Raw genomic sequence first — 57,671 nt, forward strand, 5'->3', positions numbered from 1 at the left:
CGTCTCCGACGAGGGCGAGCTGGTCCTGGGGCCGATCCGCAAGTCCTTCCGCCGCTGGCTGGTCGGCAACCAGTGGCGGCCGCACGCCCAGGTGCTCGCCGCCCAGCTCGGCGGCAAGGCCGGCCTGGTCGGCGCGGCCGACCTGGCGCGCCAGGGCTGAGCAGCGGGCGGGCCTACCGCCCGCCGTCACCGCGTCCGGCACCGCCCGCCGCGTCCCCTGGGGGAGGCGGCGGGCGGTGCTCTATCTTGGCCCGCGTGACGATCCCGGTGAGAGGACCCGCCGCCTTGCTCTCGCTCCCCGAGTCCCGTACCGAACCCGGCCCCGCGCCCGACGACAGGGGCGGCGCCACCACCGCGCGGCCCGGCGGCGCGGCCGTGATCCGGGTGCTCAGCTACAACATCCGCTCGATGCGCGACGACCGGGCGGCGCTGGCCAGGGTCATCCGGGCCTGCGCCCCCGATCTCGTGCTGATCCAGGAGGCGCCGCGGTTCTTCCGCTGGCGCAAGGCCGCCGAGAAGCTGGCCCGCGCGTCCGGGCTGGTCCATGTCACCGGCGGTGCCACGGCCGCCGGCCCGATGATCCTGTCCTCGCTGCGCGCCCAAGTCGAGCGCACCGAGGACGTCCTGCTGCCCCGCACCCCCGGACTGCACCGGCGCGGCTTCGCCACCGCCGTGGTCCGTATCGGCGGGGTCCGGCTCGGCGTGCTCAGCTGCCATCTCAGCCTCGCCGACCGGGAGCGCTACGCGCAGGCCGGGCTGCTGCTGGAGCGGCTGGCCGCGCTGGACGTGCCGTACGCGGTGGCCGGGGGCGACCTCAACGACCGGCCGGACGGCCGCAGTTTCCGCCGGCTGGCGGGGGCGCTGACGGATGCCTGGGCGGTGCGGCCGTGGGGCGGGGAGTTCACCTCCACGCCCGGTGACCCGCATCAGCGGATCGACGCGATCTTCACCACCGCAGGGGTGGAGGTGCTCGGCTGCGGGGTGCCGCACGGGCTGCCGGGGGTGGGCGAGGACGACCTCAGGGCGGCCACCGACCACCTGCCGGTGCTGGCCGCCCTGCGGGTGCCGGCCACCGGCTGACTCACACCACCGCGCCGCTGCCCGGCAGGTCGTCGTCCTCGTCGTCGTTCTTCATCCGGGCCACCAGGGTGGCGAACCCGCCGAGGAAGCCGCCGATGCCCAGCAGCGTGATCCACCACGTCACGGGCTGCTGGAGCAGCACCATGGTCACCAGCAGCAGCGGGCCGCCGAGCACCGCGATCCAGGCGAACCTGGCGGTGACGTCGACCTGCGGCAGCGGGGGCGGTTCGGGCGGGGTGAAGTGGCCCTCGTCCGCGTCGTCGAGGTCGTCGTCGGAGGCCTCGGCGGCGTTCCAGTCGCGGGGGCCGACGCCCGGCGCGTAGACCACGAAGCTGCCCGGCCGCGCGGCGCCGGCCGGCGGATCCCCGGCCCCGCCGGTGGGCTTGGTGTCCGCCGCGCCCGGATCATCCGCCGCGCTCTTCCCGTCCTTCCCGTCCTTCTCCTTGCCCTCGCCGTCGCCGGTCGCGGGGGCCGGCGGGATGTCCTCCACGGGGAACGCCGGCTGCTCGCCGTAGCCCGCCACGATCTCGGCCCAGGCGGCCTCTTCGTCCAGCGGGTCCCGGGGGTCGCGGGGGCTATGCTCCGCCACGGTCCGCCGTCCCCTCCCGGGCGGTGCCCGCCGCGTCCGCCGCCTGCGGGGCGAGCCGGGTGATGAAGGCGAGGGTGTCCTCGAAGATCTGCTCGGCGTCGTGGTCGAGCGTCGCGACGTGGTAGCTGCGCTCCAGCAGCGTCTGGCGGACATCGGTCGAGGAGACCCGGCTGAGGATGCGCTCGGAGTCCACCGGCGGGACGACATGGTCCTGCGGGCTGCTCATCACCAGCAACGGCTGGGTGACGCGCGGGAGTTCGGAGTCGACCTGCTGGAAGAACCGGCGCAGCGAGTGCGCGGCGTGCAGCGGCACCCGGTCGTAGCCGACCTCCTCGGCGCCGGGCTTGGCGATGTCGCTGGCGATCCCCTTGGTCGTCCGCACGAGGTGGCGCAGCACCGGCAGCAGCGGTCCGGCGGCGTCGTGCACCTTGTTGGCGGGGTTGACCACCGCGACCCCGCTGATCGCGTCGCCGTGCTTGGCGGCCAGCCGCAGTGCCAGCGCGCCGCCCATCGACAGGCCGCAGACGAAGACCGCGGTGCAGCGCTCGGTCAGCGCCCGCAGTTCACGGTCGACCTCGGCGTACCAGTCCTGCCAGGTCGTGATCTGGAGGTCCTGCCAGCGGGTGCCGTGGCCGGGCAGCAGCGGGAGGCTGACCGTGAGTCCCCGGTCGGCCAGATACTCGGCCCAGGGGCGTACGGACTGGGGGGAGCCGGTGAAGCCGTGGCACACGAGGACGCCGACCTCTCCGCCGTCACGGCGGAACGGCTCGGTTCCGGGAAGGAGCGGCACCGCGGGACTCCGATCGATGAGGGGGCCTGGCGAGTTACCCCAGGGTACGCAACGGGACGGCGGGCGGGTAGGTCCGGTGACGGGCGCGACGCGAGCGGGCCACCGCGGCAGGTTAAGGTCTTTGCGTCACACACAGGAGGCAGTCGGTTGATCTACGGCGCAATGAAGTTTTCCATCGGCGGGTCGCTGAAGCTTGCCTTCAGGCCCTGGGTGGAAGGCATCGAGAACATCCCCGCCGAGGGTCCGGCGATCCTCGCGAGCAACCATCTGTCCTTCTCGGACTCCTTCTTCCTGCCCGCGGTGCTGGACCGGAAGGTCACCTTCATCGCCAAGGCCGAGTACTTCACCTCGCCGGGCGTGAAGGGCAAGCTGACCGCCGCGTTCTTCAAGGGCGTGGGCCAGCTGCCGGTCGACCGCTCCGGCGGCCGCGGCGCGGGCGAGGCGGCGATCAAGAGCGGCATCGAGGTGCTGGAGCGCGGTGAGCTGTTCGGCATCTACCCGGAGGGCACCCGCTCCCCGGACGGCCGGCTCTACCGCGGCAAGCCGGGCGGCCTGGCACGGGTGGCGCTGGCCACCGGGGCGCCGGTCATCCCCGTGGCGATGATCGACACCGAGAAGGTGCAGCCCCCGGGCAAGGTCGTGCCCAAGATGATCCGGCCGGGCATCCGCATCGGCAAGCCGCTGGACTTCACCCGCTACCAGGGCATGGAGGGCGACCGCTTCATCCTGCGGTCGGTCACCGACGAGGTCATGTACGAGATCATGAAGCTGTCCGGCCAGGAGTACGTCGACATCTACGCGACCGCGGCCAAGCGCCAGATCGCCGACGCCGCGAAGGCGGCGGAGGCGAAGCGGAAGGCCGAGGCGGAGCAGGCCAAGAAGGCGGCCGCCGAATAGCACGGACAGGGCCGAGACCGGGCGCGGGCGTCCGGCGAGGGGGACGGCGATGACGGATACCGACACGGACACGGACACCGGGACGGTGCGCGGGGCCCCGGCGGCCCGGCGCCGCGGCGAGCGCCCCGCGAAGGTGCTGCGGATGTCCGTCGAACTCCCGCTGTGGCGGGCGCTCACCGGCTACCGGATCCTCACCCTCCTCTACGCCCTGTTCCTGTTCGCGCTGGCCTACCGGCGCTACGACCATCCGCTCGGCGCCGCCGCGTACATGGGCGCGCTGACGCTCTGGATGGCGCTGACCTGGCGGCGCACCGTGTCGGCGGAGCGCTGCACCCGGCAGTTCCTCGCCGCCGACCTCGCCTTCGCGGTCGGTGGCATCCTGCTCACGCCGCTGGTCGACAGCCACGCCCGCATCATGGGCGGCGGGCCGACGCTGCCGTCCATCTGGACGGCGGGCGCGGTCCTCGGCTTCGCGATCAAGGGCGGCTGGCGCTGGGCGGCGGTGGCCTCCAGCTTCGTGGCGGTGGCCAATCTGGTCGAGCGCCAGGTGCCGGCCCGCGACACCGTCCACAATGTGGTGCTGGTGTGGGTGGCCAGCGTCGGCATCGGCTATGTCGTCGAGGTGGCCCGCTCCAGCGAGCGCACCCTCGCGCGCGCCCTCCAGATCGAGGCGGCCACCCGGGAGCGGGAGCGGCTGGCCCGCGACATCCACGACAGCGTGCTCCAGGTGCTGGCGATGGTGCAGCGGCGCGGCAACGAGATCGGCGGCGAGGCGGCCGACCTCGGCCGGATGGCCGGTGAACAGGAGGTCGCGCTGCGGACCCTGGTCGCCGGCGGGCTGTTGCCGCACGCCGGTCCGCCCGGCGGCGCCGCGACCGCGGTGCCGCACCAGGCGGGGGACGCGCCGCCGGGCGCGGCGTCCGGCAGCGGGCCATGCGATGTGCGGGCGCTGCTCGCGCCGTTCGCCGGCCGCGGGGTCACCTTCTCCGAGCCGGGCGCCCCGGTGGAGCTGCCCGCCGCCGCGGCGGCGGAGCTGGCGGCCGCCGTCAGTGCCGCGCTGGACAATGTCCGGGTGCATGCGGGCGAGGGCGCCCGGGCGTGGATCCTGGTGGAGGACGAACCGGAGGCGGTGCTGGTGACCGTCCGCGACGACGGCCCGGGCATCGCCGAGGGCCGGCTCGCCGACGCCGAGCGGGAGGGCCGCCTGGGGGTGGCCCTGTCGATCCGCGGCCGGCTGCGGGAGCTGGGCGGCAGCGCCCGGTGGGTCTCGGTCCCCGGCCAGGGCACGGAAGTGGAGTTGACGGTTCCCAAGCAGGGCGCGTCGGTCGCGTCCGAGGGCACACGACGGGGGAAGGCGGGCGCGTGAACGAGCAGCCGGCGCTGAAGGTCATGGTGGTCGACGACCACCCGATGTGGCGCGACGCGGTCGCCCGGGATCTGGCGGAGGCCGGGTTCGAGGTCGTGGCGACGGCCGGGGACGGCCTCCAGGCGGTGCGCAGGGCGCAGGCCGCGGCGCCCGATGTGCTGGTCCTCGACCTCAATCTGCCGGGACTGCCCGGCGTGCGGGTGTGCAAGGAACTCGTCGCCGCCCGCCCGGCGCTGCGCGTGCTGGTGCTGTCCGCGAGCGGCGAGCACGCCGATGTGCTGGAGGCGGTCAAGTCCGGGGCGACGGGCTATCTGCTGAAGTCGGCGAGCACCCAGGAGCTGCTGGACGCGGTGCGTCGCACGGCCGCCGGCGACGCGGTCTTCACCCCGGGCCTGGCCGGTCTGGTGCTGGGCGAGTACCGCCGGCTGGCGGCCGAACCTTCCCCCGCGACCCCGGACGAGCCGGGCGCACCGCAGCTGACGGACCGGGAGACCGAGGTGCTGCGCCTGGTCGCCAAGGGGCTCTCGTACAAGCAGATCGCCGAACGGCTGGTCATCTCGCACCGCACGGTGCAGAACCACGTCCAGAACACCCTCGGCAAGCTCCAGTTGCACAATCGCGTGGAGCTGGTGCGCTACGCCATCGAGCGCGGCCTCGACGAGGTGTGACCGGCGCGGCCGCCACCCGGAGGGAGCCGCCACCCGGAGGGAGCCGCTCGTACGGGTGAACGCCCCTCCCCAACTGCCCGGTAAATGCCCGGTAAATCACCGGCATCACTGTTTGCCCCATTCCTGAGTGACCCAGATCACCATTAGCGTGACCGGCGTCGGATCGAAGACGGCCGTGCGCGGCCACTGACGGGATGTAGGTGACAGCGATGCGGGTCGGAGTACTGACCGGCGGCGGCGACTGCCCCGGTCTGAACGCGGTGATCAGGGGTGTCGTCCGCAAGGGCACCCAGGAGTACGGATATGACTTCGTCGGCTTCCGGGACGGCTGGCGCGGGCCCCTGGAGGGCGACACCGTCCCGCTGGACATCCCGGCGGTGCGCGGCATCCTGCCCCGCGGCGGCACGGTCCTCGGATCCTCCCGGACCAACCCCTTCAAGGAGAACGACGGCGTCCGCCGGATCCGGGAGACGCTCGCCAAGGAAGAGGTCGGGGCGCTGATCGCGATCGGCGGCGAGGACACCCTCGGCGTCGCCGCCCGGCTCCACGCCGAGCACGCGATCCCCTGCGTCGGCGTCCCCAAGACCATCGACAACGACCTGTCGGCCACGGACTACACCTTCGGTTTCGACACCGCCGTCGGGGTCGCCACCGAGGCCATCGACCGGCTGCACACCACCGCCGAGTCCCATATGCGGGTCCTGGTCGTCGAGGTGATGGGCCGGCACGCCGGCTGGATCGCGCTGCACTCGGGCCTGGCCGGCGGGGCGAACGTCATCCTGATCCCGGAGCAGCGCTTCGACATCGAGCAGGTCTGCCGGTGGATCGAGTCCCGCTTCAAGGTCCGCTACGCCCCGATCGTGGTCGTCGCCGAGGGCGCGATGCCCAAGGACGGCCAGATGGTGCTCAAGGACGACTCCACCGACTCCTTCGGGCACGTCCGGCTCTCGGGGGTGGGGGAGTGGCTGGCCAAGGAGATCGAGGCGCGGACCGGCAAGGAGGCCCGCACCACCGTCCTCGGGCACACCCAGCGCGGCGGCACCCCCAGCGCCTTCGACCGCTGGCTGGCCACCCGTTTCGGGCTGCACGCCATCGACGCGGTGCGCGACGGCGACTTCGGGATGATGGTCGCGCTGCGCGGCACGGACATCGTCCGGGTGCCGATCGCGGAGGCGACCGCCCGGCTGAAGACCGTCGATCCGGCGCTCTACGCGGAGGCCGGGGTCTTCTTCGGCTGAACTGGGCCGCCGCCCTCCGCCGTCCCCCGCCGGCCGTGCGCCACCCGCCCGCGCCGGGCGGCAGCGCCGGGCGGCGGGCCGTATATTCGCCGTATTCGCCCTTGCGTGACATCTCCGGCCGCCCGCCCGCAGACGGGCGGCGGCCGGCCGGCGCGCGGACCCGGGAGAGCCCAGTGGAGATCGTCGCCTTCGGTGTGCAGAGGGACGAGCGGCCGATCCTGGAGCGGGCCTTCGCCGGCCGCCACCAGATCCGGAGCCTGGACGTCACCCTCGACCGCGACACCGCGCCCATCGCCCACGGCTACGAGATCGTCAGCGCGGGCGTCACCGCCGACCTGGGTGCGGACGTGCTCCAGACCCTCGCCGCCGGCGGCACGAGGATGATCGCCCAGCGCGCCACCGGCTTCCACCGCATCGACCTTCGGGCCGCGGCCGACCTCGGGATGAGCGTCGGCCGGGTCTCCCACTACTCGCCGTACGCGGTCGCCGAATTCGCCTGGGGCCTCGCGCTGGCCGTCAACCGGCGGCTCCTCACGGCCGGCCACCGCACCCGCACCCTCGACTTCCGGCTGGACGGCCTGATGGGCCGCGACCTGCGCGGACGGACGGCGGGGGTGCTCGGCACCGGCCGGATCGGCGAGGCCTTCGCCGAGATCGCCCACGGCTTCGGGATGCGCCTGCTGGGCTGGGACCGCGCCGCGAACCCGCGGTGCGCCGCGCTGGGCATGGCGTACGTCCCGAAGGAGCGGCTGTTCGCCGAGGCGGACCTGATCACCCTGCACGTCCCGCTGGTGGCCACCACCCACCACCTCGTCGACGCCGGTGCGCTGGCCGCGATGAAGGACGACGCGATCCTGGTCAACTCCGGCCGCGGCGGGCTCGTCGACACCGCGGCCCTCCTCGACACGCTCACCGCCGGCCGGCTCACCGGCGTCGCCCTGGACGTCTACGAGGAGGAGGCCGACTCCTTCTCCGCCGACACCTCCCCGGACGTCCTCGGCGACGACACCCTCGCCCGCCTGACGGCCTTCCCGCACGTGCTGGTCACCTCGCACCAGGCGTCCTTCACCGAGGAGGCGGTGGGCCAGATCGTCGAGGCCACCGTGGCCAACGTCGAGGACTACCTGGCCCACCGCACCAACGCGAACATGCTGGTCACACGAGGACAGCTGCCAGCAGCTGCGCGGTGATGGCCGCGCCGTCCAGGGTCAGCACCGACTCGGGGTGGAACTGCACGCCCGCGAAGCCCGGACCGCGCAGCGCGTGCACCTCACCGGTCCGCGCGTCCCGGCTCAACTCGACGCGGTGCATGGCGAGTTCGGCCTCCGTGGTGTCGTCGCAGCGGGCCGTGAAGGTGTTGTAGAAGCCGACCGTCTCCGGGCGGCCGAAGAAGTCGATCCGCTCCTGCGCGCCCTGGAAGGGCACCTCCTTGCGGACCACCTCCAACCCCAGCTCGGCGGCGAGCAGTTCATGGCCCAGGCACACTCCCAGCAGGCCGTGCCGGTGCCCGGCGACCAGCTCGGCGGTGAGGGAGCGCAGCAGGCGCATCTTGGGGTCGGCGGCGTCGGAGGGATCGCCCGGCCCCGGGCCCAGCACGACCGGGCCGCGGTGCGCACGGGCCGCCTCGCGCAGCCCCGGCTCGTCGAAGCGCCGCACGGTGACGCCCAGCCCCGAGGTGCGCAGCAGGTGCGCCAGCATCGCGGTGAAGGTGTCCTCCGCGTCGATGACCAGGGCCTCGCCGCTCAGCTCGGCGATCGGCGCGGTGGTCTGCATCCGCAGCCAGAACGGCGCGAGGTCGGCGCGGCGGGCGTCGAGGGCGGCGCGCACCCGCGGGTCGTCGGCCAGCCGCGGCGGCTGCTTGCCGTCCGCGGGCCGCGCCGGCGCCGGAGCGACCCCCAGCGCGCTGAGCACGCCCGCGGCCTTGGCGTGCGTCTCGGCGACCTCGCCGTACGGGTCGGAGGCGCGCACCAGGGTGGCGCCGACCGGCACCCGCAGCCGGCCGCCGGCCGAGATGTCGGCGGTACGGATCAGGATCGGGGAGTCCAGCGTCCGGGCGCAGCCGCCGTCCGGCCCGTCGCCCGGGGCCCGCCCCAGCAGCGCCAGGGCGCCCGCGTAGTAGCCGCGGCCCCGCCCCTCGCCGTCCACCGGCTCGTGCCGCGCGATGACCCGGCAGGCGTTCTGCACCGGGGAGCCGGTGACCGTCGCCGCGAACATCGTCTCCTTGAGCACCTCGCGCACATCGAGGGTGGAGCGGCCGCGCAGCTCGTACTCGGTGTGCGCCAGATGCGCCATCTCCTTGAGCCGGGGCCCGACGACCACCCCGCCCTTGTCCCCGACGGTGCACATCATCTTCAGCTCCTCGTCCACCACCATGGACAGCTCCTCGACCTCCTTGCGGTCGCCGAGGAACGCCAGCAGGCTCTCGGCCGTCGGGCCGCCGGCCGGGTAGCGGTAGGTGCCGCTGATGGGGTTCATCACGACCGTGCCGCCGGACATCCGCACATGCACCTCGGGGCTGGCGCCGACCAGGGTGTGCACGCCGGGGCGGTGCACCACATACGTCCAGTAGGCGCCGCGCTCACCGGCCAGCAGCCGCCGGAACAGCGCCAGCGCGTCGGCCGCCGAGAAGTCCGCGATCTCGCCCTGGAAGGTCCGGCGGATCACGAAGTTCGCGCCCTCACCCGTGCCGATCTCGTCCCGCACCACCCGCCCGACGATCTCGGCGTAGGCGTCGTCGTCCACGTCGAACGCCCCGTCGCGCACCCGCACGTCATGGGCGGGCAGCGCCGCCAGCAGCTCGTCGAGCGGCACCTCGCGGCTCTCGCGGGGCCGCAGCACGGCCAGCGGGGTGCCGTCGTCGTGGACGTCGAAGCCGCGCTCGCGGATCTGCCGGAAGGGGATCAGCGCGAGCGCGTCGGTCACCGGGGCGTCCGGTGCCTCCTCGCCCAGCGGGATGTCGGCCAGCCGCTCGACCTCGGTGACCTCGCCGATGAGCACCTCGACGGTGCTGCCGTCGCGCCCCGGTGAGCGGCGGCGGAGCAGGGCGAACGGCGGGCAGGCGGGGTCGAGCAGCCGGTGGACGAGGGCGGCGGCGCCGGTGCGGGCGACGGGCTCGCGGTGCATGACGGGGGTTCCTTCCAGGAGAGGAGGAACGGCCGCCGGAAAAGGCTGAAGGCCGCCCCTCGGGCGGCCTTCGCGGAGTGTGTGGTGTGCGCGCGAAAATCAGTGGGCCGCCGGATGAGCGGTCCACCACCAGTTCATGTTCATGGCCGGGTGCGCGTGCATGCCCGTCACCCTACCGGACGCCCCGCGTACCCCGCCGGGCGTGAGCAGTCGCGTCTCACACTCCGGGCGGCGTACGGGAGGCCCGGCGGGACCCCGTAATGTTGGCTTTGTGACCGTGAACGCTGAAACCCACGCCGGTGGCCACACCTGGCGAGACCTGCCCGCGGCGCAGCAGCCTGACTGGCCGGACCAAGAGGCTCTGCGCGATGTGATCGCGGAGCTCGAGTCCTATCCGCCGCTCGTCTTCGCGGGCGAGTGCGACCAGCTGCGCGAGCGCCTGGCGGCAGTCGCCCGTGGTGAGGCGTTCCTGCTGCAGGGCGGCGACTGCGCGGAGGCCTTCGACGCCGTCTCCGCCGAGCACATCCGCAACAAGCTCAAGACGCTCCTCCAGATGGGCGCCGTCCTGACCTACGCCGGGTCCGTCCCGGTGGTCAAGGTCGGCCGGATCGCCGGCCAGTACAGCAAGCCGCGCTCCAAGCCCACCGAGACCCGCGACGGCGTGACGCTGCCGACCTACCGGGGCGACTCCGTCAACGGCTTCGAGTTCACCGAGGCGGCCCGGATCCCGGACCCCGAGCGGCTCAAGCGGATGTACCACGCCTCCGCGGCGACCCTGAACCTCGTGCGCGCCTTCACCACCGGCGGCTACGCCGACCTGCGCCAGGTGCACGCCTGGAACCAGGACTTCGTGAAGTCCTCGCCCTCCGGACAGCGCTACGAGGCGCTGGCCCGCGAGATCGACCGCGCGATGAACTTCATGAACGCCTGCGGGGTGGACCCGGAGGAGTTCCGCACGGTCGAGTTCTACGCCTCCCACGAGGCGCTGGTCCTCGACTACGAGTCGGCGCTGACCAGGGTCGACTCCCGCACCGGCCGCCTCTACGACGTCTCCGGGCACATGCTCTGGATCGGCGAGCGCACCCGTCAGCTCGACGGCGCGCACATCGAGTTCGCCGCGCGGGTGCGCAACCCCATCGGCGTCAAGCTCGGCCCGACGACGACGCCCGAGGACGCGCTGACGCTGATCGAGCGGCTCGACCCGGAGCGCGAGCCGGGCCGGCTGACCTTCATCACCCGCATGGGAGCGGACAAGGTCCGCGACAAGCTCCCCGAGCTGGTCGAGAAGGTCACCGCCTCCGGCGCCCAGGTCGCCTGGATCTGCGACCCGATGCACGGCAACACCTTCGAGGCGGCCTCCGGTCACAAGACCCGGCGCTTCGACGACGTGCTGGACGAGGTCAAGGGCTTCTTCGAGGTCCACAAGAGCCTCGGCACGCACCCGGGCGGCATCCACGTCGAGCTGACCGGTGACGACGTCACCGAGTGCGTGGGCGGCGGCGACGAGATCTTCGTCGACGACCTCCACCAGCGCTACGAGACCGCCTGCGACCCGCGGCTCAACCGCAGCCAGTCGCTCGACCTGGCGTTCCTGGTGGCGGAGATGTACCGCGACCAGTGAGCCGGTGGGCTGCTGACCTGCACTGACGGTCAGGACAACGAAAAGGTGGGGCGCGGATCCTGTGATCCGCGCCCCACCGCGTTGTGCAGCCCCTGCCGTGCCAGGTAAGGTAAGGGTAACCTCACTCAAGATCAGCCGGATCGATGAGGTTCCCCTACGGAGGTGACCCCCGCGTGTACGTCTGCTCTTGCTTCGGCATCACCGAGCAGCAGGTCCGCGACCACGCGGACACCGGCGCCTGCACGCCCCGTCAGATCGCCTCCGCCTGCAAGGCCGGCACCGACTGCGGCAACTGCGTACGCCGCATCCAGGCCCTGCTGGGCCGGGGCGACTGCCCCCGCCGGGAGCTCATCGACAGCGGCGCGCCCGAGCCGCTGGGCGCGGTGGCGGGCGCAGCGGCGGCCGCAGTGGAGCCCGCGGCGCTCTCGGAGGCCGCCTAGCCCGTGCGGCCTGCCCGGGGGTGAGGGGGATCATCCCCTGCCGTCCCGGCGGTGGCCGCAGTGCACCGGCCCGCTCGCTCAGCTCGGCTGCTCGATGAGCTGGGCGATGTAGAGCGCTTCCCCGAGCTTCTCGACGAGTTCCAGCTGGGTGTCGAGATAGTCGATGTGGTGCTCCTCGTCCGCGAGGATGGACTCGAAGATATTCGCCGAGGTGATGTCGCCCTTGGTGCGCATCAGCTCGATTCCGCGCTTGAGCCGGTCGATCGCCTCGACCTCGACCTGCCGGTCGGCCTGGAACATCTCGGTGACGGTCTGGCCGACCCGCACATGGAAGAGCCGCTGGTAATTCGGCAGGCCCTCCAGGAAGAGAATCCGGTCGGTCAGGATCTCCGCGTGCTTCATCTCGTCGAAGGACTCGGAGCGGGTGTAGGCCGCGAGCTTGGTCCAGCCGAAGTTCTCCTGCATCTTGGCGTGCAGGAAGTACTGATTGATCGCGGTCAGCTCGGCGGTCAGCTGCTCGTTGAGGAATTCGAGGACCTCGGGGTCGCCCTGCATGGCTGCGGGCTCCTTCCACGCGAGAACTGGGCAGGTGCCGCGCATCCTCGCACCGCCCGGAGCGGGGCGTCCAGTAAGTGCACGCTTAGTGCGAGTTGCCCCGATCCCTCCCGTCCCTGGTCATCGGCACCCCCGCCGGTCTGACACCATGGAGGGCATGGGTCAGCCGGAAAGCCGCGAAGGGGAGCATCCCCAGCTGCCTCCGGGGCAGCGGCTGCAGCGGGGCTGGCCGGTGACGCATTACGGGCCGGTCCCCAAGTTCCGCCCTGAACGCTGGGAGTTCCGGGCGTTCGGGGCCACCGCCGACGGTGCCAAGCACTGCTGGTCGCACGAGGAATTCACGGCGCTGCCCTACACCACGGTCGTCGCCGATATGCACTGCGTGACGAAATTCAGCATGCTCGGAGCCGAATGGGGCGGGGTGCACACCAAGACCATTCTTGATCTTGCACCGCCGGCGCCCGATGTCACTCATGTGATGGTGTGGGCCGAGTACGGCTTCAGCTCGAATCTGCGGATCGAGGATTTCGCCGCGGAGAACTGCCTCTTCGCCACCCATCGCTCGGGAGAACTCCTCACCGCCGAACACGGCTTCCCGGTCCGCCTGATCGTGCCGCACCTTTACGCCTGGAAAGGCCCCAAGTGGGTCCGCGGTATCGAATACATGCGGGCCGACCGCCGCGGCTTCTGGGAGGAGCGCGGCTACCACAACCTGGGCGACCCCTGGCGGGAGCTGCGCTACTCGTACCAGGAGGAGCCCGGGGACGGCCCCGAGCTCTGATCCCGTCCGCGGCCGGGCGCCGGGTCAGCGCCCGCGCAGCTCCTTGAGGCGGGCCACGTCCGCCGCGTGCCCCTCCTTGCCGCCGGGCGTCTCGACGACCAGCGGGACGCCGGCCGTCGCGGGGTGCCCGAACAGCTCCCCGAAGGGCTCCGCCCCGATGTGCCCCGCGCCGATGTTCTCGTGCCTGTCCTTGTGGGCGCCGGCCACGTCCTTGGAGTCATTGGCGTGGATCAGCTTCAGCCGGCCCTCGCCGGTGACCGCCACCAGCTCGTCCAGCAGCGCCTTCGTCCCGCCCGGCGCCGCCATGTCGTGCCCGGCCGCGAACGCGTGGCAGGTGTCGAGGCAGACCCCCAGCCGGGGGTGCCGGTCCAGCGCGTCGAAGTAGGGGCCCAGGTCCTCGGCCAGGGCGCACAGCGAGGCGCCCTGCCCGGCCGTCGGCTCCAGCAGCAGCCAGGGGTCGTCGGGCTCCGTCAGCTCGTCCAGCAGCGGCCGCATCCGCTCCCTGACCTGCGCCATCGCCACCTCCCGCGGCCGGCCGCCGGTCGCCGAGCCGGTGTGCACGACCACCCCGAGCGCCCCGATCTCCCGGGCGCGCCGCAGCGAGTGGCGCAGCGAGGTCACGGACCGCTCGACCGTGGCCTCGGTGTGCGACCCGAAGTTGATCAGGTACGGGGCGTGGACGTAGACGGGAAGGCGCTCCTCGGCGCAGGCCGCCCGGAACGCCTCGTCCTGCCGCGGGTCGCCGGGCGTCGTCGCCCAGCCGCGCGGATTGGCCACGAAGACCTGGACGACCTCGTCGCCCATCTCCCGGGCGTAGGGCAGGCCGGTCTTCGCCAGGCCGCCGGCCACCGGGACATGGCCGCCGACCGGATTGCGTGCACGGGCGCGCCGCTCGGCGCCCTGGGGGGAATCACTCACCCCCTCAGAGTGCCAGGTGCCCGGCGGCGGCCGTCCCCCGGACGGCCGCCGGGCCGCGCTTCCTACAGGGCGCCCTTGAGCTCGATGGTGATCGTGCCGCCCTTCGGCGCCTTCTTGCCGGGCTCGACGGACTGGGTGTCGACCGTGTCCTTCGGGAAGAAGAACGGCTTCTTCACCTCGACCTGGAAGCCCAGATCCGTCAGCTGCTTCTTGGCGTCGTCGACGTTCTTGCCGGTCACGTCGGGGACGGGGACCATCTCCGGGCCCTTGGACAGCGTCAGGGTGACCGTGTCGCCCTTGCCGCCCCGGGTGCCCTCGGCCGGGTTCTGCCGGGCGACGGTGCCCTTGTCCTGGGTGGAGAAGACCGGCTGGTCGGCGAAGCGCACATGGAAGCCGGCCGCACGCAGCGTGTCCGCGGCGTCCGCGCGCTCGCTGCCGAGCACCCCCGGCACGTCGACCGGCGCGCCCCGGCTGATGGTCAGCCCCACCGCGGTGTCGGGCCGCCGCTCGTTGCCCGAGGGCGGGTCCGTGCGGATCACCGAGCCCTTGGCGACCTCCTCGTCGAAGGCGCGGGTCACGGTGCTCGGGATCAGCCCCAGGTCGCGCAGCTTCCGCTTGGCGTCGGCGAGCGGGGTGCCGGACAGGTCGGGGACGGTGACGTGGTCCGGGCCCCGGGAGACGGTCAGGGTCACCGTGCCGGTGCCGCGGATCTGCTTGCCGGTCGCCGGGTCGGTCTTCATGACGTGACCGCGGTCGACGTTCGAGCTGAAGCCGCGCACCACCTTCACGCCCAGGCCCTCGTCCCGCAGCGTCTTCTCGGCCTTGGCCTGCGGCATGTCCAGCACCGCTGGCACGGCGGTGAACTGGCCGTAGTTGATGTACCAGACGCCCGCGCCCAGCCCCAGGGCCAGCAGCACGGCCGCGATCACGGTCAGCAGCCCCCGCCGGCGCCGCGGCACCCCGCGCCTACCCGGCGCGGCGGGCTCGTCCGGCACCGGCCGCAGCCGGGTGGTCCGCTCCTCCGGCGGCACCTCCAGCCGGCTGGTGCGGTGCAGCTCGGCCTCGCCGGCCCCCGGCAGCGCGCCGTCGGGCCGGGGTATCACGTCCGTCCGCTCCGTGCCGTCGCCGCCCGCGGGCACCTCCCTGGCCTGCGGCGGCACCACGTCCAGCTGGGCCTCGGTCAGCTGCGCGCGGGCCTCCTGGGCGTGGGACAGCAGCGCCACCGCGTCCTGCGGGCGGTGCTGCGGATCACGGGCACAGGCCAGCGCGACCAGGTCGTCCAGCTGCGGCGCCAGCCCGGGCACCAGCCCGGACGGCGGCAGCACGTCCTCGTGCAGATGCTGGTAGAGGATCTGCGCCACCGAGCCGCCGGTGTGCGGCTTGGTGCCGGTGAGCATCTCGTAGAGCACCACACCGCAGGCGTAGACATCGACCCGGGCGTCCGCGGTGCCGTGCTCCATCTGCTCGGGCGCGAGGTAGGAGACGGTGCCCAGGACGGAGCCGGTCGAGGCGGTGGTGTGGGTGTCGACCGCGCGCACCAGCCCGAAGTCGGCGACCTTGACCCGGCCGTCGTCGCCGATCAGGACGTTCTCCGGCTTCATGTCGCGGTGCACCAGCCCGGCGCGGTGCGCGGCCCCCAGCGCGGCCAGGATCGGCTCCAGGATGTCCAGCGCGGCCCGCGGCTGGAGGGCGCCCCGCTCGCGCAGCACGTCGCGCAGCGTGCAGCCGGCGACGTACTCCATCGCCAGATAGACGTATGTGCCGTCCGTGCCCTGGTCGAAGACGCCCACCACATTCGGGTGCGACAGCCGCGCGACCGACTTCGCCTCGCGGATGAAGCGGTCCACGAACGCCCCGTCCGTGGACAGGGTCGGGTGCATCACCTTCAGCGCGAGGACGCGGTCCAGCCGGGTGTCGGTCGCCTGGTAGACCGTGGCCATGCCACCGGCGGCGATGCGCGCCTGGACGCGGTAGCGGCCGTCGAGCAGCTGGCCCACGAGCGGGTCCTGAAGGGTCGTATCCACGGCAGACGAGTCTACGAGCAACATCCGCGAGCTCGAACTCGGCGCCCGCCGCGCGCCCGGACTGCAGCCGAACGGTGACAGGGGACGCGCCGGTGGGAGCGCCGCACTCCCGTGGGCGGGCCGTTCAGAACGCCGGACGCTCCGGATCCAGCTCCGCCCGGCCCTGCGTGGGCGAGGACGCCAGCGCGAAGTGGCGGCGCGGGATCCGGCCCGCGCGGTGCGCCAGCCGCCCCGCCTCGACCGCGTGCCGCATCGCGTGCGCCATCAGCTCCGGCTCCTGCGCCCGGGTCACCGCCGACGCCAGCATCACCGCCGCACAGCCCAGCTCCATGGCCAGCGCGGCGTCCGAGGCGGTGCCCGCGCCGGCGTCCAGGATCACCGGGACCCCGGCCCGCTCGGTGATCAGCTGGAAGTTGTGCGGGTTGCGGATGCCCAGCCCGGAGCCGATCGGCGAGCCCAGCGGCATGATCGCGGCGCAGCCCGCCTCCTCCAGCCGGCGGGCCAGCACCGGATCGTCGTTCGTGTACGGCAGCACCGTGAAACCGTCGTCCACCAGCCGCTCGGCGGCGTCGAGCAGTTCCACGGGGTCGGGCAGCAGGGTGCGCTCGTCGGCGACGACCTCCAGCTTGATCCAGTCGGTGCCGAGCGCCTCCCGGGCGAGCCGGGCGGTGAGCACCGCCTCGCCCGCGGTGAAGCAGCCCGCGGTGTTCGGCAGCACCCGGATCCCGTGCCGCTCCAGTACGGACAGCACCGAGCCGTGCACGGTCGGATCCAGCCGCCGCATGGCCACCGTCGTCAGCTCCGTCCCCGACGCGAGCAGCACCCGCTCCATGACGTCGAGGCTGGGCGCGCCGCCGGTGCCCAGGAGCAGCCGGGAGCCGAAGGTCACGCCGCCGACGGTGAACGGGTCGGCGGCGGGCGCGACGGGAGCCGGGTGCGCGGGGGAAGTGAGGTCGGACATGTCTGCGGATCAGCCTCCCTGGACTGCGGTGAGCACCTCGACGCGGTCGCCGTCGCCGAGCGGTGTGGTGGGCCACTGGGTGCGCGGCACCACGAGGTCGTTGACCGCCGCGGCCACCCCGGCGGACGCCGCGGTCAGCGTCGCGACCAGCCGGTCGAGGGTCAGCCCGCCGGCGATCTCACGGACCTCGCCGTTGACGGACACGGACACGGTGGGGGCGCTCATACGGACTGCTCCTGGAGGGCACGGGTGCGCGCGGGCCCGGGAAGACCCGGGGTGAAGCGCGCGGGGGAGAAGGGGCGGGCGACATCCGGCAGGCTCCCGGTGGCCAGCGACTCGGCCATCGCGTCACCGGTGACCGGCGTCAGCAGCACCCCGTTGCGGAAGTGACCGCAGGCCAGCTGCAGTCCGGGCAGCTCGGTCGGCCCGAGCAGCGGGGCGTTGTCGGGGGAGCCGGGACGCAGCCCGGCGCAGGTCTCGACGAGCGGCAGCTCGGTGATGCCCGGAACCAGCTCATGGGCGTCGCGCAGCAGCTCGTAGACGCCGCCCGCGGTCACCGTGGTGTCCCAGCCCAGCTCCTCGCTGGTGGCGCCCACCACCAGCTCGCCGCTCGCCCGCGGCACCAGGTAGAGCGGCCCGCCGCGCACGACGGCCCGCACGGTGCGCGACAGGAACGGCGGACTGCCGGCCGGCATGTCCGGCATCCGCAGCCGCAGCACCTGGCCCTTCACCGGCCGCACCGGCGGCAGCACCCCGGCGGGCACGCCGTCCAGCCGGCCGCTCTCGCTGCCCGCGGCCAGCACGACCTGACCGGCCGCCAGCCGTGTCCCGTCGGCGAGTTCGGCGCCGGTGGCCCGGCCGCCCTCGACCGTCAGCCGGGCCGCGCGGTCGCGGTGGAAGACCACACCGGCCCGCTCGCAGGCGACCAGCAGCGCGCTCGCCAGCCGGCGCGGATCGACCTGGTGGTCGCCGTCCACCCGCAGCCCGCCGCGCACCCCGGGAGCCAGCATCGGCTCCAGCCGGCGGCACTCGCGCCCGGTCAGCCACTGCGAGTCCAGCCCCGAGCGGGTCTGCAGGGCGTGCAGCTCGCGCAGGTGCGCACGGTCGTCGGCGTCCAGCGCGACGGCCAGGGTGCCGCACCGCCGGTAGCCGATCCGCGTCCCGGCGGCCTCCTCCAGTTCCTGGACGAACCCGGGGTAGCGTCGTGCCGAGTCCAGGTTGAGCCCCAGCAGGGTCTGCTCGCCGTAGTGGAGCTCGGTGACCGCGGCCAGCATGCCGGCCGCGACCCGGGCCGCGCCGCCCCCGGGCGCGGGATCGGCCACCGCGACGGCCATCCCGCGGCCGGCCGCCCGCCAGGCAGTGACCAGGCCGATGATGCCGCCGCCGAGCACGAGGACATCGGGGTGCGCGGCGGACGGCCGCGACGGCGCGGTGGCGGGTGTGGCAGATGGTGCGGCTGTGGACGGCATGGGCTTCCAGCCCCTCCCTTCGCCGGCATGACCCGGATCAGGTACGGACGGTCGGAGGCCGGCCAGCCTCCCTCTCAGCCCGGTGCGTCCGGGCTCCCGCGAGTGCGTGTAACCGTCACCCTAATACGGGGCCGCGACGCGCCGTAAGGCGCCGCCCCCGGTACGCCGATCGGCCCGCCTACCCCGTCCGGCAGCTGTGACGCTGTGTCAGAGATCTCCTTGCGCGCTGCTGCGGACGGCCGCACCCCCCGTCCTAGAGTGATCGGGTGAGCGAGCAGAGCACGTCCTCCCAGGCCCCTGACCGCACGCCGCGCGTCGTGATCGTCGGCGCGGGAATCGCGGGGGTGCAGACCGCGGTCGCCCTGCGCGAACAGGGCTGGCGCGGCGCCGTCACGCTCCTCGGCGACGAGCCCCACCAGCCCTACGACCGCCCGCCGCTGTCCAAGGCGGTGCTGCTGGGCAAGGCCGACGGCTCCGCCTTCGACGTCGACTTCGCCGCGCTCGGCATCGACCTGCACCTCGACCGCCCGGTCACCGCGCTGTCGCCGCAGGCCCGCCGGGTCGAGACGGCCGACGGCCCGGTCCCCTACGACTACGCGGTCCTGGCGACCGGCGCCGCCCCCGTCATGCTGCCCGGCAGCGAGGGGCTGCCCGGCGTCCATCTGCTGCGCACCCTCGACGACGCCGAGCGGCTGCGCCCGGTGCTCGCCGCCCAGCACGAGATCGTGGTCGTCGGGGCCGGCTGGATCGGCGCCGAGTTCGCGACCGCCGCCCGGGAGGCCGGCTGCGCGGTCACCGTCGTCGAGGCCGCCGACCGCCCGCTGGCCGGCGCGCTGCCGCCCGAGGTCGCCGCCCACATGGCCGGCTGGTACGCGGATGCCGGCGCCGAGCTGCGCACCGGCGCCCGGGTCGCGTCGGTCGCGCCGGGCGCGGTCACCCTCCAGGACGGCACGACCCTGCCCGCCGACGCCGTCGTCGTCGGGATCGGCGCCCGCCCCGCGACCGACTGGCTGGCCGGCTCGGGCGTCGAGGTCTCGCCCAAGGACGGCTCCGTGCTGGCCGACGGCCGGCTGCGCACCTCCGTGCCCGATGTCTACGCGGTCGGCGACTGCGCCTCCTTCCCGTCGGCCCGCTACGGCAGCCGGCTGCTGATCCACCACTGGGACAACGCCCTCCAGGGCCCCCGCACGGTCGCCGAGAACATCGTCCGCGGCGGCTCGGAGGGCCTGGTCTACGACCCCGTGCCGTACTTCTGGTCGGAGCAGTTCGGCCGCTTCGTGCAGTACGCGGGCCACCACGTCGACGCCGACGAACTGGTCTGGCGCGGCGATCCGGCCGGGGCCGCCTGGTCGGTGATCTGGCTGCGCGAGGGCCGCCTGGTGGCGCTGCTGGCCGTGGGGCGCCCGCGCGATCTGGCCCAGGGGCGCAAGCTCATCGAGCGGGGCACCGCCCTGGACCGGGAGCGGGCCGCGAACGCGTCCGTGCCGCTGAAGTCCGCGGCGCTGTAGCGGGGGCCCCCGGGATTCACGGCCGTTCACGGCCGGTCGCAGCCGTTCGGCGGCCGGTCGCGGACGGCAGCCGGCCGTCACCCTCCGGTGTGCAGCGGGCCTCTCACGGCGATGCCCGGCTTCCGGCTGTCAGTGCGAGGTGGCACGCTTGTCCTGTGACCGAGATTGACGCAAACATCGATGGACTCGTACCCGCCTGGCTCACCCTCCCCGACATCGCCGAACAGCTCGGCGTCGAGGTGACGCGCGTCCGGCAGCTGGTCAAGGAGGGCCAGCTGATCGCGGTGCGCCGCGGCGAGAACAGGGCACTGCACGTGCCCGCCGATTTCATCAAGGACGACAAGGTGGTCAAGGGCCTCGTCGGCACCCTCACCCTGCTCAAGGACGACGGCTTCACCGACGAGGAGATGCTGGAGTGGCTGTTCACCCCGGATGAGACCCTGCCCGGCACGCCCGCCCAGGCGCTGCGCGAGAATCGCGGCACGGAGGTGAAGCGCCGGGCCCAGGCGCTCGCCGTCTGACGCACCCGCCGCGGCGCGCGAGCGTCCCGCGGCCGCACCAGCATCCGTAAACCACATCCGCGGGGTGTACGGACCGGAAGGACCGGCCCGTACACCCCCGACCCGGGGGGACGCCGCCCGATGACCACCGCACGACAGGCCCTGGCCGACGCCCGGCTCTACCTGTGCACGGATGCCCGCACCCGGCAGGGCGACCTCCCGCAGTTCCTGGACGCGGTGCTCTCCTCCGGCGTGGACATCGTCCAGCTGCGCGACAAGGGCATGGAGGCCGGCGAGGAACTCCGGCATCTGGAGGTCTTCGCGGACGCCTGCCGCCGGCACGGCACACTGCTCGCGGTCAACGACCGTGCGGACGTCGCCCATGCCGCCGGCAGCGCGGTGCTCCATCTCGGCCAGGGCGATCTGCCCGTCCCGGCCGCCCGCGCCCTGCTGGGCCCCGAGGTCCTCCTCGGCCGCTCCACCCACGCCGAGGCCGAGGTGGACGCGGCGCTCGACGAGCCCGGCGTCGACTACTTCTGCACGGGCCCCTGCTGGCCCACCCCCACCAAGCCGGGGCGGCACGCCCCCGGCCTCGATCTGGTCCGCTACGCCGCGTCCCGCGCCCCCGAGCGCCCCTGGTTCGCGATCGGCGGGATCGACGCCGGAAACCTGGACGAGGTGCTGACGGCGGGCGCCCGCCGGATCGTGGTGGTCCGCGCGCTCACGGAGGCGGACGACCCGGGAGCGGCGGCCGCGGACCTCGCCAAGCGCGTCCGGGCCTGGGACGCGTAGAGCCGCTCGACCCACACGACAGGCGCCGGCGGGCCTGTTCGCCCAGGCCATCCGCGTGGGCCGCCGGCGGAAGTCTTTCCGACATCCCCGCGACCGGAAAATGTCCAACCAGTGGACACGAACCGTACGAACCAGGCATAACGCCGATCACGGTTGGTGTGGGCCCGGCCGGTGGTTAACCTGCCGGTATGGCCCTAGGTACAGCTTCCACCAGGACTGATCGCGCACGGACGGTGCGCGACCTGCTTGCCTCCGGTAAGCAGTCATATTCGTTCGAGTTCGCCGCCCCCAAGACGGAGAAGGGCGAGCGGACCCTGTGGAACGCCATTCGCCGCATCGAAGCCGTCTCGCCGACTTTCGTCTCGGTGACGTACGGCGCGGGAGGCACCTCCCGTGACGGCACGGTGCGCGCCACCGAGCGCATCGCCACCGACACCACCCTGACCCCGGTCGCCCACCTGACCGCGGTCAACCACTCCACCGCGGACCTGCGCAACATCATCGGCCAGTACGCCGACGCCGGGATCCGCAACATGCTCGCGCTGCGCGGCGACCCGCCCGGCGACCCGATGGGCGAGTGGGTCAAGCACCCCGACGGCGTCACCTACGCCGCCGACCTGGTCCGCCTCATCAAGGAGTCCGGCGACTTCTGCGTGGGCGTCGCCGCGTTCCCCGAGATGCATCCGCGCTCGGCGGACTGGGACTCCGACGTGGCGCACTTCGTCGACAAGTGCCGCGCCGGGGCGGACTTCGCCATCACCCAGATGTTCTTCTATCCCGAGGACTACTTCCGGCTGCGGGACCGGGTGACGGCCGCGGGTTGCTCCACGCCGATCATTCCGGAGATCATGCCGGTGACGAACGTGCGGCAGATCGAGCGGTTCGCTCAGCTCAGCAACGCGGCCTTCCCGCCCGAGCTGGCCGAGCGCATCCTCGCCGTCAAGGACGACCCGGCGGCGGTACGCTCCATTGGGATCGAGTACGCGACGGAACTGTGCGCGCGTCTGATGGCCGAGGATGTTCCCGGGTTGCACTTCATTACCCTGAACCACTCCACGGCGACCCTGGAAATCTACGAGAATCTGGGACTGCACCAGCAGTCCTGATCACGGTGGCCGGCGAGCGGCGGAAGAGGGGCGTATATGGGCTGGACGGTCCTCTACATCGCGTTCGGCCTGGTCGCCCTGTGGCTGCTGGGTGAGGTCCTGCTCCAGAACAAGGCGCGGCTGCGCTGGCGGTTGCTCGCCTTCGCCGGCTTCCTCGCCGTGGTCGTCGGCGTCGTCATCCCGTCGGTGCTGGTGATCGGGGCGGGCCTGGTCGCGTTCGCCATCGGGCAGACCAATGTGACGCTCTCCTTCCGCCGCGGCTTCACCACCGGCTGGGCCCTGCGCGGCAAGGACGGCAAGCCCGGCATGCCCGGAAAGCAGGGCAAGCAGGCGGAGGGCGGCCGCCGTCGCCGGGCCCGCACGACCGGCCCGGCACCCGCCGAACCGGCCCTGGAGGTCTCCGGCGTGGAGGCGGTTCAGCCCACCGACACCGACGGACGCGGCTTCGACGCCGCGGCCGTCAACCGGCTGGAGGACACCTTCGAGAGCACCGGCGGTTTCCAGAGCCGGGACATCTACGCCGCCGGGGGCGCCTCCGCCGGGCAGGGCGCCTACGCCTACGACGACGCCGACGTCTTCCGCGGGCAGGAGCAGTACCAGGGCGGGCAGCCGGACCAAAGCGCCTATGAAACCCAGCCGTTCGCCGTCCAGGACGTCTACGCGCAGGCCGACGCCACCGCCGTCTACGCCCCGCAGCCGATGCCCGACGAGACCGGCCAGTACGGCGTCTACAGCCCCGACGCCCGCGCCCAGCAGCCCGATTACCCCGCCTACGACGGCTACGACGCCTACGGTGCCGCGGCCGGGAACGCCCCGGGCGACGCCAACGGCTATGCGTACGACGCCGGTTACGGGCAGAACGCCTTCGGCCAGAACGGTGCCGGCCAGAACGTCGCCGGCCAGAACGGTGCCGGGCAGGACGCCTGGGCCGACCCCTACGCGGCCTACGGCGACCCCCTGGGCCAGCAGGCGCCCTACTCCGACCCGTACATCGGCACCCAGCAGTACGCCCCGGCCTACGACCCCTACGGGCAGCCGGACCCCTACGCCCAGTCGCCCTACGCCGCGCAGCAGGCCGCCCAGCAGTACGACGCCGAGGGCCGGCCGCTGAACCCGTACCCGGGCCAGGGCTACGGCGAGACCCCGCCCGGCGGCGTCTGGGTCCCCCAGCAGCGCGACAGCGACCTCCCGCCCGAGCAGCCGTACCCGCCCTACCAGCAGGGCTACGACGGGCAGCAGTACCGCTACTGAGCCGCCGGGGCGTCAGCCGCGCGCGGAGGCGCCGACGGCGCCTCCCGGCCGCGCCCGGCCCCGCTGACCGGTGGCGGCGCCAGGCCCTGATCCCGTCCGGACCGCCCCTCGCACGGCCGTCAGGTGGAGCCGTGCCAGTCGTCGCCGTTCACGATCAGGCCCGCGACGATCGCGCCGGACATCCCCGCATGCGCGAGCCCGCCGCCCGGGTGCGACCAGCCGCCGACCGCGTAGAGCCCCGGTATCCGGGTGCGGTTGCCGGGCCGCAGGAAGCGGCCTTCCCTCCCGGCCAGCGCCGGGCCGGCCACCAGCGTGTCGTCCGTGGGCGGCAGCACCTCCCGCCACAGCGCCCGCTCCCGCAGCCCCGGCACCGCCGCCTCGGCGATCTCGGTCATCCGCTCCGCCACGGCGGCCACGGCCGCCCCGTCCAGCCCGTGCGGAGCGACCGTCGCGGTCAGCGTCACCGCCTCATGGGCGTCGTCCGGCCGCGTGGTGGGGTCGTCCGGGCGCAGCACCGTCACCGTCGGCCGGTCACAGGGGGTCCGCGGCCCGGGGCCGTCGCCGAACACACCCGCCAACTCCGCCGCCCGGTCCGCGGCATGGACCACCGTGCGGTGCGCGGCGCCCTCGGGGCGCGCCCCGCGCACCGCCAGACAGACCGTCAGCCGCCCGGCGGCCCGCTCCCGCGGCACGGGGCGCACCTCGTCGGCGGCCCAGGGCTCGCGGCCCCCGCAGAGCCCCGCGAGCCGCCCCGGGTCGATGCCCGCGACCACGAACTCCGCCTCGGCGAACCGGCCGTCGGCCAGCTCGACGCCCGCCACCCGGCCGTCCTTCTCCACGATGCCGGTCACCTCGGCGCCGAAGCCGAACTCCACCTTGCGCGCCAGACAGCGTGCGTACACCGCGTCGGCCAGCGCGCGCAGGCCGCCGCGCGGATACCAGCTGCCGAAGGTCTGCTCCATGTACGGCAGCACGGCGGCGCTCGCCGGGGCGCCGCGCGGGTCGAAGCCGTAGGCCAGCGCATGGCTCTCCAGCAGCGCGACCAGCCGCGGATCGGCCAGCTCGCGGCGGGCCACCTCGGCGAGGGTCGCCGTCGTGGGGCCCTTGCCCCGGCCGAACAGCCCGCGCCGGCGCACCGCCGGATACGGATCGCGCCCCAGCACCCGCCAGTCCGGCCACAGCGGCTCCTCCAGGAGCGGACGGCGGGTGGCGTCCCAGGCCTCGCGGGCGCGGCCCACCAGGGCGCTCCAGCGCTCCCCGGCGCCCGCGCCCAGCGCCTCGTCCAGGGCCGCCAGCACGCCGGCCCGCGAGGCGTTCGGCAGCGACACGGCCGTGCCGTCGGCGAAGACATGGCGGCCGGCGGGGTCGACCTGGGACAGCTCGACGCGGCTCTCCAGCGACTCCTTGCCGGTCTTGAGGAACAGGTCCCGATAGACGGCCGGCAGATGCAGCAGACCGGGCCCCGTGTCGAACGTGAAGCCGTCCCGCTCCAGCCGCCGCACCGCACCGCCGTGCGTCGCGCCGCGCTCGAACACCGCCACCCGGTGGCCCGCGACGGCCAGCCGGGCAGCGGCCGCCATCGCGCTCATCCCGGCGCCGATCACCGCAATCCGTGCCATGCCTGCGACTTTATCCGCAGCCACTGACAACGCCCGCACGGCCGCCGGCGGACCGGGCAGCGGCCCCCGCCCCCGGCCGGTACGAAGCCTCAGACCGCCGGCGGCACCGCGCCACCCGCCGTCGCGAACCGCTTCTCCTCGCGCCGCTGCCGCCGGCGCCGGAGGTACCGGCGGATCCGCGACCACAGGAACACCACCACCGCGATCCCCGCGGCCAGCAGCGCCCCCGCGATGCCCGCGGCCGCCACCGGATGGAACAGCGCGAAGGCGACCAGCCCGGCGACGCCAAGATCCTCGGCCAGGCTCAGCACGATGTTGCTGGCCGGCTCCGGCGAGGTGTTGACCGCGATCCGGGTGCCCGCCTTGACCAGATGGCTCACCAGCGCCGTCGAGCCGCCGACCGCGCCCGCCGCCAGCTGGGGCAGCGACCCGTCGTGCCCGGCCAGCAGCGCCGCCACCACGCCACCGGCGACCGGCCGGATCACCGTGTGCACGGCGTCCCAGACCGAGTCCACGTACGGGACCTTGTCGGCCACCGCCTCACACAGGAACAGGACGCCCGCCACGAGCAGCACATCGGGGCGCTGCAACGCCGCGGGCACCCCCTCGCCGACGCCGGTCGCGCCGAGCAGGCCGAGGACGAGGACGACGGCATAGGCGTTGATCCCGCTCGCCCAGCCACTGGTGAACACCAACGGAAGTACGGACACGCCGAAGAGCGTAGGGCCCCGGCTGGGGGCGGGTGCTCAGGATTGAGTATCCGTACTCAGACTCCGAGATGAGTAGGTACGCGGATGGGCCGCCGCCCGCCCGGACGGAAGAGTGGGGACCACGGAAGGGCAGCGGTGCCGCACCGCCGACACGGGGCGGCGGAACGGCGCGGCTCCCGGACGTGACGGGGGATACGGGGGAGCACGGGGGAAGCGCTGTCCTGGTCGGATCGAAGGGGGAACGATCTGCGCCAGGGCAGCGCGCTTTTTTGCGCGGATCCACGGGGGGAGAACGGAGGCGCGCCGTACCTGACCAGGGCGGCGCGCCTCCGCTTCTGCACGGCAGCCCCACCGTGGCCACGGGGCCCGGACTGCGGCGTTCGGCGAAGGGCCCCACCGGGCAAGCGGGACGTTGCAGACTGCCTCTAGGGGGTGTCTGTCGTCAGGCGTTCCGGCCGCCCACTCGCCCCTGGAGCAGCCGCGACAGCGCCGCGTGCACCTCGTCGATCGACCGGTCCGGCTGGTAGGACTGCCAGTCCAGGGCGGCCACCAGCACCATCCCGAACAGGGCCGAGGCGGTCAGCGGAATATCGATCTCCGCGCTCAGCTCCTCCCGCGCCACCGCCTCGCGCAGCACGTTCTCCACCACCGTGATGGCCCGCTCGCGCACCACCATCAGCGTCGACTGCCAGGCCCGGTTGGTGCGCCACAGCTCGGCCACGTACAGCTGGGTGAGGGCCGGGTAGCGGGAGATGAAGTCCAGGCCGGCCCGGATCATCGCGTCCAGTGCGTCGATCCGGCTGCCGCCCCGGCCGGTGACCTCGTCGGCGGCCGTCTGCAAGGAGGTCGCCAGCAGCTCGATGCCGTGCCGCAGCAGCTCCTCGAAGAGAACGTTCTTGCTCGCGAAGTTGTAATACACCGTGCCCTTCGCGACGCCCGCCCGTTCGGCGATCTCGTCCACCGTGGTGGAGGAGAAGCCCTGTTCGGCGATGAGCGTGACCGCGGCCTCGAAGAGCTTGCGCCGGGTGGCGTCGCGGCGTGAGTGGGAGCTGTCCATGGGGGCGATTCTGCCGCTCCCGGGGGAGCGATGTGCGACACGACGGGAGCTGCGGCGGGGGTGTGGTCCCGGGTGAGGAGCGGCTCGGGGCGGCTCCTCCTGCGTGCCGGTGCCGTGCGCTCGTCGTCTGCTCGTGGTCCGTCGGGGTTCGCTGCATACCCGTGCGCGTCGTCGTGCTCGCCGCCGCAGCCGCAGGGAGCTGCCGAACCGGACGTTTGGCAGGGCCCGTTCTCGTAGGTTCCCGCATACCGGCGGGCCGGATCGAGTGCGGTGAGCCCGGGCACGTGGGCGAGCGGGGTGACGGACCGGTCCGCGGAGATCCTCTTCGGCAGCGGCACCTCTCTTGAGCTAACTGGTCAGTTCGAAAATGTCGGCATCCCACAGCCGGTTCCGCGAGGTGCTCGGGGGTGCCGTCTCGACAGCCGCCCCGAAATCCTCCCCTTTCTGCTGAAAGTGCAGGTCAGGGCCGATTGTCAGTGGCGTACGTCACGATGGGTTCACGTGGTCCCGAATCGGCATCCGGTCCTGAACCGGCATGCGACGACAGGAGGTTCGTCATGGCAGCAAGTCCCCACAGGGGCAGCTCCGCTGCGTACGGTCCCCCGAGCGATGTCCACCCCGTCCTGCGGCGGGCGACCGCACCACCCGCCGCCCTCGATCTGCTCGCTCAGGCCCAGCAGGGCCTGGTAGAAGCACAGACCCTGGAAACCCCCAACGAACGGTTCGCCACGGCCCATCTGGCCGCGTTGCGCACGGCCGCCGCCGTCCTCGCCGTCCGCGGGCGGCCTGAGACCACCGCGCGCCGCAGGCAGAGGATCCGCAGTGCCTGGGAGGTCCTCCCCGAGGTCGCTCCCGAACTCACCGAATGCAGCGCGCTCTTCGCCGCCGGCGCGGAGCGCCGCGCGAAGGCCGAGGCAGGCATAGCCGGCGCGGCCGGCCGCCGCGACGCCGATGACCTTCTGCGAGACGTCGCACTGTTCCTGCGCCTGGTGGAGCGGATGCTGCTCGTCCAGCCCGCGCTGCCACCCCAGCGCGCGGGGTAGGGAGCGCCGACGCCATCCGGCGCCAAGGGGGGTGGGGCAGGGGTGGGGTGGGGAGGGGGAGGGCCCCGGGGGAGGGGGAGGGAGAGGGGAGGAAGGCCCCCGGGCCGCCCCCCCCGCACTCGCCCCGCCCCGCGCTGTCCCCGCTGGCCCCGCGCCCGTCCCCCCCCCGGATCCCGCGCCGTCCCGCCCTGCCCCACGCCGTCCCGCCCCTGCGCCGTCCCGCGACGTACGGCTCCGCAGGCGGCAGGTCGGTGGAGGCGGCGGAGGCGGTGGAGGCGGCCGGACGGAATAGGGTGGTGGGCGCCTAGACGTTCATGCCCCCGCCGAGGAGCCACCCGCCGTGTCTGACCCGCTGCGCCCCCGCGCATCCCTTCGTACCGCCGTGGTCTGGGAGGTCCTCAAGGACGCCCTGGAACGCCGGGTCAAGACCGCCGGGCGCGATGTCCTGGACGTCCTCGACACCGGCGGCGGCACCGGCAACTTCGCCGTGCCGGTCGCCCGCCTCGGCCACCGCGTCACGGTCGTCGACCCCAGCCCCAATGCCCTCTTCGCCCTGGAGCGCCGGGCCGCCGAGGCAGGCGTTGCCGATCGGGTACGCGCGGTCCAGGGTGACGCCCACGGCCTCTTCGACGTCGTCGAGCGCGGCGGCTACGACACCGTGCTCTGCCACGGCGTGCTGGAGTACGTCGACGACCCGGCCGAGGGCGTCCGCAACGCCGTCGACGCGCTGCGTCCGGCCGGCACCCTCAGCCTGCTCGCGGCCGGCCTGGGCGGCGCCGTCCTCGCCCGCGCCCTCGCGGGCCACTTCCACGAGGCCCGCCACGCCCTGACCGACCCGACCGGACGCTGGGGCGAGGGCGACCCGGTCCCGCGCCGCTTCACCGCCGAGCAGCTCACCGACCTGGTGTCCGCCACCGGTCTGCGGGTCGGCGCGGTCCACGGCGTGCGGGTCTTCGCCGATCTGGTCCCCGGGGTGCTGGTCGACACCGAGCCGGGCGCCATGGAGGCCCTGCTGAAGCTCGAAGCGGCCGCCGCGGAGCAGCCCGCCTTCCACTCGGTGGCCACCCAGCTGCACGTCCTCGCCGAGCGCGACTGACCCACGCGGCTCGGCCGACTACCGCGTGCAGTCGGCCACAGACCACCCGATCAGCCCCTTCGCCCCGTATGATCGGGGTACGACGTTCCGGCATGACGGACAGGCGGTTGGGGAATGCAGGCAGCATCACCCCCGGTCGTCTCGGCGGCCCGGACAGTGAACTGGCGTCGAGGGGCGGGTTTCACGGGGGCGATTCCCTGCCTATCCTGAAAGGGTCGCACCCGGTCGCCCCCCGCGACCGACGAGTAGGAGGACTCCGTGCCGCTCTCGGAGCACGAGCAGCGCATGCTCGAGCAAATGGAGCGAGCGCTGTACGCCGAAGATCCCAAGTTCGCGACAGCGCTTGAGGGAAGCGGGCTGCGCACGTACACCCGGCGACGGGTCTACCAAGCGGTCGCGGGCTTCCTGGTGGGTATCGCCCTGCTCATGGCCGGCATGGTCGCGCAGCAGATCTGGATCAGTGTCGTGGGCTTCCTCGTCATGCTCGGCTGCGCGGTGCTGGCAGTCACCGGCTGGCGCAAGGCCCCCCGGCAGGGCCAGCAGCAAGCCCGCGCGGGTTCCGCGGGCGGCACCGGCGCACCGGCGCACCGGCCCCGGCAGCGTCGCTCGATGATGAACCGCATCGAGGACCGCTGGCAGCGCCGCAGGGACGAGCAGCAGGGCCACTGAGCCGACGGATCGCCAGATCACCACAGCGACGGACCTCCCGGGGACTCTTCGGAGTCCCCGGCTTCGTCTCCGGCCCCCGTGAGCCACTTTTCACGCACTTGAAGCGGCCTTTCCGGCCGCTTTCAGGCGTTTCCGGGGCTCCGCCTTCCTGGCCCTCCGGTCCTCCGCCCCAGTGCCGTCGGGGGTGGGCCGACGGACGGGGCGGGACGTGGGCCGACTGACGGTGCGGGGCGGGGCCGGGCGTGGGTCGACTGATGGTGCGGGGCGGGGCGGTACGGCTTCGCGCCGAGACCCCGCGTCACGCTTGGCTGCCTGCTGCCTGCTGCCTGCTGCCTGCTGCCTGCTGCCTGCTGCCTGTGCCCCGCTGCCCCAGGAGACCGCCGCCCGGGGCGTGGACGGGGAGCGGCTCCTTCTCCCGTGGGGAGCCCACTGCCGACCGATGAGCCGACGGCCCGCTCTGCGCCGAGGCTTGGGCACTGCGCCGGTGTGCCGGTGCGCCAGCTTGCCGGGTCGCTGGTTCGTTCATTGGACGGCTCGACAGCTCGACGGCCCAGCGTTCCGAAGGCGCGGAGCCCACGAGCCGGACCCCTGGGCCAGGAGACCGGCCCCCACCGCCCGCACCGTGGACCGCGCCCCGCCGACTCCCCACCCGACCGGCCCTGCGCAGACCCAGCCCTTTACGCAGCAGCCCTTCACCCAGCACAGCGCCCGGGGCGCCCCGTCGGGACCCGCACGCTCACCAACGGCCGCTACGCCCCCTGACTTCCCTGACGGCCCTGCCTGCCCTGACGGCCTCCCGGCCGGAGAGTCGCCACCGTTCGCCGTATCAGGGCCACCGGGCGGCTGGTGCGGCACCGGAGCAAGAGGGCCGCACAGCGGGCGGACCAGGCGTGGGTCAGGCGGGCCGCCGAGCGCGGGGCCAGCCGGGCGCGCAGCCGGACAGCACGGGGTGCGCCGGACCGCAACCCGGACCGGACCAGCTGTACCTCCGCGGCGAGCCCGGGCACCGGCTGCGGATGCGGGGCGTACAGGACCTGTTCGACCGCGGCCGCGACGCGCTGGGCGGCCGCGGCGGGCTCCGGTGGCAGTGCCCCGACGCTGATGATCCGCGCCGCCGCCTTGCGCGGGGTCAGCGATTCGTCCGGCAGGATGCCCACGTCCCAGGCGGTGTCCAGCAACTCCCGCCAGGCGGCGAGGGTCCCCGCCACCAGGTCCTCGTCACCGGCCGTGGCGGCCAGGCGCCCCGCGCGGATCCGCACCCGCCACAGCAGCGGGACGGCGGGCAGCAGCATGACCAGCAGGGCGGCCGACACGATGCCGGCGATCACCCAGGGCGACGTGCCGCCCCCCGACGGGCCGGCGCCGGACTCCGCGGGAAGGGTGACGCAGGCCGATCCGCTGCCGGCCCGCTGGGCGTCCGGGCCGCAGGAGGGGGCCGCGGTCGGACCGTCGTCCGAGGGGGCGGCCGACCGGGAGGGTGCGGGGGCCGGGTCGCCGGGGTCGGCCGGGGCGGAGGCGTCGGGGTAGGCGTAGTCCGGGATGCTGCCGCGGCTCGGGGTCGGCTCGAAGCGGGTCCAGCCGACGCCCTGGAAATACAGCTCGGGCCAGGCGTGGGCGTCCTTGAGGCCGACCGAGGTCGTGCCGTCGGGCTGCTTGGTGCCGGGGGTGAAGCCCACCGCGACCCGGGCCGGGATGCCCAGCGTCCGGGCCATCGCCGCCATCGAGAAGGAGAAGTGGACGCAGAAGCCCTCCTTCTGCCGCAGGAACCGGGCGATGGCCTCGGAGCCGCTGCCGGCCCGGACTTCGGTGTTGTAGGTGAAGCCGCCGTCGAGCGCGAACCAGTCCTGGAGCTTGACGGCCTTGGCGTAGGCGTTCGGTGCGCCGTGGGCGACCCGGCGGGCGGTGCTGCGCACGACCGGGGGCAGGGAGCCGGGGACCTTGGTGTACTCGCGCAGCAGCTTGGCGGGCGGTGCCGGGGCGGCGGCCAGCTGCCGGGACGTGGGCCGCACCTGGAGGCTTTCGACCTGGTACTGCAGGCTGTGGGTGTTCTGGCCGCGGTCCCCGACGAGTGTGCGGCCCTGGGGCTCGAAGCGCCAGCGCCCGGAGATGTCCACCTTGGACGCCGGGTAGGGGAGCGGCAGCCAGTTCTGGGCGTACCACCCGGCGGTCGAGATGGAGGTGTTGACGTGGTCGAGGGCGACCGAGGAGCTGAGGCCGGGCGGCCGCGGCAGCCGCTCGGGGACGTCCGTGACCGTCCGCTCGGAGGGCTTCCACGTCGTGCCGTCGAACTGGTCCAGGGCGACGATCCGCAGATACATGTCGCGGGAGTCGGTGGCGGTCGTGCGGTAGTTGAGGACTTCCTTGTCCACGGGCTGGTTGAGGCTGTCCTGCAGCGACACCAGCGGGTTGACCGCGGAGATCGTGCCGCCGCCGCTGCCCGGCCCCACGCCGTTGGCGCCGGCGCCGAACAGCCCGCCGCCCAGGGAGGGGAGCAGCGCGGGCACCGCCACCGCGATACCGAGCACCAGCGCGCCGATCCTGCGGCCCGTCCGCACGGGGGCGGGTGAGGGGCCGCCGGCGCCGGCGAAGCCCCGTACGCGGTCCGGGCTGCCCGGCCCGCCGAACACCCGGCCCCACTGGGAGAGCCGGTCGCGGCCCTCGGCCAGCAGGAGCAGCAGATAGCCCGCGGCCGCGATCAGGAACCGCAGCCAGCCCGCGCCGCCCTGGGACAGGCCCGCCGCCACCGAGTAGAGCGCCAGCAGCGGCAGTCCGGCGGGCGCGGCGCTGCGGTAGGTGACCGCCAGCGCGTCCACCAGCAGGCCTATCAGGAGCACCCCGGCGATCAGCAGCAGCCGGATGCCGGGGGTGACGGGGGCGGGGATGGCGTAGCGGCCGGCGTCCCGCAGGCCGTCGTGCAGCAGCCGGCCGAATTCCGCGACGGCCTCCGGGCCCGGCAGCACGCCGAGGATCGCCTCGCCCGGCGCGAAGAACACCGTCAGCAGCAGCACGGCGACCAGGGCCTGAGCGCCGATGACCAGCGGCCCGGCGAGGGGGGCCCGGCGCGCGGCCGCACCCACCCCGGTCACGACGGCCAGCAGGGCGGCCGCCTGGATCATCCAGGTGAGCGGGTCCACCAGCGGGAGCAGCGCGCCGGCGGCACACAGGGTGGCCACCGCCGCGCACAGCGCCAGCCGCGCCCGGCCGCTCATGCGCCTGCCCCCTTACGTCCCGGGCGGACCGGGAACGGCACGCACCGCCCGCCGCACCCTCCGCCGCGGGGCGGCACCGTCCGCCGCTCCCGCACCCCGCCACGCCTCGGGCTCCTGTTCATGACCAGCCCCCTGCCGGCGTCCGCACCGCGTCCGATTCCGCATCCGCCGGGCGCGGCCCGGATCCCGCACGCCAGAGGTCGGCGAGGGTGTCCCCGGGGGCCACCGGCAGCGCCTTCCAGCCCGCCTCCCGCAGCAGCCGCAGCCGCTCGGCCATCGGGACCTGGCCGGCCGAGAACCCGATGCCACCGGGGCCGCGGGTCCAGGCGTCGCCGTCCAGGACGAACGCGAGGGCCGCTCCGCAGCGCTGCCGCATCCGCCCGGCCACCGCCGCCTGCCGCTCGTCGAGGTCGCCGAAGAAGGCGACCAGCAGCCCTTCGCCGCCGCGCAACACGTCGTACGCCCCCGACAGGCCCTCCTCCTCGGACTGCTCCACGACGGCGAGGGTGTCCAGCATCAGGCCCGCGGCATCGGCCGGTTCCGTGCCGCCGCCGAAGCCGCCGGTGCCGTCGGGGCCCGGGACACAGGTGCCGGTGTCGGTCAGCAGCCGCACCGAGAAGCCGCGCTCCAGCAGATGCGCCGCGCTCGACGCGGCGGCCGTCACCGCCCATTCGAAGGCCGAGTCGGGACCCGCGCCCGGGTGGGCCGCCGCGCGGGTGTCGAGCAGGATCGTGCAGCGGGTCTTCTGCGGCTGCTCCTCCCGGCGGACCATCAACTCGCCGTGGCGCGCGGTGGAGCGCCAGTGGACCCGGCGCAGATCGTCGCCGTGCCGGTAGCCGCGCGGGATGACGTCGTCCTCACCGGCCAGTGCGGGCGAACGCTGCCGCCCCTCGCCGTGGCCGGCCGCCTCGCCCGCCAGGCGCACCGGCGGCAGCGGCTCGACGCGCGGTACCACCGTGAGGGTGTCGCAGGTGCTGAACGCGCGGGTCAGCTCGCACATCCCGAACGGGTCGGACAGGCGCAGCTGCAGCGGTCCCAGCGGATAGCGGCCGCGCAGGTCGGAGCGGACACGGTAGGAGACCTCACGGCGGCCGCCGGCCTCGACCCGGTCCAGCACGAACCGGGGCCGCGGCCCGAGGACGTACGGCACGCGGTCCTGGAGCATCAGCACCCCCGTCGGCAGCCGGGAGACGTTCTCCATCCGCAGCCGGACCCGGGACTCGGCGGCCACGGGCACCCGGGCCGGGGAGAGCGTGCGGCTGCCCGCGACGCGGTAGCGGGTGCGGTGCAGGACCAGGACGCACACCAGCGGCAGCGCGGCGAGCAGCAGCCCGACCCGCAGCAGGTCCGGCTGTCCGAGGAGGAAGGAGCACACCGCGGCGGCCATCCCGGCGGCCAGGAACGATCTGCCGCGCGTCGTCAGCCCCCCGAGCGCCGCCCGCAGTCCGTCCCGCTCCGGTGTCCCCCCGCTGCCCCCCTCGGTCATCACAACCCCCGTACCCCGGGCGGCCGCTGACCGGGTGTGCGCCATGGCTGCGCGGACGGGTCGGGGACCGGGACGCGCTGCACGATCTCCCGGACGATCTGCTCGGCGCTGCGGCGGTTCAACTGGGCCTGGGCCGTGGGCAGCAGCCGGTGGGTGAGCACCGGCACCGCGAGGGCCTGGACGTCGTCCGGCAGGGCGTACTCCCGGCCCAGGAGCGCGGCGGAGGCCTTGGCGGCGCGCAGCAGATGCAGGGTGGCGCGCGGTGAGGCGCCGAGCCGCAGCTCGGGGTGGCTGCGGGTGGCCGCGACCAGGTCCACGGTGTACCGGCGGACCGCCTCGGCGACATGGACCTCGCGCACGGCTTCGGTGAGCTTGACGATCTCGTGGGCGTGCGCGACCGGCTGGAGGTCGTCCAGGGGCGAGGCGCCGCCGTGCACGTCCAGCATCCGGAGCTCGGCAGCCGGGCTGGGGTAGCCGATCGACACCCGCGCCATGAAGCGGTCCCGCTGGGCCTCGGGGAGGGGGTAGGTGCCCTCCATCTCGACCGGGTTCTGGGTGGCGATCACCATGAACGGGCTGGGCAGCTCGTAGGTCTGCCCGTCCATCGTGACCTGGTGCTCCTCCATGGACTCCAGGAGCGCGGACTGCGTCTTGGGCGAGGCGCGGTTGATCTCGTCGCCGATCACGATCTGGGAGAAGATCGCACCGGGCTTGAACTCGAACTCCCGCTGCTGCTGGTCGAAGATGCTGACGCCGGTGATGTCGGAGGGCAGCAGGTCCGGGGTGAACTGGATGCGCCGCACCGAGCAGTCGACGGAGCGGGCCAGCGCCTTGGCGAGCATGGTCTTGCCGACGCCGGGCACGTCCTCGATGAGGAGGTGCCCCTCGGCCAGGAGCACGGTCAGCGCGAGCCGTACGACCTCCGGCTTGCCCTCGATCACGCTCTCCACCGACCGGCGGACCCGCTCCGCGGTGGTGGTCAGATCTCCGCGCGCGCCGGGCTCTTCCCCCACCCGCGGCTCCGCCCGGGCGGGGGGAGCCCCGTACGCGGGCGGACCCCCAAGGCTCGCTCGATCGTCATACGCCGTCACTCGGCCCTCCTCGGCCCCGTGCCACGGGCAGGGGCCCCACTGCGGACCCGGCCCACCCCGAAAACGCGCATCGCACCCGGCCACACGGCCGGGACGACGCCACGTACGCATTCTTGCCGCCCGCGCGGCCTCGCGTCATGACCTGTGGATAACTCACAAGGTTATGTTCCGGCTTTCCCGGCCTTCGGGGCGAAACCGGCCTTCCGGCCCGGCCCCGGCCACCCCTGGCCCCCGGCCCCTGACCCCCGGCCCCCCGGTCGCCCCCGGCCCGATCGGCCGGGGGCGGTCCCGCACATCAGTCCTGCGGGTCGATCTCCCGCAGCAGACCGGTCGTCACATCGAAGACGAAGCCGCGGACATCGTCGGTGTGCGGGAGGAAGGGCGAGGTGCGCACCCGCTGCATCGACTGCCGCACGTCCTCGTCGAGGTCCTTGAACGCCTCGACCGCCCAGGTGGGGCGCTGCCCGACCTCGGCCGCCAGATCGTGGCGGAAGTCCTCGGTCAGGCCGAGCAGACCGCAGGTGGTGTGGTGGATGAGGACGACCGAGCGGGTGCCGAGCGCCCGCTGGCTGATCGTCAGGGACCGGATGATGTCGTCGGTGACCACGCCGCCGGCGTTGCGGATGGTGTGGCAGTCGCCGAGCTTCAGGCCGAGCGCGGCGTGCAGGTCGATCCGGGCGTCCATGCAGGAGACCACGGCGACCCGACGCACCGGCCGGGCGTCCATCCCGGGGTCCGTGAACGACGCGGCATAGCGCTGGTTGGCCTCGACGAGACTGTCGGTGACGGTGCCGCCGGCACCCTCGGCGGCGTTGTCGGAGGACGGGGGCAGCGGCTGCGATGCAGGTATGGGCATGCAAACACCGTAATCGGCGCCGCCCCTTCCGGCCGTGCAAGAGGCGGGGCATAGGGGGCGACATCACCCCTTGTGAGGTAACCCACAGGCCCGTCCGTTCCTCCGCCGTCCGGGTGAGCGGCCCGCGGGAAGCCGGTGGGAAAGGCCGCGGCAAAGCCGTCGCAGGACGCGCGGAACCGGTTGATTGACCGGGACGGCAGGTGGACTAAAGTGGCGCGAAGTGGGAGGCGTGACGCTCTCCTTGGATACCGGAATTCCTCGCGTGCGCGCGTCGTACGTACGGCTCGGCCTCCTCCCGCTCCCATGGTCTTCCGACGTCACTTCCCCGTCGCCGGAGGGCCACTTCCCCTTCAGAGCGGGCGGGGACCAAGCGGTACGTGCGGCATCCCCCAGCCAGCGGCCGGGGACCCTCCTGCCGCCAGCCCATCGGAAGGCACATGAGCGAGCGAAACAGGAAGAAGTGCGCGCTTCGCGCGGGCGGCCGGACCGAGCGCGGCGGAGCCGCCGGATGAACGGCAGCACCCGCCACGTCCCCGTCATGCTCCAGCGGTGCCTGGACATGCTCGCCCCCGCGCTCGCCGAGCCCGGCGCGGTCGTCGTCGACTGCACGCTCGGCCTCGGCGGCCACAGCGAGGCGCTGCTCGCCACCTTCCCCGCGGCCCGGCTCATCGCCCTCGACCGCGACCCCTCCGCCCTGAAGCTCGCGGGCGAGCGGCTCGCCCCGTACGGGGAGCGCGCCACCCTGGTGCACGCCGTCTACGACGAGCTGCCCGAGGTCCTCGACCGGCTCGGCACCCCGCGCGTCCAGGGTGTGCTCTTCGACCTCGGGGTCTCCTCCATGCAGCTCGACGAGGCCGACCGCGGCTTCGCCTACGCGCAGGACGCCCCGCTGGACATGCGGATGGACCAGACGACCGGCATCAGCGCGGCGGAGGTCCTCAACACCTACGCGCCCGGTGAGCTGGTGCGGATCCTGCGCTCCTACGGGGAGGAGAAGCAGGCCAAGCGGATCGTCGAGGCCGTCGTGCGCGAGCGCGCCAAGGAGCCGTTCACCAACAGCGCGCGGCTGGTCGAGCTGATCCGCGACGCGCTGCCGCAGGCCGCCAAGCGCACCGGCGGCAACCCCGCCAAGCGCACGTTCCAGGCCCTGCGCATCGAGGTCAACGGCGAGCTGCAGAGCGTGGAGCGGGCCGTTCCGGCGGCTGTGAAGGCGCTCGCGGTGGGCGGCCGGATCGCCGTGCTCGCCTACCACTCGCTGGAGGACCGGCTGGTCAAGCAGGTCTTCGCGGCCGGCGCCGCCAATACGGCGCCGCCCGGGCTGCCGGTCGTCCCCGAGCGCTACCAGCCCCGGCTCAAGCTGCTGACCCGCGGCGCCGAGCTCCCCACGGAGGAGGAGGTCGCCGAGAACCGCCGCGCGGCCCCGGCCCGGCTGCGCGGCGCGGAGCGCATCCGCGAGCACATCGAGGACACCGCATGAAAGGCCGGGGGAGCCCGCGCGGCAGGCAGTACCGCCTCGCCGCGCTGCTCCCCTCCGGGGCCGGTGGCCGGGGCACGGCGGCGCGCACGCCGTTCGTGTTCCTGATCGTCGTCCTGCTCGGCTCCGGCCTGATCACCCTGCTGCTGCTCAACTCCGCGCTCAACCAGGGCTCGTTCGAGCTCAGCAAGCTGGAGAAGAAGACCGACGAGCTGACGGACGAGCAGCAGGCCCTCCAGCAGGACGTGGACGCCTACTCCGCCCCGGACGCGCTGGAGCGGCGCGCCCGGAGGCTGGGGATGGTGCCCGGCGGCGCCCCGGCGTTCCTGCTCCCCGACGGCACGGTCCGCGGGCGGCCCGGCAAGGCCACGTCGACGGGGGCGCCGCTGAGCAGCTCCGCCGAGCCCTCGGCGCTGTCCGCCCCCGGCCGCACCGGATCCTCCGCACCGCCCCTCCCGGCCGGCGCCGGGGCGGCGGGACCGGAGGACGCCCCGGTGGTCGGTGCCCTGCGCGCCCCGTCCGGCGCCGCCGCCCCCTCCCCGACGACCGCCGGCAGGTGACCGCGGCATGACCGAGCCCAGGGATCCCCGCCGGGTGCCGCGCCCCGCCCAGCGCGGCGGCCAGGGAGCCGGCCGCACCGCCCGCCCGCCCGCCGGCCGCAGACCCGGCCCGCGCCCCAAGCCGGGCGCACAGCGATCCGGGGCCCGGCGCCCCGCCGCCCGCCCCGGGCAGCCGGCGCTCCGCCTCGGCAGCCCCCGCCCCCGCCTGCGGCTCATCGCCCTCGGGCTGACGCTGATCATGCTGGTCTTCGTCGTCCGGCTCTTCCAGGTGCAGGCCGTGGACGCCTCGGCGTACGCCGCCCGGGCCAACGAGAACCGCTACGTACCGGTCACCCTGGCCGCCGAGCGCGGCGCGATCACCGACCGCAACGGCGTGGACCTCGCCACCACCGTCGACGCGTACGACATCACCGCCGACCCCAGCCTGCTGGCGCCCGGCAAGATCAAGACCGGCGGTGCGCCGCAGCGGGCCGCCGCGCTGCTCGCGCCGATCCTCGGCCAGGACAAGGCCACCCTCGCCCGCAAGCTCGACCAGCCCAAGGCCCGCTATGTGCTGCTCGCCCGGCAGCAGAGCCCGCAGGTCTGGAAGAAGATCAAGGACCTGCGCGCCCGCCTCGACGCCGGTGCGGCCGCCGCCCCCAAGCGCGCCCCCCGCCCCGACGTCCTGGTCGGGATCTTCGCCGACAAGCACAGCAAGCGCCTCTACCCCAACAAGGACCTCGCCTCCGGCGTCCTCGGCTTCGTGGGCAGCGACGGCAAGGGCGGCGGCGGGCTGGAGGCACGCCTGAACCGGCAGCTGGCCGGCAAGGACGGCAAGCTGATCTACGCCCAGTCCGGCGGCCGCCGGGTGCCCACCGCCGACACCCAGGAACACCCCGCGGTCCCCGGCAGCGACGTCGAGCTGACCCTCGACCGGGACATCCAGTGGGCGGCCCAGCAGGCCATCACCGAGCAGGTCGCCGCCTCCCGGGCCGACCGCGGCTACGTCGTCGTCCAGGACAGCCGCACCGGCGAGATCCTCGCGCTCGCCAACGCGCCCGGCTTTGACCCCAACGACGTGGCGAAGGCCGAGCCGGAGTCGCTGGGCAACGCCGCGCTGTCCGACGCCTTCGAGCCGGGCTCCACCAGCAAGCTGATGTCGCTGGCCGCCGTCCTGGAGCAGGGCGTCGCCACCCCGGCCACCCGGGTCACCGTGCCCAACCGGCTGCACCGCGGCGACCGGCTGTTCGCCGACGACGTCGACCACGCCACCTGGCACCTCACGCTCAACGGCGTGCTCGCCAAGTCCAGCAACATCGGCACGATCCTCGCGGCCGGGCAGCTCGGCAAGACTCAGCCGCAGGCCAACCAGGTCCTCTACTCCTACCTGCGGAAGTTCGGGATCGGGCGGCCCACCGGGCTCGGCTTCCCCGGCGAGACCGACGGCATCCTGGCCAGGCCGGGGGACTGGAACACCTCGCAGCAGTTCACCATCCCCTTCGGCCAGGGGCTGTCGCTCAACGCCGTACAGGCCGCCTCCGTCTACTCCACGATCGCCAACGGCGGCGAGCGGATCGCCCCCACCCTGGTCCGCGGCACCACCGGCCCCGACGGGAAGTTCACCGCGGCGCCCAGGCCGGCCAGGAACCGGGTGGTCAGCCACAAGACCGCGACCACGCTGGCGACCATGCTCGAATCGGTGGTCGACGACGACGAGGGGACCGGCGCGAAGGCGAAGATCGACGGCTACCGGGTCGGCGGCAAGACCGGCACCTCCAACCGGGTGGACCCGAAGACCGGCCGCTACCACGGCTACACCGCCTCCTTCGCCGGCTTCGCCCCCGCAGACAAGCCCCGCATCACGGTCTACTGCGCGGTCCAGAACCCCACCGCGGGCAGCTATTTCGGCGGTCAGGTCTGCGGCCCGATCTACCAGCGGGTCATGGCGTTCGCGCTGAAGACCCTCCAGGTACCGCCGACCGGAGCCGAGCCCCCGCGGCTGCCGGTCACCTTCACGCCAGGCCAATGAAATCGAGGCAATTCCGCCGTGACGACCATCACCCCAGACGGCACCCCCGACGGCACCCCCATCCCGGGGAACTGCGCCCCTCCACCGCCCTCACTTCGCCCCGGGCCCGCTGTGCCCGGTACGCTCACCGCCGTGTCACACGCTGATCAGTCCCCGAAAGCCCAGCACGCCGAGAAGGCCGGTCCCGGTACCTACCCGGGAGCCCCCCGCCCTGAACGCGTCCGCCCCACCCTCCTGGCGGACCTCGCCGAGCAGCTGGGATGCCCGGCCCCCGACGCCGGCCACGCCGATGTCATGGTCACCGGCATCACCCACGACTCCCGGGCGGTACGCCCCGGTGACGTCTACGCCGCGCTGCCCGGCGCCCGTCTGCACGGCGCCGACTTCGTCGCCCAGGCCGCCGACCTCGGCGCCGCCGCGATCCTGACGGACCCGACGGGTGCCGACCGCGCCGCCGCGACCGGCCTGCCGGTCCTCTCCGTCGAGAACCCGCGCGCGCGGATGGGCGCCCTGGCCGTCTCGATCTACGGGGCACCGGGCGAGGACCTGCTCCAGATCGGCATCACCGGCACCTCCGGCAAGACCACCACCGCCTACCTCATCGAGGGCGGCCTGCGGGCCGCCGCGGCCGCGCGCCCCGACGGCGGCCCCACCGGCCTGATCGGCACCGTCGAGACCCGCATCGGCGACGAGCGCATCAAGTCGGAGCGCACCACCCCCGAGGCCACCGACCTCCAGGCGCTGTTCGCCGTGATGCGCGAGCGCGGGGTCCGCGCGGTCGCCATGGAGGTCTCCAGCCACGCCCTGGTCCTGGGCCGGGTCGACGGCTGCGTCTTCGACGTCGCGATCTTCAACAACCTCAGCCCGGAGCACATGGAGTTCCACTCCGGGATGGAGGACTACTTCCAGGCCAAGGCCCAGCTCTTCACCAAGGCCCGCAGCCGCGCCGGCGTGGTCAACCTCGACGACGAGTACGGCAAGCGCCTGGCCGAGGGCGAGTCCGAGGTCCCGGTCACCACCTTCTCCGCGGAGGGCCACCCGGACGCCGACTGGCGCGCCGCGGACGTCGAGGTCGGCGCCCTCGGCTCGACCTTCACCGTGCACGGCCCGGACGGCGTGACCGTGCGCGCCGCCTCGCCGATCGCCGGACCGTTCAACGTCGCCAACGCGCTCGCCGCGATCGTCTCGCTGGTCGTCGCGGGCATCGACGCGCAGACCGCGGCCGACGGCGTGGCCGCGGTCCCCGGCGTCCCCGGCCGCCTGGAGCGCATCGACGCCGGCCAGCCGTATCTGGCGGTCGTCGACTACGCCCACAAGACGGACGCCGTCGAATCGGTTCTGCGCGCCCTGCGCAAGGTCACCGACGGCAAGCTGCACGCCGTGCTCGGCTGCGGCGGCGACCGCGACCCGCACAAGCGCGGCCCGATGGGTGCCGCGGTGGCCCGGCTCGCCGACACCGCGATCCTGACCTCCGACAACCCCCGCAACGAGGACCCGCTCTCGATCCTCGCCACCATGCTCGCGGGCGCCGCCGAGGTGCCGATCCACGAGCGCGGCACGGTGCTGGTCGAGGAGGAGCGGGCCATCGCCATCGCCGCCGCCGTCGCCCGCGCCGAGCCCGGCGACACCGTCATCGTCGCGGGCAAGGGCCATGAGCAGGGCCAGGACATCGCCGGAGTGGTGCGCCCCTTCGACGACCGCCAGGTGCTGCGCGCCGCCATCGAGGGCTCTCAGACGTCACAGCAGTCGCAGCAGTCACCGCAGCCGAACCACCAGGGATGACACACCTCCATGCGCGCACAATCCGCTTATCGTCACCGCCCGCCCCGCGACGGGGGTGACCTGTGATCTCCCTGTCGCTCGCCGAGATCGCGAGCATTGTCGGCGGGCAGCAGTACGACATACCGGACGACGGCCGCGAGGTCACCGGACCGGTCGTGGCCGACTCCCGCGCGGTGCGGCCCGGCGCCCTGTTCGTGGCCTTCGCCGGGGAACGCGCCGACGGCCACGACTTCGCCCGGGGAGCCGTCGAGGCCGGCGCGGTGGCCGTCCTGGCCGCCCGCCCCGTGGGCGTCCCCGCGATCGTCGTCGACGACCCCACCGCCGCCCTCGGCGCGCTCGCCCGCGCCGTCGTGGAGCGGCTCGGTACCACCGTCGTCGGGCTGACCGGCTCGGCCGGCAAGACCAGCACCAAGGACCTGATCGCCCAACTGCTCCAGCGGCACGGCCCCACGGTCTGGCCCGAGGGCAACCTCAACAACGAGATCGGGCTGCCGCTGACCGCGCTGCGCGCCGAGGAGACGACCCGTCATCTCGTCCTGGAGATGGGCGCCCGCGGCGTCGGCCACATCCGCTACCTCGCCGGGCTGACCCCGCCGAGGGTCGGTGTCGTGCTCAACGTCGGCTCCGCGCACATCGGCGAGTTCGGCGGCCGCGAGCAGATCGCCCTGGCGAAGGGCGAACTCGTCGAGGCGCTGCCGTCCGCGGACGAGGGCGGTATCGCCGTGCTCAACGCCGACGATCCGTACGTGCGTGCCATGGCGGTGCGCACAACGGCCCGCACGGTGCTGTTCGGTGAGGCCGCGGACGCCGCGGTGCGCGCCGAGAATGTCCGTCTCACGGAACTCGGTCAGCCTGCCTTCACGCTTCACACACCCTCCGGGTGCAGCGATGTGACCATGCGGCTGTACGGTGAGCACCACGTGTCGAACGCGCTCGCCGCGGCCGCCGTAGCCCATGAGTTGGGCATGCCCGTCGACGAGATCGCCTCCGCGCTCTCCGAAGCCGGCACGCTCTCCCGCTGGCGTATGGAGGTCACCGAGCGCGCGGACGGCGTGACGGTCGTCAACGACGCCTACAACGCGAATCCCGAGTCCGTGCGAGCGGCGCTGCGAGCGCTGGTCGCCATGGGCGCAGCCGCCAAGGCGAAGGGCGGGCGTACGTGGGCGGTGCTCGGTGAGATGGCCGAGCTCGGCGAGGAGTCGCTCGCCGAACACGACGCGGTCGGACGCCTGGTCGTCCGGCTCAACGTCAGCAAGCTCGTGGCGGTCGGCGGCGCGGAAGCGGCGTGGCTCGACATGGGCGCCAAGAACGAGGGTTCGTGGGGTGAGGAGTCGGTGCACGTGTCCGACGCGCGGGCGGCGGTCGACCTGTTGCGCAGCGAGCTGCGGCCGGGAGATGTCGTGCTGGTGAAGGCGTCCAGGTCGGTGGGGCTGGAGCGGGTCGCCGCAGCATTGCTGGACGACGCGGGGCCGCTGGGCACCGCGGGCGCCGAGGGTGGGGCCGCGTCCCGATGAACTCGATGAAGCAGATCCTCTTCTCCGGAACGATCGGGCTCTTCCTGACCCTGATCGGCACCCCGCTGCTGATCAAACTGCTGGCCAAAAAGGGGTACGGGCAGTTCATCCGCGATGACGGCCCGCGCGATCACCACAGCAAGCGCGGTACGCCCACCATGGGTGGTATCGCCTTCATCCTGGCCACGATCATCGCCTATGTGCTGACCAAGGTGATCACGAGCAGCGACCCCACCTTCTCCGGTGTGCTGGTGCTGTTCCTGATGGCCGGCATGGGCCTGGTCGGCTTCCTCGACGACTACATCAAGATCGTCAAGCAGCGTTCGCTGGGCCTGCGGGCCAAGGCCAAGATGGCCGGCCAGCTGATCGTCGGCATCGCCTTCGCGGTGCTCTCGCTGCAATTCGCCGACCTGCGCGGACAGACCCCGGCCTCGGACCGGCTGTCCTTCACCCAGGACTTCGGCTGGCAGATCGGCCCGGTGATCTTCGTGATCTGGGCGCTGTTCATGATCCTGGCGATGTCCAACGGCGTGAACCTCACCGACGGCCTCGACGGCCTGGCCACCGGCGCCTCGGTGATGGTCTTCGGCGCGTACACCTTCATCGGCATCTGGCAGCACCAGGAGTCCTGCGCCACCCCGATCACCGCGGGACCGGCCTGCTACGAGGTACGGGACCCACTCGACCTCGCGGTCGTCGCCTCGGCCCTGATGGGTGCCTGCTTCGGCTTCCTGTGGTGGAACACCTCACCCGCCAAGATCTTCATGGGCGACACCGGCTCGCTGGCCCTGGGCGGCGCGCTGGCCGGTCTGGCGATCTGCTCCCGCACCGAGCTGCTGCTGGCCATCCTCGGCGGCCTCTTCGTCCTGATCACCATGTCCGTGGTCATCCAGGTCGGCTCGTTCCGGCTGACCGGCAAGCGGGTCTTCCGGATGGCGCCACTACAGCACCACTTCGAGCTCAAGGGGTGGTCCGAAGTCCTTGTCGTGGTCAGATTCTGGATTATCCAGGGCATGTGCGTCATCGTCGGACTTGGCATCTTCTATGGCGGTTGGCAGGCAGCGAAGTGACCACGCACGACCCGGCCGGCGGCTCCGCGGGGTTCGCCGGCCAGCACGTCACCGTGGCCGGTCTGGGCGTGAGCGGCATCAGTGCCGCCCGCGCGCTGGCCGGCCTCGGTGCCCGCGTCACCGTCGTGGACGGCGGCGACGGGGACAAGCAGCGGGCGGCCGCGCGGGAGCTGGAGGCGGCGGGGATCGCCGTCCGCCTCGGCGACGGCGCGACCCTGCCCGAGGGCACCGACCTGGTCGTGACCTCGCCCGGCTGGAAGCCGGACAGCCCGCTGTTCGCGGCGGCCGCCGCGGCCGGGGTGGACGTGGTCGGCGACGTGGAGATCGCCTGGCGGCTGCGCGAGACCGTCACGGGAGCGCCGCCCGCCGCCTGGCTCGCGGTCACCGGCACCAACGGCAAGACCACCACCGTGCGGATGCTGGCCTCGATCCTGGAGGCCGAGGGCCTGCACACCACGGCCGTCGGCAACATCGGCACCCCGATCATCGATGTCGTCCTGGGCCAGGGCAAGGACGGTGCGCGCCCCTACGACGTGCTCGCCGTCGAGCTCTCCAGCTACCAGCTGCACTGGGCGCCGTCCCTGCGCGCGCACTCCGCCGCGGTCCTCAACCTCGCCCCCGACCACCTCGACTGGCACGGCTCCATGGCGGCGTACGCGGCCGACAAGGGCCGGATCTACGAGGGCAACACCGTGGCCTGCGTCTACAACGTGGCCGACCAAGCGACCGAGGACCTGGTGCGCGAGGCCGACGTCGAGGAGGGCTGCCGCGCCATCGGCTTCACCCTCGGCGCCCCGGCCCCCTCCCAACTCGGTGTCGTCGAGGGCCTCCTCGTCGACCGTGCCTTCGTGGCGGACCGGCAGAAGCAGGCCCAGGAACTCGCCGAGGTCGCCGACATCGCCCCCGGCTCCGGGACCCCCGCCCCGCACAACATCGCCAACGCCCTCGCGGCGGCGGCGCTGGCCCGTGCCTACGGCGTCGGGCCGGCCGCCGTCCGCGACGGACTGCGCGCCTTCCACCCGGAGGCCCACCGCATCCAGCACATCGCGGACCTGGCCGGCGTCACCTACATCGACGACTCCAAGGCCACCAACACCCACGCCGCCGAGGCGTCGTTGGCCGCCTACCCGCACATCGTGTGGATCGCCGGCGGCCTGGCCAAGGGCGCGACCTTCGACGAGCTGGTGCAGAAGTCCGCGGCCCGGCTGCGCGGGGTGGTGCTGATCGGCGCCGATCGGGCGCTGATTCGCGAAGCCCTGGCGCGACACGCCCCCGATGTCCCGGTGGTCGACCTCGACCGGACCGACACTGGGGCGATGTCCGAGGCGGTCCGGGAAGCGACCCGTCTGGCCGAGCCGGGCGACACCGTCCTGCTGGCCCCGGCCTGTGCCTCGATGGACATGTTCGTCAATTACAACAAGCGGGGCGAGGCCTTCGCCGACGCGGTCGGCGAGCTGACCGCACGGGATCACTAGACCGTTTCTCCCCGCCGCCGCCGGGACCGGCCGGCGCGCGCACCTGTGGAGGGGACGAGGATGACGGCCCGATCGCCGAAGGCGGCCCCCGCACGCGTGCCGCGCCGCCCCGCCACGCTGCGGGGACCGCGCGGCCCCCGCACCCCGGGTGGCCCCCGGGGCCTCCTGGTCAGGGTGCAGCGGGCCTGGGACCGCCCGCTGACCGCCTACTACCTGATCCTCGGCGGCAGCCTGCTGATCACCGTCCTGGGCCTGGTGATGGTCTACTCGGCGTCCCAGATCAAGGCGCTGCAGTCCGGCCTGGCCCCGTCGTTCTTCTTCCGCAAGCAGCTGCTCGCGGCCGTGCTCGGCGGCGGGCTGCTGCTGGCCGCCTCCCGGATGCCGGTCCGGCTGCACCGCGCGCTGGCCTACCCGCTGCTGGCCGGCTCGGTGTTCCTGATGTGCCTGGTCCAGATCCCCGGGATAGGGGTCGCGGTCAACGGCAACCAGAACTGGATCAACCTCGGCGGGCCTTTCCAGATGCAACCCAGCGAGTTCGGCAAGCTCGCGCTGGTGCTGTGGGGCGCCGACCTGCTGGCCCGCAAGCAGGACAAGAAACTGCTGGCCCAGTGGAAGCATCTGCTGGTGCCGCTGATCCCGGTGGCCTTCCTGCTGCTCGGGCTGATCATGCTCGGCGGGGACATGGGCACCGCGATCATTCTCACGGCGATCCTCTTCGGGCTGCTGTGGCTGGCCGGTGCGCCGACCCGGCTGTTCGCGGGGGTGCTGGGCGCCGCCGCGCTGATCGGGGCCCTGCTGATCAAGACCAGCGCCAACCGGATGTCCCGGCTGGCCTGCATCGGCGCGACCGATCCGGGCCCCGGCGACCAGTGCTGGCAGGCCGTGCACGGCATCTATGCGCTGGCGTCCGGCGGATTCTTCGGTTCCGGGCTCGGTGCGAGTATGGAAAAATGGGGAGAACTCCCTGAACCGCACACCGACTTCATCTTCGCCATCACCGGGGAGGAACTGGGTCTGGCGGGGACGCTGTCGGTGCTCGCCCTCTTCGCGGCTCTAGGCTATGCGGGTATCCGCGTGGCCGGACGCACGGAGGACCCCTTCGTACGGTACGCCGCGGGAGGTGTGACCACCTGGATCACGGCGCAGGCCGTGATCAACATCGGTGCGGTGCTCGGCCTGTTGCCGATCGCCGGTGTCCCGCTCCCGCTGTTCTCCTACGGAGGCTCCGCCCTGCTGCCGACGATGTTCGCCATCGGGCTGCTGATCGCCTTCGCGCGTGACGAGCCCGCAGCACGGGCGGCGTTGACGGCCCGGTCGAAGCGGAAGCCGGTCTTCGGTAGAAGAGCGGCTGGGGTGAGATGGAAGACGATGAGACGGCGCGTCAAGAAGCGACCGTCCGGAGAGCGGTGAATTTCGGTGCATGTCGTACTCGCCGGTGGGGGGACCGCCGGCCACATCGAGCCCGCGCTCGCCCTCGCGGACGCACTGCGGAGGCAGGACCCCACCGTGGGGATCACGGCACTCGGTACGGAGAAGGGCCTGGAGACCCGGCTCGTCCCGGAGCGCGGCTATGAGCTGGGGCTGATCCCCGCCGTACCGCTGCCGCGCAAGCCCACGCCCGAACTGATCACCGTCCCCGGGCGGCTGCGCGGCACGATCAAGGCCGCCGAGCAGATCCTGGAGCGCACCAAGGCCGACTGCGTCGTCGGCTTCGGCGGCTATGTGGCGCTGCCCGGCTATCTGGCCGCCAAGCGGCTCGGGGTGCCGATCATCGTCCACGAGGCCAACGCCCGGCCCGGTCTGGCCAACAAGATCGGCTCGCGCTACGCCAAGTTCGTCGCCGTCAGCACCCCGGACAGCAAGCTGCGCGGGGCCCGCTACGTCGGGATCCCGCTGCGCCGCACCATCGCCACGCTGGACCGCGCCGCGGTCCGTCCCGAGGCGCGGGCGGCCTTCGGCCTCGACCCCAACCTCCCGACGCTGCTGGTGTCCGGCGGTTCCCAGGGTGCCCGCCGGCTCAACGAGGTCATCCAGGCCACGGTGCCGGCCCTCCAGCGCGCCGGTATCCAGGTCCTGCACGCGGTCGGCCCGAAGAACGAACTGCCGCACGTGGACAACATGCCCGGGATGCCCCCCTATGTCCCGGTACCGTACGTGGACCGGATGGATCTCGCGTACGCCGCGGCCGACATGATGCTCTGCCGCGCGGGCGCGATGACCGTCGCCGAGTTGTCCGCCGTCGGGCTCCCGGCCGCGTTCGTCCCGCTGCCCATCGGCAACGGCGAGCAGCGGCTCAACGCCCAGCCGCTGGTCAACGCCGGCGGGGGACTGCTGGTCGACGACGCCCAGCTGACCTCGGACTGGGTGCAGAGCAGTGTGCTCCCGGTCCTGGCCGATCCGCACCGGCTGTACGAGATGTCGCGCGCGGCCTCCGAGTTCGGCCGCCGGGACGCCGACGAGCTGCTGGTCGGCATGGTGTACGAGGCGATCGCGCAGCGAAACAAGTAGCGCACGAGAGAAGGCAGGGGAGCGTGGCCGGACCGACAACCGCCCGGCGCGGCGAGCAGAAGTCAACGTCCGGCCCGCCCTCCGCCGCGCCGCCCCCGCGGCGAAGATTCGGGTGGGTCCGCCTTCGCGTCCGCGCGCCGGGCCGCCGCAGTCTGATCATCACCCTGGTCGGCGCGGCGCTGCTCGGCGCGTTCGGCGTCTGGGTGCTCTTCGCCTCGAACTGGCTGCGGGTGGAGCGCGTCCGGGCCACCGGCACCGCGGTGCTGACGCCGGCCCAGGTCGTCGCCGCGGCGCACGCCCCGATGAACGCCCCGCTGGCCTCCGTGGACACCGAGGCGCTGGCCCACCGGCTGCGCGCCCGGCTGCCGCGCATCAAGACCGTGGAGGTCGAGCGCTCCTGGCCGAACACAATCGGTCTGAAAGTGACCGAAAGGAAGCCGGAACTGCTGATGCGAGCGGGCAGAAAGTTTGCCGAAGTGGACGCCGAAGGGCTTCGGTTCGCCACCGTGGCAGCGGCCCCCCGGGGTGTTCCGCTTCTGGAAATGACCGCGTCCGACTCTCCGAGTCTGCATCAGTTCGGAGCTGACCGACTGCGACGCGCCGCCGTCGAGGTCGCCGGGGATCTGCCCGCGGCACTGCGCAAGGACCTCCGGAAGGTCCGGGTACGGTCCTACGACGCCGTCACCCTCGAACTGGCGGACGGCCGCACTGTCGCCTGGGGCAGCAGCGAACAGGGCGCCGAAAAGGCAAAGGTGCTGGCCGCGCTGGTGAAAGCGGCGCGTGACGCGCGCCACTTCGATGTCTCGGTGCCCAGCGCCCCTGCCGTATCCGGGAGTTGACGTGCGTAGTCGCAGGCCAGCACCCTGGATGGCTACGACTATGGGTGATCACATAGGGTGAAAAGAAAAACGGGAGGTTCGGCGTGTTCGTTGAACGTGCGCGCCTTGTCGACTTAGTGTCTCGTTCCAAAGGGACTATGGAACCAAGGAACACAGGCACAGGTAACCCTAAACTTCAACGTTAGGGTTCGGGTCGGCAATACGAACCGTCCCATCGGCATCAGTCGGCGTCCACACGCACGTGCGGCGACGACACGTAACTCGAGGCGAGAGGCCTTCGACGTGGCAGCACCGCAGAACTACCTCGCAGTCATCAAGGTCGTCGGCATCGGCGGCGGTGGCGTGAACGCCATCAACCGGATGATCGAGGTCGGGCTCAAGGGCGTCGAGTTCATCGCGATCAACACCGATGCGCAGGCGCTGCTGATGAGCGACGCCGACGTCAAGCTCGACGTCGGCCGCGAAATGACGCGCGGGCTCGGCGCCGGCGCCAACCCGGATGTGGGTCGCAAGGCGGCCGAGGACCACCGCGAGGAGATCGAGGAGGTCCTCAAGGGGGCCGACATGGTCTTCGTGACCGCGGGAGAGGGCGGCGGCACCGGCACCGGCGGCGCCCCCGTCGTCGCCAACATCGCGCGCTCGCTGGGCGCCCTGACGATCGGTGTGGTCACCCGGCCGTTCACCTTCGAGGGCCGCCGTCGCGCCAACCAGGCCGAGGACGGCATCGCCCAGCTGCGCGAAGAGGTCGACACCCTCATCGTGATCCCCAATGACCGGCTGCTGTCCATCTCGGACCGTCAGGTGAGCGTGCTCGACGCGTTCAAGTCCGCGGACCAGGTGCTGCTGTCGGGTGTGCAGGGCATCACCGATCTGATCACCACCCCGGGTCTGATCAACCTCGACTTCGCCGACGTCAAGTCCGTGATGTCGGAGGCCGGGTCCGCCCTCATGGGCATCGGCTCGGCGCGCGGCGACGACCGCGCGGTGGCCGCGGCCGAGATGGCGATCTCCTCGCCGCTGCTGGAGGCGTCCATCGACGGCGCCCGCGGGGTGCTGCTGTCCATCTCGGGCGGCTCCGACCTCGGTCTCTTCGAGATCAACGAGGCCGCCCAGCTGGTCAGCGAGGCCGCACACCCGGAAGCCAACATCATCTTCGGCGCGGTCATCGACGACGCGCTGGGCGACGAGGTCCGGGTCACGGTCATCGCCGCGGGCTTCGACGGCGGCCAGCCGCCGGCCCGTCGCGACGCGTCGTCCGCGTCCGGCGCGAAGCGCGAGGAGCCGGCCCCGGCCCCGAGCCGTCCGGCCACTCCGCCCGAGCCGCGTTCGTCGTCCTTCGGCGGACTGGGTTCGGTGCCCGTGCGCGACGAGGAGCCGGCCCCGGCCGAGTCCTCCTCCTCGCTGGGCGAGATCCCCTCGCCCCCGGCGAGCACCCCGCAGGTTCCCCCGGCCCGTCCGTACTCGGACTCCGCGGCCGAGGAACTGGACGTCCCCGACTTCCTGAAGTGACGTAAAGCAGCGAAGTGATAGGACAACAGCACCACGAGAGCGGCGCGCATTTCGCCTTCACCGACAGGTGGGGCGGGGTGAGCGCCGCTCCGTACGATCAGCTCAACCTGGGCGGTGCGGTCGGCGACGACCCGCGGGCCGTGCACGCCAACCGTGCGCGCGCCGCCGCGGAACTCGGCCTCGACCCGGCCGCGGTGGTCTGGATGAACCAGGTCCACGGCCGGGATGTCGCCGTGGTCGACGGGCCGTGGGCGGACCGGGACATCCCCGCGGTGGACGCCGTGGTGACGGACCGGCCGGGTCTCGCGCTCGCCGTGCTGACGGCCGACTGCACCCCGGTCCTGCTCGCCGACCCCGTCGCCGGGGTGGCGGGGGCCGCGCACGCCGGCCGGCCCGGGCTGGTCGCCGGGGTCGTCCCGGCGGTCGTCGAGGCGATGGTCCGGCGGGGCGCGGAGCCCTCGCGGATCCTCGCGCACACCGGTCCGGCGATCTGCGGGCGGTGCTACGAGGTGCCCGAGGCGATGCGCGAGGAGGTCGCCGCGGTGGTGCCCGAGGCCCGGGCGACCACCGGCTGGGGCACTCCCGCGGTGGACGTCACCGCGGGCGTGCGGGCTCAACTCGGCGCGGCGGGCGTGCCGTTGCGTGAGGATTCCCACATCTGCACCCGCGAATCCGCGGACCATTTTTCCTACCGGCGCGACCGGACGACGGGGCGGCTCGCGAGCTACGTATGGCTCGGGGCGCCCCCGGCCCGGGGCGGGGAGAGGCCGAGCGGTGACGGACGACCGTAAGACGCAGCTGGCGCAGAACCTGGCACAGGTGGAGGAACGTATCTCCGCCGCCTGCGCCAAGGCCGGCCGGCCGCGTGACGAGGTGACCCTGATCGTGGTCACCAAGACCTACCCCGCGAGCGATGTACGGCTGCTCGCGGAGCTGGGGGTGCGCCAGGTCGCGGAGAACCGCGACCAGGAGGCCGCTCCCAAGGCCGCTGAATGCGGTGATTTGTCACTTACTTGGCACTTCGTTGGTCAATTGCAGACGAACAAGGTGCGGTCTGTGGCCGGATATGCCGGAGTTGTTCAGTCGGTCGACCGGGCCAGGCTCGTCACCGCCCTCTCCAAGGAGGCGGTGCGCGCCGAGCGCGAGCTGGGTTGTCTGATCCAGGTGGCGCTCGACGCGGAGGCGGGGGAGCGGGGAGAGCGGGGCGGGGTGGCGCCGGACGGGGTCGAGGCACTTGCCGAGACGATCGCCGGAGCCGAAGGGCTGCGTCTGGACGGTGTGATGACCGTCGCACCGCTGGCCGGGCCCTACGCCGGGCGTGAACTCACCGCTTTCGAACGCCTCATGGAAATGTCATCCGACCTGCGCACGCTGCATCCTGCTGCCAACATGGTGTCAGCAGGCATGAGTGCGGACCTTGAGGACGCCGTGGCGGCCGGGGCGACACATGTGCGCGTCGGCACTGCGGTACTCGGAGTCCGACCACGGCTCCGGTAACGTCGCCAAGCAAGTCGGACCACAGCACAAAATATGGTCATTCCCGCACAAGCGGGCAGGCCGCGTGGATCCAAGGCCCCTGCTGACGGAGCCGATCCACCACAGAGCGGAGGACGCAGAGAATGGCCGGCGCGATGCGCAAGATGGCGGTCTACCTCGGCCTCGTGGAGGACGATGGGTACGACGGCCGGGGGTTCGACCCCGACGACGAGTTCGAGCCCGAGCTTGACCCGGAACCCGATCGGGGGCGGCGTCAACAGCACCAGGCTCAGCCCGAAATCCCCCCGGAAAGGGAGGAACCCGTCCGTGCTGTGACACCTCCGGCGCAACGCGAACCCGCCCCGCTCACCGTGGAAAGCGGACGACCCGCGCGAATCGCCCCCGTGTCATCCATCACACCCGAACGTCCAAATCTGGAGAAGAACGCACCGGTGATCATGCCCAAGGTTGTGTCCGAGCGGGAGCCCTACCGCATCACCACACTCCACCCCCGGACCTACAACGAAGCCCGTACCATCGGGGAACACTTCCGCGAGGGCACTCCGGTGATCATGAATCTCACGGAGATGGACGACACCGATGCGAAGCGACTTGTCGACTTTGCGGCCGGTTTGGTGTTTGGTCTTCACGGCAGTATCGAGCGGGTGACGCAGAAGGTGTTCCTGCTGTCTCCTGCTAACGTCGATGTCACGGCGGAGGACAAGGCCCGTATCGCAGAGGGTGGGTTCTTCAACCAGAGCTGAGACGCAACACCGGGCACACCAGGGCCGTAGGGTCCGCACAGGAGCAAGGGGAGAGGGACGCGCGAGATGAGTGTCGCTGGTCAGGTGATCTATATCGCGCTGTACTGCTTCTTGATCGTGCTGATCTTCCGGCTGGTGATGGACTACGTGTTCCAGTTCGCCCGTTCATGGCAACCCGGCAAGGCGATGGTGGTCATTCTTGAGGCTGCCTACACTGTCACTGATCCGCCACTCAAGCTTCTGCGGCGGGTAATTCCGCCGCTGCGTCTCGGGGGCGTGGCGCTCGACCTGTCCTTCTTCGTATTGATGATCATCGTGTACATCCTGATCACCGTCGTGAGGTCGGTGTTGTTGGTGTGAACGATACGGTCTTGCCGATTGCCGACGACTACGTTGAGGTGAAGTAGAGATGCCGTTGACCCCCGAGGACGTGCGGAACAAGCAGTTCACGACCGTCCGCCTCCGAGAAGGCTATGACGAGGACGAGGTCGATGCCTTCCTCGATGAGGTCGAAGCCGAACTGACCCGGCTCCTGCGGGAGAACGAGGACCTTCGCGCCAAGCTCGCGGCCGCCACCCGCGCCGCCGCGCAGAACCAGCAGCAGCAGGGTCTGCGCAAGGGACCGGACCAGCAGCAGGAGCAGCAGCAGAGGCCCGGGGCCCCTGTGCCCGCCGCCATATCCGGTCCGCAGCCGGTGCCGCCGCAGCAGCAGCAGGGGATGGGTGGACCTCCCCAACTGCCCGGTGGAGCACCCCAGCTGCCTCCTGGTCCCGGCGGCCACGGCCCGCAGGGCCCGCACGGCCCCGGTCCGATGGGTCCCGGTGGTCCCATGGGCGGCCCGATGGGCGGTCCCGGCGGACCCCAGCTGCCCGGCCCCGGTCAGCAGGGCGGCCCGGGCGGTGACAGCGCGGCCCGCGTGCTGTCGCTGGCACAGCAGACCGCCGACCAGGCGATCGCGGAGGCCCGTTCCGAGGCCAACAAGATCGTCGGCGAGGCGCGCAGCCGTGCCGAGGGCCTGGAGCGGGACGCCCGCGCCAAGGCCGACGCGCTGGAGCGGGACGCGCAGGAGAAGCACCGCGTGGCGATGGGCTCGCTGGAGTCGGCTCGCGCGACGCTGGAGCGCAAGGTCGAGGACCTGCGCGGCTTCGAGCGCGAGTACCGCACGCGGCTGAAGTCGTACCTGGAGAGCCAGCTGCGTCAGCTGGAGAACCAGGCCGATGACTCGCTGGCCCCGCCGCGGACCCCGGCGACCGCTTCGCTGCCGCCGTCGCCCTCCATGGCCTCGGCCGGTGCGGGTGCCATGGGCGGCAACCACACCATGGGCGGCGGTCAGCCGATGGGTGGGGGCAACCACTCCATGGCCGGTCAGTCCAGCGGCGGTCCGTCCTACGGCGGTCAGCAGCAGATGTCGCCGGCGATGACCCAGCCGATGGCTCCGGTGCGGCCGCAGAGCCCGCAGCCGATGCAGCAGACGCCGTCGCCGATGCGCGGCTTCCTCATCGACGAGGACGACAACTGACGTCCGCCTAGCGCGCACCGTCGGCAATCAGGGCCGGGCCCCGAGGGAAGAACATTCCTTCGGGGCCCGGCCCTTTTGTGTGGACTTGTGACGGGCGGCCGGGAGGGTGCGGGAACGACGAAGCCCCCCGGTGCGGTGCGCCGGGGGGCTTCGTTCGGGCGGTGCCCGCGGTTACACCTTGCGGAGCCGGAAGGTGAGGGCCAGGGCCTCGTCGGTGAACTCGGGGCCGTAGGAGCCGTTCACGTCCTCGGTGGACCCCTGCTCGTTCACGAAGTCCGTGGCGAGCACCTCGTCGGAGATCAGGCCGGTGTGGTCGGCCAGCGCCGTGCGGACCTCCTCGTCGGTGGACTGCCAGCGCAGCGCGATCCGGTCGGCGACGTCCAGACCGCTGTTCTTGCGGGCCTCCTGGATCAGCCGGATCGCGTCACGGGCCAGGCCCGCGCGGCGCAGCTCGGGGGTGATCTCCAGATCGAGGGCGACCGTCGCGCCCGCCTCGGAGGCCACCGACCAGCCCTCCCGCGGGGTCTCGGTGATGATCACCTCGTCGGGGGCGAGGGTGACGGTCTCCCCGTCGACCTCGACGCTCGCGGTGCCCTCGCGCAGGGCCAGCGAGAGGGCGGCGGCGTCCGCGGCGGCGACGGCCTTGGCCACCGCCTGGACCCCCTTGCCGAACCGCTTGCCCAGGGCGCGGAAGTTGGCCTTGGCGGTGGTGTCGACCAGGGAGTCGCCGCCCTCCCGGCCGGCGGAGTCGGACAGCGCGGCCAGCGAGCTGACGTTGAGCTCCTCGGCGATCTGGGCCCGCAGGTCCTCGGGCAGGGTGGCGAAGCCGTGGGCCGCGACCAGGGCGCGGGACAGCGGCTGGCGGGTCTTGACGCCGGACTCGGCGCGGGTGGCGCGGCCCAGCTCGACCAGCCGGCGGACCAGCGCCATCTGCGCGGAGAGCGCCGGGTCGATGGCGGCCTTGTCGGCGACCGGCCAGCTGGAGAGATGGACCGAGTCCGGGGCGTCCGGGGTCACCGGGACGACCAGGTCCTGCCAGACCCGCTCGGTGACGAACGGGGTGAGCGGCGCCATGAGGCGGGTGACGGTCTCGATGACCTCGTGCAGGGTGCGCAGCGCGGCCGCGTCGCCCTGCCAGAAGCGGCGGCGGGAGCGGCGGACGTACCAGTTGGAGAGGTCGTCGACGAAGGAGGACAGCAGCTTGCCGGCCCGCTGGGTGTCGAAGGACTCCAGGGAGTCGGTGACCTGCTCGACCAGGCTGTTGAGCTCGCCGAGCAGCCAGCGGTCCAGCAGCGGGCGGTCGGCGGGGGCCGGGTCGGCGGCGGACGGCGCCCAGTTCGAGGTGCGGGCGTACAGCGCCTGGAAGGCGACGGTGTTCCAGTACGTCAGCAGCGTCTTGCGGACGACTTCCTGGATCGTGGCGTGGCCCACCCGGCGGGCGGCCCACGGCGAGCCGCCGGCGGCCATGAACCAGCGGACCGCGTCGGCGCCGTGCCGGTCCATGAGCGGGATCGGCTGGAGGGTGTTGCCCAGGTGCTTGGACATCTTCCGGCCGTCCTCGGCGAGGATGTGGCCGAGGCAGACCACGTTTTCGTACGAGGACTTGTCGAAGACGAGGGTGCCGACGGCCATCAGGGTGTAGAACCAGCCGCGGGTCTGGTCGATGGCCTCGGAGATGAACTGCGCCGGGTAGCGCTTCTCGAACAGCTCCTTGTTGCGGTACGGGTAGCCCCACTGCGCGAACGGCATCGAGCCCGAGTCGTACCAGGCGTCGATGACCTCCGGGACGCGGGTCGCGGTGTGCGTGCAGCCCTCGTGGGTGCAGGGGAAGGTGACCGCGTCGATGAACGGGCGGTGCGGGTCGAGGTCCGACTGGTCGGTGCCGGTCAGCTCGGTCAGCTCGGCGAGCGAGCCGACGCAGGTGAGGTGGTCGTCCTCGCAGCGCCAGATGGGCAGCGGGGTGCCCCAGTAGCGGTTGCGGGACAGCGCCCAGTCGATGTTGTTGTTCAGCCAGTCGCCGAAGCGGCCGTGCTTGACCGACTCCGGGAACCAGTTGGTGGTCTCGTTCTCCCGCAGCAGGGCGTCCTTGACGGCGGTGGTGCGGATGTACCAGGACGGCTGGGCGTAATAGAGCAGCGCGGTGTGGCAGCGCCAGCAGTGCGGGTAGCTGTGCTCATAAGCGAGGTGGCGGAAGAGCAGGCCTCGGGCGCCGAGGTCGGCGACCAGCGTCTCGTCGGCCTTCTTGAAGAACTGGCCGCCGACCAGGTCCAGCTGCTCCTCGAAGGTGCCGTCCGGGCGGACCGGGTTGATCACCGGCAGGCCGTACGCCCGGCAGGTCTTGAGGTCGTCCTCACCGAAGGCCGGGGCCTGGTGCACGAGGCCGGTGCCGTCGTCGGTGGTGACGTACTCGGCGTTGACGACGATGTTGGCGCCCTCCAGCTCGACCAGGTCGAAGGGGCGCTCGTAGGACCAGCGCTCCATCTCGCGGCCGGTGAACGACTCGCCGGTGGCCTGCCAGCCCTCGCCGAGCGCCTTCTCCAGCAGCGGCTCGGCGACGACCAGCTGCTCGCTGCCGTCCGTGGCCACGACGTAGGTGACGTCGGGGTGGGCGGCGACGGCCGTGTTGGAGATCAAGGTCCAGGGGGTGGTCGTCCAGATGA

Annotated in this window: 51 protein-coding genes and 1 riboswitch (2 of these 52 cut by a window edge); of the genes, 34 read left to right on the forward strand and 17 right to left on the reverse strand. The window is 73.0% G+C overall.

From position 1 onward, the window contains the following. Both IEY78_RS14595 and IEY78_RS14600 read left to right on the forward strand, forming a co-directional pair. Positions 1-160 carry the 3' portion of an ROK family glucokinase gene (locus tag IEY78_RS14595; protein ID WP_189098281.1) on the forward strand. 782 nt of this gene lie to the left of the window's left edge, so 160 of the gene's 942 nt are visible here — the last part of the coding sequence; its start codon lies off the left edge, out of view; its stop codon occupies positions 158-160. A gap of 125 nt (positions 161-285) precedes the next feature. After that, the gene (locus tag IEY78_RS14600) at positions 286-1,080 is read left to right on the forward strand and encodes an endonuclease/exonuclease/phosphatase family protein (RefSeq protein WP_189098500.1); all 795 of its coding nucleotides are present in this window, start codon (positions 286-288) and stop codon (positions 1,078-1,080) included. Between the two features lies 1 nt (position 1,081). Here IEY78_RS14600 and IEY78_RS14605 read toward each other — a convergent pair whose 3' ends face one another. Together IEY78_RS14605 and IEY78_RS14610 are read right to left on the reverse strand one after the other, a co-directional pair. Then, positions 1,082-1,669 (reverse strand): hypothetical protein, encoded by a 588-nt coding sequence (locus tag IEY78_RS14605; RefSeq protein WP_189098283.1) that lies wholly within the window; start codon positions 1,667-1,669, stop codon positions 1,082-1,084. Further along, positions 1,656-2,459, reverse strand: coding sequence for an alpha/beta hydrolase (locus tag IEY78_RS14610; protein WP_189098285.1), 804 nt, complete (start codon positions 2,457-2,459; stop codon positions 1,656-1,658). The genes IEY78_RS14605 and IEY78_RS14610 overlap by 14 nt, the downstream gene beginning before the upstream one ends. Before the next feature lie 162 nt (positions 2,460-2,621). Between IEY78_RS14610 and IEY78_RS14615 the strand changes: the two genes are divergently transcribed. The 5 genes from IEY78_RS14615 to IEY78_RS14635 all read left to right on the forward strand — a co-directional run bounded on the left by IEY78_RS14615 (position 2,622) and on the right by IEY78_RS14635 (position 7,818). Then, entirely contained in the window at positions 2,622-3,356 is a 735-nt protein-coding gene (locus IEY78_RS14615; protein WP_189098287.1) for a lysophospholipid acyltransferase family protein, read from the forward strand. Positions 3,357-3,405: 49 nt separating this feature from the next. Further along, on the forward strand, positions 3,406-4,722 hold the full coding sequence (gene macS, locus IEY78_RS14620) for a MacS family sensor histidine kinase (protein ID WP_373294155.1): 1,317 nt from the start codon (positions 3,406-3,408) through the stop codon (positions 4,720-4,722). 23 nt (positions 4,723-4,745) lie between these two features. Continuing rightward, on the forward strand, positions 4,746-5,390 hold the full coding sequence (locus IEY78_RS14625) for a response regulator (protein ID WP_283781453.1): 645 nt from the start codon (positions 4,746-4,748) through the stop codon (positions 5,388-5,390). Positions 5,391-5,599: 209 nt separating this feature from the next. Then, positions 5,600-6,628: a 6-phosphofructokinase gene (locus tag IEY78_RS14630; RefSeq protein WP_189098291.1), complete on the forward strand. Its 1,029-nt coding sequence runs from the start codon at positions 5,600-5,602 to the stop codon at positions 6,626-6,628. Between the two features lie 173 nt (positions 6,629-6,801). Then, a complete protein-coding gene (locus IEY78_RS14635; RefSeq protein ID WP_189098293.1) occupies positions 6,802-7,818 on the forward strand; it encodes an NAD(P)-dependent oxidoreductase in 1,017 nt (338 codons plus the stop codon). On the opposite strand, the gene IEY78_RS14640 is transcribed toward IEY78_RS14635, so the two are convergent. Beyond that, positions 7,784-9,751 (reverse strand): anthranilate synthase family protein, encoded by a 1,968-nt coding sequence (locus tag IEY78_RS14640; RefSeq protein WP_189098295.1) that lies wholly within the window; start codon positions 9,749-9,751, stop codon positions 7,784-7,786. The genes IEY78_RS14635 and IEY78_RS14640 overlap by 35 nt on opposite strands. 271 nt (positions 9,752-10,022) lie before the next feature. On the opposite strand from IEY78_RS14640, the gene IEY78_RS14645 reads away from it, so the two are divergent. Further along, positions 10,023-11,372, forward strand: coding sequence for a class II 3-deoxy-7-phosphoheptulonate synthase (locus IEY78_RS14645; RefSeq protein ID WP_189098297.1), 1,350 nt, complete (start codon positions 10,023-10,025; stop codon positions 11,370-11,372). 173 nt (positions 11,373-11,545) lie between these two features. Continuing rightward, positions 11,546-11,812: a (2Fe-2S)-binding protein gene (locus IEY78_RS14650; protein WP_189098299.1), complete on the forward strand. Its 267-nt coding sequence runs from the start codon at positions 11,546-11,548 to the stop codon at positions 11,810-11,812. 78 nt (positions 11,813-11,890) lie between these two features. Here the strand turns inward: IEY78_RS14650 and bfr are convergent, their stop codons facing one another. Next, a complete protein-coding gene (bfr, locus tag IEY78_RS14655; RefSeq protein ID WP_189098301.1) occupies positions 11,891-12,367 on the reverse strand; it encodes a bacterioferritin in 477 nt (158 codons plus the stop codon). 148 nt (positions 12,368-12,515) lie between these two features. Here bfr and IEY78_RS14660 point away from each other — a divergent pair, with 148 nt between their 5' ends. After that, the gene (locus IEY78_RS14660; RefSeq protein ID WP_189098303.1) at positions 12,516-13,148 is read left to right on the forward strand and encodes a sulfite oxidase-like oxidoreductase; all 633 of its coding nucleotides are present in this window, start codon (positions 12,516-12,518) and stop codon (positions 13,146-13,148) included. A 24-nt stretch (positions 13,149-13,172) separates the two neighbouring features. On the opposite strand, the gene IEY78_RS14665 is transcribed toward IEY78_RS14660, so the two are convergent. The 5 genes from IEY78_RS14665 to thiO all read right to left on the reverse strand — a co-directional run bounded on the left by IEY78_RS14665 (position 13,173) and on the right by thiO (position 18,520). Beyond that, positions 13,173-14,066, reverse strand: coding sequence for a deoxyribonuclease IV (locus tag IEY78_RS14665; RefSeq protein WP_189098305.1), 894 nt, complete (start codon positions 14,064-14,066; stop codon positions 13,173-13,175). A 62-nt stretch (positions 14,067-14,128) separates the two neighbouring features. Further along, a complete protein-coding gene (gene pknB / locus IEY78_RS14670) occupies positions 14,129-16,090 on the reverse strand; it encodes a Stk1 family PASTA domain-containing Ser/Thr kinase (RefSeq protein ID WP_189098307.1) in 1,962 nt (653 codons plus the stop codon). 124 nt (positions 16,091-16,214) lie between these two features. After that, complete coding sequence (locus IEY78_RS14675) at positions 16,215-17,051, reverse strand: thiazole synthase (protein ID WP_229699954.1); 837 nt, start codon at positions 17,049-17,051, stop codon at positions 16,215-16,217. A gap of 9 nt (positions 17,052-17,060) precedes the next feature. Then, a complete protein-coding gene (gene thiS / locus IEY78_RS14680) occupies positions 17,061-17,276 on the reverse strand; it encodes a sulfur carrier protein ThiS (protein ID WP_189098309.1) in 216 nt (71 codons plus the stop codon). Continuing rightward, on the reverse strand, positions 17,273-18,520 hold the full coding sequence (gene thiO, locus IEY78_RS14685) for a glycine oxidase ThiO (protein ID WP_229699955.1): 1,248 nt from the start codon (positions 18,518-18,520) through the stop codon (positions 17,273-17,275). The genes thiS and thiO overlap by 4 nt, the downstream gene beginning before the upstream one ends. Then, a riboswitch (TPP riboswitch) is annotated at positions 18,518-18,630 on the reverse strand. (Overlaps the previous gene by 3 nt.) Positions 18,631-18,786: 156 nt before the next feature. On the opposite strand from thiO, the gene IEY78_RS14690 reads away from it, so the two are divergent. The 5 genes from IEY78_RS14690 to IEY78_RS14710 all read left to right on the forward strand — a co-directional run bounded on the left by IEY78_RS14690 (position 18,787) and on the right by IEY78_RS14710 (position 23,677). Further along, entirely contained in the window at positions 18,787-20,028 is a 1,242-nt protein-coding gene (locus tag IEY78_RS14690) for an NAD(P)/FAD-dependent oxidoreductase (protein WP_189098311.1), read from the forward strand. 155 nt (positions 20,029-20,183) lie between these two features. Continuing rightward, positions 20,184-20,549: an Rv2175c family DNA-binding protein gene (locus tag IEY78_RS14695; protein ID WP_042162000.1), complete on the forward strand. Its 366-nt coding sequence runs from the start codon at positions 20,184-20,186 to the stop codon at positions 20,547-20,549. Positions 20,550-20,669: 120 nt separating this feature from the next. Next, positions 20,670-21,320, forward strand: coding sequence for a thiamine phosphate synthase (thiE, locus tag IEY78_RS14700; protein ID WP_189098313.1), 651 nt, complete (start codon positions 20,670-20,672; stop codon positions 21,318-21,320). 188 nt (positions 21,321-21,508) lie between these two features. Then, positions 21,509-22,426, forward strand: coding sequence for a methylenetetrahydrofolate reductase [NAD(P)H] (gene metF / locus IEY78_RS14705; protein WP_189098315.1), 918 nt, complete (start codon positions 21,509-21,511; stop codon positions 22,424-22,426). Between the two features lie 36 nt (positions 22,427-22,462). Further along, on the forward strand, positions 22,463-23,677 hold the full coding sequence (locus IEY78_RS14710; protein ID WP_189098317.1) for a hypothetical protein: 1,215 nt from the start codon (positions 22,463-22,465) through the stop codon (positions 23,675-23,677). A gap of 119 nt (positions 23,678-23,796) precedes the next feature. On the opposite strand, the gene IEY78_RS14715 is transcribed toward IEY78_RS14710, so the two are convergent. From IEY78_RS14715 to IEY78_RS14725, 3 genes are all read right to left on the reverse strand, one after another. Next, positions 23,797-25,296: a phytoene desaturase family protein gene (locus IEY78_RS14715; RefSeq protein WP_189098319.1), complete on the reverse strand. Its 1,500-nt coding sequence runs from the start codon at positions 25,294-25,296 to the stop codon at positions 23,797-23,799. 89 nt (positions 25,297-25,385) lie between these two features. Then, on the reverse strand, positions 25,386-26,006 hold the full coding sequence (locus IEY78_RS14720) for a DUF4126 domain-containing protein (RefSeq protein ID WP_189098321.1): 621 nt from the start codon (positions 26,004-26,006) through the stop codon (positions 25,386-25,388). 442 nt (positions 26,007-26,448) lie between these two features. After that, positions 26,449-27,063, reverse strand: a complete 615-nt coding sequence (locus tag IEY78_RS14725) for a TetR/AcrR family transcriptional regulator (protein WP_189098323.1) — start codon at positions 27,061-27,063, stop codon at positions 26,449-26,451. Positions 27,064-27,620: 557 nt separating this feature from the next. Here IEY78_RS14725 and IEY78_RS14730 point away from each other — a divergent pair. The 3 genes from IEY78_RS14730 to IEY78_RS14740 all read left to right on the forward strand — a co-directional run bounded on the left by IEY78_RS14730 (position 27,621) and on the right by IEY78_RS14740 (position 29,871). Continuing rightward, a complete protein-coding gene (locus tag IEY78_RS14730; protein ID WP_189098325.1) occupies positions 27,621-28,106 on the forward strand; it encodes an SAV_6107 family HEPN domain-containing protein in 486 nt (161 codons plus the stop codon). 340 nt (positions 28,107-28,446) lie between these two features. Then, the gene (locus IEY78_RS14735; RefSeq protein ID WP_189098327.1) at positions 28,447-29,202 is read left to right on the forward strand and encodes a methyltransferase; all 756 of its coding nucleotides are present in this window, start codon (positions 28,447-28,449) and stop codon (positions 29,200-29,202) included. A 258-nt stretch (positions 29,203-29,460) separates the two neighbouring features. Then, positions 29,461-29,871 carry an SCO2097 family morphological protein gene (locus tag IEY78_RS14740; RefSeq protein WP_189098329.1) on the forward strand — a complete coding sequence of 137 codons (411 nt, stop codon included), beginning with the start codon at positions 29,461-29,463 and terminating at the stop codon, positions 29,869-29,871. Between the two features lie 749 nt (positions 29,872-30,620). On the opposite strand, the gene IEY78_RS14745 is transcribed toward IEY78_RS14740, so the two are convergent. From IEY78_RS14745 to IEY78_RS14760, 4 genes are all read right to left on the reverse strand, one after another. Next, positions 30,621-33,080, reverse strand: coding sequence for a transglutaminase TgpA family protein (locus IEY78_RS14745; RefSeq protein WP_189098331.1), 2,460 nt, complete (start codon positions 33,078-33,080; stop codon positions 30,621-30,623). Positions 33,081-33,198: 118 nt separating this feature from the next. Next, a complete protein-coding gene (locus IEY78_RS14750) occupies positions 33,199-34,566 on the reverse strand; it encodes a DUF58 domain-containing protein (protein WP_189098333.1) in 1,368 nt (455 codons plus the stop codon). Continuing rightward, entirely contained in the window at positions 34,566-35,657 is a 1,092-nt protein-coding gene (locus IEY78_RS14755; protein WP_372509020.1) for an AAA family ATPase, read from the reverse strand. The genes IEY78_RS14750 and IEY78_RS14755 overlap by 1 nt, the downstream gene beginning before the upstream one ends. Before the next feature lie 295 nt (positions 35,658-35,952). Further along, positions 35,953-36,513: a beta-class carbonic anhydrase gene (locus IEY78_RS14760; protein WP_189098337.1), complete on the reverse strand. Its 561-nt coding sequence runs from the start codon at positions 36,511-36,513 to the stop codon at positions 35,953-35,955. Positions 36,514-37,021: 508 nt separating this feature from the next. Here IEY78_RS14760 and rsmH point away from each other — a divergent pair. The 16 genes from rsmH to IEY78_RS14840 all read left to right on the forward strand — a co-directional run bounded on the left by rsmH (position 37,022) and on the right by IEY78_RS14840 (position 55,011). Beyond that, complete coding sequence (gene rsmH / locus IEY78_RS14765) at positions 37,022-37,990, forward strand: 16S rRNA (cytosine(1402)-N(4))-methyltransferase RsmH (protein ID WP_189098339.1); 969 nt, start codon at positions 37,022-37,024, stop codon at positions 37,988-37,990. Further along, entirely contained in the window at positions 37,987-38,547 is a 561-nt protein-coding gene (gene ftsL, locus IEY78_RS14770; RefSeq protein WP_189098341.1) for a cell division protein FtsL, read from the forward strand. Before rsmH ends, ftsL begins: the two co-directional genes overlap by 4 nt. Before the next feature lie 7 nt (positions 38,548-38,554). Then, positions 38,555-40,555, forward strand: coding sequence for a peptidoglycan D,D-transpeptidase FtsI family protein (locus tag IEY78_RS14775; protein ID WP_189098343.1), 2,001 nt, complete (start codon positions 38,555-38,557; stop codon positions 40,553-40,555). Between the two features lie 18 nt (positions 40,556-40,573). Continuing rightward, the gene (locus IEY78_RS14780; RefSeq protein WP_373294156.1) at positions 40,574-42,337 is read left to right on the forward strand and encodes a UDP-N-acetylmuramoyl-L-alanyl-D-glutamate--2,6-diaminopimelate ligase; all 1,764 of its coding nucleotides are present in this window, start codon (positions 40,574-40,576) and stop codon (positions 42,335-42,337) included. Positions 42,338-42,399: 62 nt separating this feature from the next. Next, a complete protein-coding gene (locus IEY78_RS14785; protein ID WP_189098345.1) occupies positions 42,400-43,851 on the forward strand; it encodes a UDP-N-acetylmuramoyl-tripeptide--D-alanyl-D-alanine ligase in 1,452 nt (483 codons plus the stop codon). Between the two features lie 5 nt (positions 43,852-43,856). Beyond that, positions 43,857-44,921, forward strand: coding sequence for a phospho-N-acetylmuramoyl-pentapeptide-transferase (gene mraY / locus IEY78_RS14790; protein WP_189098347.1), 1,065 nt, complete (start codon positions 43,857-43,859; stop codon positions 44,919-44,921). Continuing rightward, positions 44,903-46,396 carry a UDP-N-acetylmuramoyl-L-alanine--D-glutamate ligase gene (murD, locus tag IEY78_RS14795; RefSeq protein ID WP_373294157.1) on the forward strand — a complete coding sequence of 498 codons (1,494 nt, stop codon included), beginning with the start codon at positions 44,903-44,905 and terminating at the stop codon, positions 46,394-46,396. The genes mraY and murD overlap by 19 nt, the downstream gene beginning before the upstream one ends. A gap of 60 nt (positions 46,397-46,456) precedes the next feature. Then, positions 46,457-47,806, forward strand: a complete 1,350-nt coding sequence (gene ftsW / locus IEY78_RS14800; RefSeq protein WP_189098349.1) for a putative lipid II flippase FtsW — start codon at positions 46,457-46,459, stop codon at positions 47,804-47,806. 6 nt (positions 47,807-47,812) lie between these two features. Continuing rightward, on the forward strand, positions 47,813-48,904 hold the full coding sequence (gene murG, locus IEY78_RS14805) for an undecaprenyldiphospho-muramoylpentapeptide beta-N-acetylglucosaminyltransferase (RefSeq protein WP_189098351.1): 1,092 nt from the start codon (positions 47,813-47,815) through the stop codon (positions 48,902-48,904). A gap of 23 nt (positions 48,905-48,927) precedes the next feature. Next, positions 48,928-49,743: a cell division protein FtsQ/DivIB gene (locus IEY78_RS14810; protein WP_189098353.1), complete on the forward strand. Its 816-nt coding sequence runs from the start codon at positions 48,928-48,930 to the stop codon at positions 49,741-49,743. 282 nt (positions 49,744-50,025) lie between these two features. Continuing rightward, a complete protein-coding gene (ftsZ, locus tag IEY78_RS14815; RefSeq protein WP_189098355.1) occupies positions 50,026-51,252 on the forward strand; it encodes a cell division protein FtsZ in 1,227 nt (408 codons plus the stop codon). Between the two features lie 14 nt (positions 51,253-51,266). Beyond that, positions 51,267-52,043, forward strand: a complete 777-nt coding sequence (pgeF, locus tag IEY78_RS14820; RefSeq protein ID WP_189098357.1) for a peptidoglycan editing factor PgeF — start codon at positions 51,267-51,269, stop codon at positions 52,041-52,043. Next, positions 52,027-52,749 (forward strand): YggS family pyridoxal phosphate-dependent enzyme, encoded by a 723-nt coding sequence (locus IEY78_RS14825; protein WP_189098359.1) that lies wholly within the window; start codon positions 52,027-52,029, stop codon positions 52,747-52,749. Before pgeF ends, IEY78_RS14825 begins: the two co-directional genes overlap by 17 nt. Positions 52,750-52,871: 122 nt before the next feature. Further along, complete coding sequence (locus IEY78_RS14830) at positions 52,872-53,492, forward strand: cell division protein SepF (protein WP_006606158.1); 621 nt, start codon at positions 52,872-52,874, stop codon at positions 53,490-53,492. 66 nt (positions 53,493-53,558) lie between these two features. Further along, the gene (locus tag IEY78_RS14835) at positions 53,559-53,852 is read left to right on the forward strand and encodes a YggT family protein (protein ID WP_030415214.1); all 294 of its coding nucleotides are present in this window, start codon (positions 53,559-53,561) and stop codon (positions 53,850-53,852) included. Positions 53,853-53,901: 49 nt separating this feature from the next. Next, positions 53,902-55,011, forward strand: coding sequence for a DivIVA domain-containing protein (locus tag IEY78_RS14840; protein ID WP_189098361.1), 1,110 nt, complete (start codon positions 53,902-53,904; stop codon positions 55,009-55,011). Between the two features lie 171 nt (positions 55,012-55,182). Here the strand turns inward: IEY78_RS14840 and ileS are convergent, their stop codons facing one another. Then, positions 55,183-57,671, reverse strand: partial view of an isoleucine--tRNA ligase gene (gene ileS, locus IEY78_RS14845; RefSeq protein ID WP_189098363.1) — the 3' portion only. Its footprint extends 685 nt past the window's final position; 2,489 of the gene's 3,174 nt are visible here — the last part of the coding sequence; the start codon falls outside the window, past its right edge; the stop codon is at positions 55,183-55,185.

Source organism: Streptomyces kronopolitis (assembly GCF_014646275.1).
GTDB lineage: Bacteria > Actinomycetota > Actinomycetes > Streptomycetales > Streptomycetaceae > Streptomyces > Streptomyces kronopolitis.

Bases quoted from the DNA above. Each gene is read 5' to 3' on its own strand.
- IEY78_RS14615 (WP_189098287.1), top strand. From the start codon at position 2,622: ATGAAGTTTTCCATCGGCGGGTCGCTGAAGCTTGCCTTCAGGCCCTGG.
- macS (WP_373294155.1), top strand. From the start codon at position 3,406: ATGACGGATACCGACACGGACACGGACACCGGGACGGTGCGCGGGGCC.
- IEY78_RS14625 (WP_283781453.1), top strand. From the start codon at position 4,746: ATGGTGGTCGACGACCACCCGATGTGGCGCGACGCGGTCGCCCGGGAT.
- IEY78_RS14630 (WP_189098291.1), top strand. From the start codon at position 5,600: ATGCGGGTCGGAGTACTGACCGGCGGCGGCGACTGCCCCGGTCTGAAC.
- IEY78_RS14640 (WP_189098295.1), bottom strand. From the start codon at position 9,751: ATGCACCGCGAGCCCGTCGCCCGCACCGGCGCCGCCGCCCTCGTCCAC.
- bfr (WP_189098301.1), bottom strand. From the start codon at position 12,367: ATGCAGGGCGACCCCGAGGTCCTCGAATTCCTCAACGAGCAGCTGACC.
- IEY78_RS14660 (WP_189098303.1), top strand. From the start codon at position 12,516: ATGGAGGGCATGGGTCAGCCGGAAAGCCGCGAAGGGGAGCATCCCCAG.
- IEY78_RS14675 (WP_229699954.1), bottom strand. From the start codon at position 17,051: ATGTCCGACCTCACTTCCCCCGCGCACCCGGCTCCCGTCGCGCCCGCC.
- thiS (WP_189098309.1), bottom strand. From the start codon at position 17,276: ATGAGCGCCCCCACCGTGTCCGTGTCCGTCAACGGCGAGGTCCGTGAG.
- thiO (WP_229699955.1), bottom strand. From the start codon at position 18,520: ATGCCGTCCACAGCCGCACCATCTGCCACACCCGCCACCGCGCCGTCG.
- thiE (WP_189098313.1), top strand. From the start codon at position 20,670: ATGACCACCGCACGACAGGCCCTGGCCGACGCCCGGCTCTACCTGTGC.
- metF (WP_189098315.1), top strand. From the start codon at position 21,509: ATGGCCCTAGGTACAGCTTCCACCAGGACTGATCGCGCACGGACGGTG.
- IEY78_RS14710 (WP_189098317.1), top strand. From the start codon at position 22,463: ATGGGCTGGACGGTCCTCTACATCGCGTTCGGCCTGGTCGCCCTGTGG.
- IEY78_RS14715 (WP_189098319.1), bottom strand. From the start codon at position 25,296: ATGGCACGGATTGCGGTGATCGGCGCCGGGATGAGCGCGATGGCGGCC.
- IEY78_RS14725 (WP_189098323.1), bottom strand. From the start codon at position 27,063: ATGGACAGCTCCCACTCACGCCGCGACGCCACCCGGCGCAAGCTCTTC.
- IEY78_RS14730 (WP_189098325.1), top strand. From the start codon at position 27,621: ATGGCAGCAAGTCCCCACAGGGGCAGCTCCGCTGCGTACGGTCCCCCG.
- IEY78_RS14745 (WP_189098331.1), bottom strand. From the start codon at position 33,080: ATGAGCGGCCGGGCGCGGCTGGCGCTGTGCGCGGCGGTGGCCACCCTG.
- IEY78_RS14750 (WP_189098333.1), bottom strand. From the start codon at position 34,566: ATGACCGAGGGGGGCAGCGGGGGGACACCGGAGCGGGACGGACTGCGG.
- IEY78_RS14760 (WP_189098337.1), bottom strand. From the start codon at position 36,513: ATGCCCATACCTGCATCGCAGCCGCTGCCCCCGTCCTCCGACAACGCC.
- rsmH (WP_189098339.1), top strand. From the start codon at position 37,022: ATGAACGGCAGCACCCGCCACGTCCCCGTCATGCTCCAGCGGTGCCTG.
- ftsL (WP_189098341.1), top strand. From the start codon at position 37,987: ATGAAAGGCCGGGGGAGCCCGCGCGGCAGGCAGTACCGCCTCGCCGCG.
- IEY78_RS14775 (WP_189098343.1), top strand. From the start codon at position 38,555: ATGACCGAGCCCAGGGATCCCCGCCGGGTGCCGCGCCCCGCCCAGCGC.
- mraY (WP_189098347.1), top strand. From the start codon at position 43,857: ATGAAGCAGATCCTCTTCTCCGGAACGATCGGGCTCTTCCTGACCCTG.
- ftsW (WP_189098349.1), top strand. From the start codon at position 46,457: ATGACGGCCCGATCGCCGAAGGCGGCCCCCGCACGCGTGCCGCGCCGC.
- IEY78_RS14830 (WP_006606158.1), top strand. From the start codon at position 52,872: ATGGCCGGCGCGATGCGCAAGATGGCGGTCTACCTCGGCCTCGTGGAG.
- IEY78_RS14835 (WP_030415214.1), top strand. From the start codon at position 53,559: ATGAGTGTCGCTGGTCAGGTGATCTATATCGCGCTGTACTGCTTCTTG.
- IEY78_RS14840 (WP_189098361.1), top strand. From the start codon at position 53,902: ATGCCGTTGACCCCCGAGGACGTGCGGAACAAGCAGTTCACGACCGTC.